Below are 45,086 nucleotides of genomic sequence, written 5' to 3'. Positions count from 1 at the left end.
CTAAATCCCCTAGGAGTGACGCTGGCTCCACTCCAATCAATCCTTCTGCAAAAGTGTCTTTACTTTTTTCATACTAGCATAGGAATCAAATAGTCTAATATCTGTATTCTTAGGGGGATGGATATAAATGTCTAATACTTTGGACAAAATGGAGGGATAATTCTGAAGAACATCATCAAAATTTTAGGAAGAAAATTAGGCATAACACAAGCGTCACTTGCAAAAGAATGTGGAGTTGTGAGACAGACGATTAATAATATTGAAAATGATAAATATGATCCGACCCTTGAATTAGCTTTTAAGATTGCTAAGGTTCTTAATAGCCGTATTGATGAGGTGTTTATCTCTGACTAAATTTCACCCAGATTATATGATTACAATGAAGGATTTTGTGAAAGAACACTCGGCAATTTTAAGAAAAGAAACTCAAGAAGTGTCGAGACCAGTGACCAATGAAGACCGAAATACCCTCCTAGCCATGCTACAATATCTGAAAAATAGCCAAAATCAAACGCTAGCAAAAAAATATAAGCTTCGGCCTGGAAGTGGACTATCTGCTAATCAAATTGGCGTAGATAAACGAATGTTTGCTGTACTCTTTGATGACCAAGAAATGATGCTGATTAACCCTATAATAATGAGTCATTCCCTTAATATGATTTATCTACCGGAGGGAGAAGGCTGTCTATCTGTAAATCGACCTGTTCCTGGTTTTGTACCGAGATATGAGAGAATTAAAGTCAAAGCCTACAACATCGATGGACATGATATCATTGTACAGTTACAGGGCTACGGGGCCATCGTTGTACAGCATGAAATCGATCATTTAAATGGCATCATGTTTTATGACCGAATAAATAAAGAGCACCCTTTCCAACTGCCAAATCATGTTATCATCGAAAGCTTTTCTTCCCTTCAGTAGTTTTTTACAAAAAAAATTAGCAGGAATATTATTTTCCTGCTAATCTTTCTTGGTGCTCTTGGAAACGACGATGTACAGTCGCCTTACTTACCTCAAAGCCTAACCCTCTAAGCGTTATAGAAATTTCTTCAAAGGTAAATCCACGTTTGCGTAGCTTCACAATTTCCTCTACAGGTAGATCTTTTCGCTCCTGCCCCTGAGGATTACCTCGATTCGATAAATTATTTTCTGGACGATAACCGTTTTCTACAGCACGTCGCATTCCTCGTCGAATTTTAGCATTATGGATTCTACGCTGATATTCCTCTACAATTGCTAAAATTTCAAGCAGCATCGTATCCATTTCATTTAATTGGACTGGGCCTGCATCACGCATAGAAAAAACATCAGTTGCTGACTTTTGTAATAAATGTAATACAGCCATCCTTGCATTGCCTCGTCCTAAACGAGTTTCATCTTGGACAAAAAGAGCATTAATGTTCTTATCTTTTATAAAATCAAGCATTTCTAGCAAGCCTTCACGTTCTACATCATAGCCACTATGTTGATCTTTAAACACGCCCTTCACCGCATAGCCTTGCTCTTTAGCATAGCGCAGCAACTCTTCCTGCTGGCGCTCTAATGAGGAGCTTTGTGTTTCTTTTTCAGTACTTACGCGACAATAGACAACAGCCGATAGTTGATTATTTATCATTGTTCATTTCTCGCAATTTCGATAGTATTGATGGGACTGGCTTGATCACTCACTACAGGAATAACTAGAGATTTTCCCGCTACAATTTTAATATCTGCTAGTTCATTTTCAGTTTTTACAAGCTTTATCCAATCATCAGTACTCATTTTACCACGATATTGCTCGGCTAACGACCACAAGCTATCCCCATGTTCGATTTTAATTTCTGCGTAACTAACTTTTCCTGGATCAGTAATGTAAAGGTATGCTGCAAATAATAAACAAGCTCCTATTAAAATTGAGATATGTGTGTTTTTCTTCAACCATGTCATAATCATTACCCCTTTTTAAGAATGTTTGTTCGGAATGTATGTTCCCATAATAAAGCGAACAAACGTTTTTGTCAAACACTTTTCGAACCTATGTTTGCATACATGTTCGCATTCTGTTATACTATCAAATAAGAAGAATGATTTTAGAAAAAAGAGGTGAGCACTCATGAAAAAAGTTTCGAAAAGACAAGAGGACATTTTAGCTTTCATTAAGGAAGAGGTACGAGCTAAAGGATATCCGCCATCAGTACGTGAAATTGGTGAAGCAGTTGGACTTGCTTCCAGTTCAACTGTTCATGGACATTTAGCTCGATTAGAACAAAAAGGCTTTATTCGTCGAGATCCAACAAAGCCACGTGCAATTGAAATTTTAGAGCCTGAAGAATCCATTCAAAAACAACAGGTGATCCATGTCCCACTTGTCGGGAAGGTTACAGCTGGTTCTCCAATTACAGCAATTGAAAATATTGAAGAATACTTCCCATTACCCGATACGTATGGCACAAGTGAAGATCAATTGTTCATGCTAGAAATCATGGGGGAATCAATGATTGAAGCTGGGATTTTAGATGGAGATTTAGTCATTGTAAAACAAAAGGCAACAGCTAATAATGGGGATATTGTTGTAGCTATGACAGCTGAGGATGAAGCAACTGTAAAACGTTTCTTTAAAGAGAAAAACCATTTCCGTTTACAGCCTGAAAATTCTTCTATGGAACCAATTATTGTCGATCAAGTTTCTATTTTAGGACAAGTTGTAGGTCTTTATAGACGTGTACATTAACGATTAAAGCAGATTTTGAGGATTATGTTCCTTCTAAGAGCATGTATCCTCTTTTTTACGCAAAAAAAGAATCCACATACGATTGGATTCTTTGTACAATGCCTCTTCTAAGCTTCCTTCTTAAATTTTATGCTCGCTTCAATAAAGGCTGAAAATAGCTTTTGAGCACTCTCATCTCCTGCTATGGCTAGTTCCTCAGGATGCCACTGAACAGCTAAGCAAAATGGCATCTCCTCATGAACTACCGCTTCGATAATACCGTCGTTAGATTTTGCCGCTACTTTTAATTTTTCTGCTAAAACATTCACCGCTTGATGATGAAATGAATTCACTGCTATTTTCTCTTGTTCAACGATAGTCGCTAATAGATTGTCAGCAATAACCTGTACAGTATGGGTAGCTACAGTTCGACCTGATTGCTGCATATGTTGGAGTAACTTGGTACTAAAGTGATCACTATCAATATCCTGATATAAGGTACCACCTAATGCAACATTTAGTATTTGAATTCCTCGACAGATCCCGAAAATAGGCATCTTACGTTGGAATGCGGCTTCAATCAATGCTAACTCAATCGTATCTCGCGCTGGGTGAATTTTTCCAAGCTTTAATGAAGGCTCAGCCCCGAATAGAAATGGATGCACATCATGACCACCAGATAATAATAAACCGTCTGTGAGGGCTAAAATCTGGGCTGCCTCTTCTTCTACTCCAATTGGAATAATCAGTGGAATTCCACCTGCTTCAATGATACTTTTACTGTAAGCAACATTTAATCGAGAGGATAAATCATCCTCTACAAAGGCTGTAATACCAATAATCGGTTTCACTTGCTTCCCTCCACATTCTTGAAAATTTCACAATTACCAAAAGCCTAGATACCAATGAATTAATACATCGCCATAGAAATAAACAATAACTGCGGCCAATGCAATAGATGGCCCAAACGGAATGGGTGTTTTTCTCCCCTGTTTGTTTTTCGATAACATGGTAATCCCGACAATCATACCAATAACTGCAGCTAAAAATAGCGTTAACAGTGTATCAATCGTACCCAGAACGAGACCAATTAAAAAGAATAATTTAATATCGCCTCCACCCATGCCACCGTTTGATAGCACAGCAATGATATATAATATGCCAAAGCCAACCACAGCACCCACAAGAGAGTCCCACCACGGTGTTAATGGTGACAGCACTCGTCCAATAGCTAGCAAAGGTAAAAAGAATACTAACACCTTATCTGGAATTAGCATATAGGCTAAATCTGATACAACGATAATAATTAATAAAGAGATAAAAAAGAGTGCTACTATCAATTCTATGCCCCAGCCTAGCTGCCAATAAGCAAAGGCAAATAATACACCTGTCATTAATTCTATGACTGGGTAAACCCAAGAAATTTTATTGCCACAACCCCGACATTTTCCTCCTAACAATACATAAGACAAAACTGGTACTAAATCAAGCGCCGTCAGTCGTCTCTGACATTTTGGACAATGTGAAGGAGGATGTACAATCGACTCCTTCTGTGGTACACGTAAGCCAACTACATTATAAAAAGAGCCAAAGACAAGTCCAAATAAAAAAATAAAGATCGTATAAGCCATTTCCAATTTTATGTCCTCCTAAACCAATAGGCGCCCATACAAATGAAGTATGGTGCGCCTATCAATAAAGTTATTGTTGTTCTTCGTAGTAGAACGTCGTCACTTGCACTGTTGCCTTTAACGTAAGATCTGCATCTTTCTCAAGCTGTGCCTGCTCTCCAGGCAATTTAAATTCAATCTTATCGGTTTTCATGATACGCTCTAATTGTTCAACCTCCTGTAAAAAGCTTTCAAGAGAATTAAAATCAAGCGCACCCACCTCTAATATAAAAGTAACAAGCTTTAAATTAGTTGGTAAAGAGTCCTTCGAAAGAGATGCAATCGGTGTAGTAGTCTCCTTGTTCTCCTGATCACCATTGACCTCTGCTTCAGCCTGCTCCAACATATTAAGATCATTCGATTCATCTGAAGGTGTCACAGTGCCGTCCTCACCTTGAACAGTTAAAGACAGTACACGAGTTCCTGTCACCTCTTCAATCTCAGCTAAATCAAGAATAATCTTTTCAACGGCTCTTGTTACAGGTAGCTTTTGTCTTAAGGCTAATATATTGATAGTAGGCTGTCCCTGCTCTTTGTCTAATTGTGCTAGTTGTTCTTTGACACTAGCTAATTCTTGCTGCACCTGCAATACATTACTCTCTTTTTCATTCACTTCATCCAATTTTGGTGAAAGCAAATAATAATACAGCGCAAATAAAATAGCAGCTATCAGCGCAAGTAACAAGATCATAGACGAATTTTTACTACTCGTTAATTTATTCATGAGCGTCGTCCTCCAGCTAAATACATAAAATCGATTGTCGCTGTAATGGACACTGAATATCGCGGTACTTCTTTAAATTTTTGTTGGGGTGTTAACACCCTTTGTTCACCTAGCTCTATTTCAAAGTTTGAGACAGTGTTAATTTGAGCATCTGTAAAATAGCTACTCATTAAAAGTCGCTCCACATATTTCGATATATCTGTCATCGTTTCAAAATCCACTTCAATATTCACCGAGTTCTCTCCGAAAACATAGCTACGTAAATAGGATTGAGTTGGTAATAAAGTTTTTGTTTCATCAATTAACGGTGTTACAGGATAAGAAACGCTTTGTATAAAAGTTACTGAATCTTCCAACGAACCCTGATCGACATTTTGTCGTGCGTCTAGCTCTTGCTGCAATTGATCAAGCTGTGTTGTTAATGCCTGTTCCTCTGCAGTCAATCGTGACAATTCACTTTTGGATGTAAAAAATAAAAAAAGTAAATAAGCTACAATAAGTCCCACAATGACAATCACCAAGCTATAAAAAAGCTTGGGAGAGGTTGTTCTTTTTTCAAGTTGTGGTAAGAGGTTTATATCTGGAACCATTAACGAACCTCCTTCAAAGCTAAGCCAAGCAACGTTGAAAATTCTCGCTTAAAGCGCGGAAACGATTTCTCAATTTTTTTCCCATCGACAACCCTTAGTGGTGGTTCTAAATTAGAAGCGAGTAAGTTCCCAATTGATTTCAATAGTGGGTTATCGCCAAGCATGATAATTTCATCCACTGTTTTTTCACCTTTATGTAAAGAAAACTTAAAGAAATTCATCATCCGATCAATCTCTAAAACCTGATCCATTACGACCATTTGATAATTCTCTGATTCACCATTATAAATAAATTGATAGCTAAACTCATTCTCTTTCTTTCCCAGCCATTGCGTCATATCTACTTCAATGGTTTGATAGCGCAAAAACTCCACTTGGCCATTGGAAAAAATACTGATGGAGAGTTCATTAATTGACCATTCTGCAATTAAATAGGTTTTATTAGGCATTAATAAGGACATGTGCTCTAATAAACGTATATTACAAAGCGCACGAATATCGGCAGCTTCGGGTTCTAATGAAACATCTAACAGCATCCCTACCAGTTTCGTAATCTCTTCAGAAGGTGCAGCAAATAAGATAGCCTTGCCGTCCTCGGCATCTGCATCATACACATCAATTAAAGGGTCTTGAAATGGTAAATGAATAGAATGTCCCAATTCCATTTCAGCATATCCTCGTAATTCCTGAGGCTTTACATCTTTAGGGTGCTCAAAGTTTTTCAATAGAACCGTCGTATCAGGGACAAACATACGAACAGCCTGTTTTTTCCCTGTCCATTTCATTACTTGCTCTTTAATCACCTCAAAAAGAGCTACCTCATCGATAATAGTTCCATTTTCAACGATTCCAGCTGCTAAAGGGTATTCATAGCCCTGCCACTGATTAGGCTCTGGTCCTTTCGCCACAATCGCACGCAGCACATAATCCTTCAGTTCAATCGAAACATGCGACTTTCTTTTTCTCTTAAACATGTGAAAAGACCTCCTTATCCTACTCAGTATAAATGATTTTTTCAATTAGTCATCCATTTCCCAGCCAGAAACGCAAATTTTCTTGCGCTTCTGAGTGGGTTAGGAGGACTGATTATGGCGTTGTTGTATCTGGAGTAGTTGTAGGTTTTTCTCCTCCAGCTTTCACCAATTTACTATTAATCTCTTTTTCAAGGGATTTTCCATCTGTAACTTTAAATTCTTCTAATTTTATATCCTTTAATCTAGGGTACGTAATTTGCCAACCATCTTTTGTTAATTCAACAACAGTATCATTTAATTCTATACCATCCACATACGATTTTAATGCATCTTTATCACATTTATCATTTTTACACGCCCCATCAATATAAGCAATCTTAGCCCCCGCTAGAATATTTGATGCTTCTGCTAAAATTGCACGGTCCTTCGACTTATTAATAATATTACCAATTGCAGGTACAGCGATTGCTGCAATAATTGCTAGAATAACAATTACAGCTAATAGTTCAACTAATGTTAAACCTTTCTCATTTTTCAATAGTTTTTTATTTTTCCACTTTTTTAACATTTTGAAATCCTCCTTAATAGTTTTATATGAAGTGTGTGTACACGCGCTTCTGAACATTATGGCGAAGCTGCACAATCTCGCCCAATACATTTGCCACCGGTTCCCTTGCTGCCTTTACGAATATCGTCTGCAATATGCTGTAAGGTGGCATTATCAAAATTTATATATTTTCCATTGCTGTAATAAATCGCATGCGCATTGAAGTAGTAGGTGCCCTCGATAAATTGGACATTGGCACTCTGACCTTCTTTATCTGCCTCTAATATTTTGCCAGCACTGTCTAAATAACCGCCAGATACTAATTTTTCCACTTCGACGATTTGCCATTGATCAGCGGTTGGATGCTCCATAAAATAAAACTGCGCGGCATGAATAACATTAATGGCATCTGCTTTTAATGCCTTATAACGTGAATTATCAATGACATTACTTATAGCTGGAATTGCAATGGCAGCAACGATAGCTAGAATAACAATGACTGCCAATAACTCGACTAATGTCAAGCCCTTTTCGTTCTTTACCCTAATTTCCATGTCCAGTCTCTCCTTTAATACTTAACCATGAAGATACCTACTTGCCGCTTCCTTTTGTTAGCAAATCTAAGTAGATATTTCCCATTAAGCGGAACAAAAGGGCATCCATATAAATATTGTAAACATTACATATTTTCATATAGTTGGAACATTGGTAAGAATATAGCCGCAACGATGACTCCTACAACTAGAGCCAGTACCACAATCATTAAAGGCTCAATGAGTGACTTCATGGTATCGACGGCACGGTTTACTTCCTCTTCATAAAAATCAGCGATCTTTTCGAGCATGTAATCCAAGGACCCTGTTTTCTCGCCAATTGATGTCATTTGTGTTACAAGCGGTGGAAATAGCCAGCTTTTTTCAAGTGGCTCTGATAATGTGCCACCCTTTTCTAAATTATCGCGCGCTTCCAGTACTACTTTCCCCATTACCGGATTACCACCAACCTTTTCGACAATTGTTAAGGCTTGTAAGATTGGTACGGAGCTGCTAAAGAGTGTTGACAAGGTTCTTGTCATTCTCGCGATAATATCCTTTTGCAAAAGCTGTCCAAAGATTGGCATACGCAGTAAAAATACATTGACGGCATAATGAAACTCTTTATTATTTTTATAGAAATAGTGAAGGCCCACTACTAATACCAATAGCCCTAAAATCACAAGGTACCAAAACTGAATGAGCCAATCACTAATACCCACTACAATGACCGTTATTAACGGCATTTCCAAATTCATTTCTTTAAATGCATCCATAAAGGTTGGCACAATAAACACCATTAAAAACATACCAACCACTAGTGTTAAAATCGATAAAATCGCTGGATAGGTCATGGCAGATTGAATTTTTTTCTTAATGTTGTATTGCTTCTCTAGTGTGCTTGCAAGACGATCTAATGTATCGTCGACGTTCCCTGTAGCCTCACCAGCACGCATCATATTGACAAATAGCAATGGGAACACTTTTGGGTGTTTGCCTGCTGCATCTGAAAATGCCATACCATTTCGAATATCCTCTTCAACCTGCATCAATGCTCGCTTTAGTGGTTTACTCCGTGTTTGCTCACCCAAAATATGGGTCGCTTCAACCACAGGAACGCCAGCACGAATTAATGTCGCATATTGTCGACAATAAATAACAAATTCCTGGTGCTTTACTTTTGTCCCAAAAGCAATATCTTTATGTAAAATGCTATTTGACTCCTGAAGTTCTCGTGCATTAATTCCTTGTGCTCGAAGCTTTTCCATGGCTACCTTTTTATTCGGTGCCTCGATAATGCCCTTTTTAGGTGCTCCTGTTTTGGTCCGACCACTATAACGAAATATCGTCAACTATAATCACCAGCGTTCATATATGGTCTTGCATCCTCTAGTGAAATCTTACCTGTGGTAATTAGGTGTTGCATGGAATATTCCAATGTGTGCATACCCAATGCTTTACTTGTCTGCATCACACTTGGAATTTGGTGAATTTTTTCGTTACGAATTAAATTTGAAATAGCAGGTGCCTGTACTAAAATTTCTGTCGCAGCAATACGCCCTTTTACATCCTTACGTACAAATAAACGCTGAGAAACAATACCTTGTAGTACATTCGCAAGCTGCACACGAATTTGACTCTGCTGATGTGGTGGAAATACATCGATAATACGGTCGATCGTCGTTGGTGCACTACTTGTATGCAGTGTAGCCATAACTAAATGCCCTGTTTCAGCAGCCGTAATAGCCGTTGAAATGGTTTCATAATCTCGCATCTCCCCAACTAAAATAATATCTGGGTCTTGACGTAATGATGCACGTAAACCATTGGCAAAGCTCATTGTATCGACACCAATCTCACGTTGATTGATGACAGACTTTTTATGTGTATGCAAATATTCAATTGGATCCTCTAACGTAATAATATGTTTAGATCTTGTTTCATTGATGTGATCTATCATTGCTGCCAAGGTAGTTGATTTCCCTGAGCCTGTTGGGCCAGTTACTAAAATTAAGCCTTGTGGTTTTTCCGCAAGCTTATATAACACCTGTGGCATATTGAGTGCTTCAATAGAAGGAATTTTAGCCTCAATTAAACGAGCTGCAATCGTCACTTCATTTCGCTGATGGTATGCATTGACACGGAATCGACATTTCCCAGGCAATGAAAAGTTAAAGTCCGTTTCTCCCTTATCCTCAAATTCCTGTTGTTTATGGACAGGAAGAATGACCTTTACCATTGCCTTCAAATCCTCTGTTTCAAGTGGGATTGTGCCATAATGCTCCAGTTGCCCATGGATACGATATACTGGTGGAATACCTTTTGTTAAATGAAGATCAGATGCTTTTTCTTCAAATGCACGTGTTAATAATTCAACGATTGAATATGCTGTCATTTTTTTCACCCCTAGTCTGCAGTTGCAACACGTAATATTTCTGAAGTGGTTGTTTGGCCTGCTACAACCTTTTGTAATCCATCCACTAATAGGGTATGGTAGCCTTTTTCTTTCATATAATCACGGAGGACGCGATCACCAACACGATTTAAAATCATATCCTTTATTTGGCGATCAACAGGGAGGATTTCATGAATCGCCATACGTCCTCTGTAGCCTGTTTGATTGCAGGCAGGACATCCACGCCCTTTTTTACCATGTGTTTTGCCTTCCACCCCATTCTCCTCAAGTATTTCTAGTTCACGAGAAGTGAATATATATGGTTCAGCACAATCACGACAAACTTTTCGTACAAGACGTTGCGCCATGATTCCTACAAGGGAAGAGGATAATAAAAATGGCTCGATCCCCATGTCATGGAGCCGTGAGATAGATTCGATGGCACTGTTAGTATGCAGTGTACTTAATACTAAATGGCCTGTTAGTGAAGCACGGATAGCAATTTGAGCTGTTTCAAGATCACGAATTTCCCCTACCATTACAATGTCGGGGTCCTGTCGTAAAATTGAGCGTAACCCTACCGCAAATGTTAAGCCGACTTCCTCTTTTACTTGAATCTGATTGATACCATCTAACTGATATTCCACTGGGTCCTCAACCGTAATTATGTTGACGCCTTCTTCATTTAAATGAGAAAGGGCCGCATATAACGTAGAGGACTTACCTGAGCCTGTTGGTCCAGTAATCAGCATCATACCGTTTGGATGGGCTATCATTTTCCTGAAAAGTGCTTCATTACTTGCACTAAAGCCTAATTTATCAATATCATTGGCTGAATTAGTTAAATCTAAAATACGCATAACTACCTTTTCACCATAAACTGTTGGTAGTGTAGCTAAACGGATATCGACAGGTCTAAAATTAACATTGGTTTTAATACGTCCATCCTGCGGAATACGATTTTCTGTAATATTTAAATTTCCCATAATTTTAATACGCGCCAATACGACGTTTTGCATGTGCTTTGGCAAGGATCGCTCAGTACGTAGCACACCATCTACCCGATAGCGGACACGAAGCTCTGTTTCTTGCGGATCAAAATGGATATCACTAGCGCGCTGTGCGACACCATTCGCAATAATTTGATTCACTAAACGAACAATAGGTGAATCCTCATTCTCTATTTCCTCTTGTGTTTCCGTACTTGTGGCAGCCAAATCCAACATTGCCGCATCCATTGATTCCTGTAAATCATAGTATTTTGTTATCGTCCGATATAAATCATCTTTTGCCGCAATACTTGTCTCGATTTGACAGCCTGTCGTCATACGAACTTCCTCAATGGCGAAATAATCCATTGGGTCTTCCATTGCAATAAACAATTTATTTTTTTCTTTGCGAATCGGCATAATATTTGTCCGCTTTGCCAGCTCCGCTGGAATTAGCTGTAATAATTCGGGACTAATTGAAAACTGATTCAAGCTGATATGAGGGATACCAAGCTGGAATTCTAAGACTTCAATAAGCTGCTGCTCTGTTAAGAAATTTTCTTTGATAAGGAAATCTCCAAGCTTCTCATTTTTCATCTTAGTAGTTAATGCGTACTCAAGCTGGTCAGCTGTGATAACACCTGATTCCACCAGTAAATCCCCTAAACGTTTACGCCCTGGCTTCATTGCCATAAACATACCTCCAATCGTTATGGACTTGTTTGTACGAAATTACCACCCTTATCATAGTAGCCATAGACAATTTCTGGTCCATCTTCTTGCTTTGTTTCCTCTGATTTTGAAGGTTTCACATCAGGCAAACCATTACCATCTAAATCCACTTCTAAATCAGGATCTGATGCACCCGCCCCTACGTTCTGAGTAGGCGTTGTGATAATAACAGGCTCCTGCGAAGAACGCGTAACAATTCGATTTTGAGGTGCATAATAATCTCTACTAATGAATTGTTCTTCTGTTGCTCCGTTCTCTACAATGGAACGATATACTTCCACTCTTGAACCCTCTTTACCCTCTTGCTCCACTCTTTCTTGTCCAGCCTTTAACTCCTTCGAATAGCGATAAATAATGCGTGGCTTTACAATTTTATCCTTACTAACACGTACTGTGATGTCCTTGTCTTTCGCGGCTGCAAAAACTTCTATCTTTAATTGATTACCCTCTATAGATGCTTTCAGTTTACCGAGCTGCTCAGACCGATTAATAAATTGTAAGTCTTTTGCTAATGCTGCATTGATATCTGCCTCAATTCCCTGTTGCAAATAGCTTGGATTTATTTCCTGAGAGTGTCTTTCTAAAATTTCGTAATCCGTTTGAAGAATTACACTATATAGCATTGATGCCACAAAATCTAAACCTGCATCATTGACAACCCCAGCCTGTTCACCTAAAAGTGTAAGCAACGAGATGGATTGATTTGGAACTAGATTTACATCATTTAATAACGGAATGATTTTTGCTACTCCTTGACTATTTGCTGGTAGCTCGGCAATCTGAAAGGCAATCCTTTCCCCGGTTTGCATGGAACCTTCATTGATAACGGCTTCGACCTTATGCTCCTTCAAATAGCTGGCTTGTAAGATTAATTTCTGGAGTGTTTTATCTGTATCCCAAACACCTGCTTCTTCTATTTGCTGCGTAATCGCTTCATTGACGGTAACAGGAATGGGAATATGAACTACTTTTTCTTTTTGCCAAAAAGCATACCAAGGCTTTTTTGTCAGTATTTCGTACTGAGCAATAGCTGCTGATGGATCAAAAACAAATTGTTTCGAGTCAATGGTTTTGGCTATACCATCACTAACAATTTCCATTTCGGCTTCTTGCCATTCTGAAATTGCATTTTGGAGCGTAGTTGCTAAATCTACTGTTTTCACATCATGGATCTCAATACCCCCAATGGTTGAAGATTTAGGACCTTCTTTAGCAAAAACTGTGTCATTTAGCACAAATGATGGAACAAAAAATCCCACAATTAGAACAATTACCAAAAACAAGCTAATTATTTTTATGTATGTTTTCATCCACATCATCCTTTATTTAACTTAGTGGTTTTTCTATTTATATACAAATCATACTACAAGTATGGTATTCTGGCACTACCAAAATGCAACTTTATTCCGATTTTACTTTTGATTTTTATACAAAAGTTCAAAAATAATTCAAAAGGTAGTTCTATAGAATCACAAAGTGTTTTATAATTCTATAGAAACAACTCTGTAATTTGTTATAATATCCTAGATAGTAATTTTTATCTAAATATTTTTAAGTATGTAATCCCGTTGTATGATATTAGGATGTAAATTATTAAAAAATTAAAGCCATTTGCTGTTTATTGAGTGAAATGAAGCTGTAGGATTTATTTACCCTTATTTATCTTTTCCATTCATAGTTGAACGTACTATTTATATCAAGTTAAAATTTTATCCTTCGAAGCCAAAATATCAAATTGAGATTATTGAAGAATAGACCAATTTTAATAGTTCACACAAGATTTCAATTTAATTAAATACATAAATTTGCACTATCATTACTTAGTCTTCAATTTTTTTATCATGGAAAGGTGTTGAAGAAATGAGCCCCAAAAAGGTATTTAACGAACGTGGTATTTCACTAATAGAGGTTGTTGCGTCTATCGTTCTTCTAGCTATCATACTGGTTTCTGTAATTAATTTACTACCCCAAATGGGTAAAAAAAATAACCAAAATGAAGATAAACAAATTGCTGTAAACCTTGCATCAAAAGAGCTAGCTTATTGGCAATCTGCATTACAGAGTGATTTTAATACTTTGTTGGCTAATCCAAATGGTAAGTTTTCATTTATCAAATCTGATGACAAGCTTACATATGATGGTGATGATACGATTACCATTAAAACATCTAATACTAGATCAAAGCCTTCAAAATATTATACTGAGATTAAAATAACAAAAACACCAGATCTAGATTCACAACCCACAAAAGCCAATCAGATTAGTATTTTTATATATAAAAATAACAATATTTTAGTAGCAGAAACTTATGGTTATGTCTTTTACTGAGGGTGAAAATTATGAAAAATAATAATGAAAGAGGACTTACTTTAGTAGAAGTGTTAGCAACAGTGATTATATTGTCTATCATTTCAATTCTAGCATGGAGTATATTTTTTCAAGGCACAGAATATTCAAAGAAAGCTGTATCTAAAAATCAAATGCAACAAGAAGCTAATGTTATTATTGCTAGTTTAAACTCTATTCATAAACGTTCTATTGAATATGGTGCCACTTCAAACAACTGTATCCTATCGGTTCAATACACTACCAAAAGTACAACAAAAACAGAAGTGTTTGAAAATAGTCAGATGTGTATCCAAGCAAATGATTTTACTATAAATCCCAAAACAACTGATGCAGATATACACTTAACAATTGAGGAAAAGAGCAACCCTAAAAATAAAATCGAAATCAATTCTTTATTAAGTCGCTTAAAGGAGGATAAAAAATAGTGAGGAATGTCCTAAATAATAATAATGGTTATGTATTGGCGTTAGTATTAATTATATCTATATTAATTACTGTGATTTTCTTCTCATTTCTAGCAATTTCCTCCAATACAACAAAACAACATAACATTGTGGAAAGTACATTCCAATCCCAATCTATCGCAGAAATGGGCGCAAGTTATTTTCAACATGCTATGACAAATGAAATTATTACAAAACAAGAAAATATTATCAAAAAGATTATAGATCAGAGAAACGAAGATATTAAAGCAAAGCAATTACAAGATGATCAACATTATATAGGTTTGGCTATAAAAGATATGGAAGAGGTTTTAACAGATATAGTTTTATCTTTAAAAAAAAGTGATGATAAAGAAGATGATCCTGAAGAAAAAACTATTAAAATGAAAGTACACTCAAATCCTAAAAATTCCTTTGAGGTTACCCCTGTAACATTTTCACGAGCTGATGATGCACTTATTATTAACTTTACAAGTATAGGGCATGACGAAGCAAAAAATGCAGAAATTAAGGGAACAATTTCCGTTGATTTTTCCAATATGATTGACCCAACAACTAATAATGAATCTGACGAATCAATTATTACAGGCAATACAATTGCTGATCCAGGGACTAGTTTAAATATTTGTCCAACTGGAACAAGGGCGGATTTATCCAATAAACAATGCCAAATCAAAGGAAATATTACTTATTCTCAAAATGATGAGTTAAAATTCAATAACTCCATCTATCGAGTAAGTGGAACTCTTACAGTTCCAAATATGAATTACCCTAGTTCCAACTCAACACTCTATATAGTTGGTAGTATGAATGGTCAAAACTTAAATTCAATGACTAACGTAAAATTACATGTTGGTGGTGCGCTTTTTGTAAATCAGTTTAATGGTCGTATAGTCGACTCTGTTATTGAAGTTGCGGGAAGTACCACTTTGTATGGAAATTTAGATAATCTAAACAATTCAACTATGTATATCGGTGGATCATTTATGATGGGACAGATAAATCAAATTTCAAACTCAACTATATATGTACAAGGAAGTGCCAATATTTATCAGGGAGTGAATCTTGGAAGGAATGCAAACATTTGTGTCAATGGGGATTTAGCTATAGGCAATATCAATGATAATTCAGGCGGTACGAGTAAAATATATGCTAGAACTTCTTCTAGCACTCATAAATCTGTTATTGTTGGCAATGACACGTTTGAAGCTGCCTGCGCAGGCGGTAGCCCTACAGTGTCTCCTGGTTCAATTGACTATACTACTGAATATGAATATTCATATTAAGAACTAAAAACGTAAAAAATTTAGGGTTATTTAGCGTGCGATGATGAATAAAGCACGCTAAATAACCCATTTTTTATTTCCTCAACAACCTACCCGACAACAGCATCCCAATACCACCAATGGTAATAAATAGAACAGCTCTAATCAATAAATCAAGGGCAGATAAGTCAAAGAAAATTAGCTTAATAAATGCGATAACTAAAATAATAAAGCCTGTTGTGCGCAATGTTTTTAAATGATGTGTGGAACTAATCCATAGTGAAACACTAGCTGTTAAGAATAATGTAATGGATGTAAGGGCGATACTTAGCTTCCAATCAAGGGCGTTGTTATACGTAAATTGATGGATCAGCCCCCATATGGAAATCATCGTGAGCACGATCCCCGTACTTACAATAGCGTCCACATATTTCCCCAGACGGTCCTCGTACAATCGATAAATAATTCCTTTTACAAGCACATCAGCGACAATCGCTACAATCACTGCTAAATAAATTAATCTAGTGATAGTGTTTAAGCTTTCCAACATTGACACTCTAGTGCTGATCATCAAGGAGACTAGTAGGAAAAATGCACCAAGTACTGGCGTTAATGCACGTCCTTTGTAAGTTTCCTCTACAAATAAAGAACCAGTAAATAAGACAGCTAGTACGATACACACCATATATGGAATGCCATTTGCGGCTGTAAAGTATACGGCATCTAGCTTGCTAATATAGGCTAAGAAATAGCCAGCTGTGACCACTGCTAAAATATCGATTACATACAAATCCTTCATGACCTTTTCAAAAGGTGAGAGTGTCTCTTTTGGACGTCTTGCATATAAATAAATAATGATGAAATAGATGATTGGCATAAATAAGCTTAAATGATCGATGCTGAAAAATGGACTTGGTTCATGGAAAATAAAGTTTAGTGTAAATGTCATCACAAGGGAAAGTGAAGTAACGACCTTCATCATACTTGCACGTATTCGTAAGCTCATCATCACGCCTGCAAATGCAATCAAAGGATACAATAAATCATCCACTTTATTCGGAATATTCAATAGAAGTATCATATTACAGAAGGTGATAAACACAAGTGTCACAGCACTATCCAGTACCTCCTGCCATTTTTGACGGTAGCTATAAAACGCTACAGCGCCAAATAAAGCCATTAAAATGAGTAGTAGCATTTCTCCATTTTCAAGAGAACGAATGATTAGGTTCAGCAGTAATAAACTAAATGAGCCTAAAGAAAATTGGAGTCCTATGTGAAGTGGCTTCCATTTGGATTGTGCGTTATACAGTAAACACCATATTGCATAAAAGATTGCTAGAATCACAAGTAAACCAAGTGCAAAAACTACTTGCTGATCACTATTCATAAATGCTACAACACTCACTGCTAGCATTGAAAAGAATGTGGCGATATAAAGGGCTAATTTTTGCTTGTGCTGGTAAATAACTAATTGCAATGCAGCAAACAATACAACCACAAATAATAAAATAATGACAGCACTAAAATCCATATATTCTAGTAGGTAAGGTAGTAATAATGATGTAAAGGCAACAAAAACAGTTAGTGCTTCATTTTTCTTCAAATAGCTAATGGCAATACCATAGCCAATATAAAGCAGCGTAATGCCTAGTGCTGGAATAAGACCAATGATTTCATATAATATGGCACTCGCTGCGGTTGTTAAAATGCCGACAATAAATGCCCCACCATATAAAGAAATCGTTATAGCCGATGAGCCTACTTTCCTACGCTCTAGTACGTAGGCAATAACCGCCAATCCCACCGATAATACATAGGCAAGGATGATTTTCACGCCATCCGATAAATAGCCATAGTCACTGACAAGTTTTAGACCCCAAAGTACGCCCATTACTAAAATAACCATGAATACTTTTGGAAGTGCCCACATAACACGTTCCTCCATCGATGGCTGTGGTTGCACTTCTTTTTCCGCTACTATAGTCGGGATAGGCTTCGACTCCAGTACTGGTTTTGGTTTAATTGGTTCTGATTGCTTGATCATCGACTGTCTGGCATCAAGAGTATTAATTTTTTCAGTGCTTTGTGAACCTTTTAATACTGTCAACTCCTGACGTAAATCCGCCATTTCCTCCTCGAGCTTCGCAATTCTGCGCTCCAATTCAAGGGACATTCAATCATCCTCCCCACTTTATCAATTTTCTAACATTATAACATATTTATTCTTATTGTAAAATTACACTTTTTGTTCATTTTATCGCGGTCTCCGATACATTAAGGCACGTTCACTATCACTAGTGCCCCGTGTGGTTGGATCGACAATGACCCCCATTAACACAAAAATGGATAAGACTGTATTTAAAAGAGATGATATTTGCTCACTCATCACACCTGTAAAATCATAGCCAAAAATTGCAGCCACTTGTTGTGCGAGTAAGAGCAACAATGAAAATAGCCCTAGTAAAAATGGAATATGTTGAAGACGAACCTTCCAATTAATTCTCATAAAAGCTCACCTCCCCCCCTCTTGCCACAGTATATGCATAGTGGTTATGTGACACATATGCAAAAATGGAACTCTTGCCAAGTTACTAGGATTTTTTGATAATATTTTGTGATGCAAGCTATTTTCAAACGCAGAAGGCATATTCATATATTTTGTTAGGTTGCCGTATTGTATAAATGGAAAAGGAGTGAAACGTCCCTACCAATATCAGCTACCTCCCTTTTTTTATGGCGTCAAGAAATTTTCTACCGTTGATATTTCAACAACATGAAAAATGCCAAGTCCATTTAAGACTTGGCATTTTAGTTAGAAGAGTAGATGACCAACCAATGCTGCAATTGGAAGAGAAATAAGCGTACGTAGTATAAATAAGACGACTAAATCCAAAAACTTCAATGGAATTTTTGTACCTAAAATAAGTCCACCTACCTCAGACATATAGATCAGCTGTGACACAGAAACAACAGCAATAACAAATCTAGTAACTTCCGATTCAATCCCTGCACCTAAAATAGAGGGTAGAAACATATCGGCAAAGCCTACGACCATTGTTTGCGCTGCTTCAGCCGCTTCAGGCAAGCCAAGGAAGGTTAAAATTGGTTCAAACGGTTTTCCTAAAATCGCAAAGATACTTGTAAATTCAGCAAGCATTAAGGCAATTGTTCCAAAAGCCATAACGATAGGGGCCACACCCACCCATAAATCAATTACATTTCTAGAGCCATCTTTGAAAAATTGTCGTGGATCTCGATTTGCATGCGCAACAGCAAGTGCATTTTCTAAACCATGTGAAACAGAATTATAGCCCTCTGGTAATTTCTCACGTGAATAATCCACTGGTGTCCCATCTATATACGTATCCTCCTTTTTCGCAAGTGGATAGATTCGAGGCATAATAATGGCTAATACAATTCCACAAAGTACTACTGTCAAATAATAAGGAATAAAATAGCGTGCCAAATGTACAGTATCCAATACAACGATGCAGAATGTGATGGACACTACTGAGAAACTTGTGGCAATAATCGCAGCTTCTTTTTTTGTGTAGTTCCCCATCTCATATTGTTTACTGGTCATTAACACACCTATTGTGCCATCACCTACCCATGACGTAAGAGCATCGATTGAAGAACGCCCTGGACTTTTAAACAGTGGCCGCATAATTTTCACCATCATTGTCCCGAAAAATTCAAGTAAACCGAAGTTTGTTAAAAATGGTAAAAGGAAACCCGCAAACAAAAAAATGGTAAATAAGAACGTCACAAGTCCCTCATTTGGATCCATGAGGAGTCCACCCGTATTTTCATTATTGATGGCAGACGGTCCAAAATTGAAGACCACCATTGAAGCAAAGGCTAAACCGATAATACGAGTAATTGTCCAAAACCAATTAACATAAAACAATGTATCCAACATACTAGGTTCTTTAGCATTTTTACGAGGGATAAATTTCGCTATAAGTGCACCAATTGCAGAGATGGCAAACATTCCAATTGTAAAATAGCTAATGATCGGGGCCACAATCCCCGCTAAAACATTGGCTAATATGGCAATGGGTACTTTCCAGCCCTCTTCCGTTAAAATGGGGGTCATAAATAGAAAGATACCAATTAAAGACGGAATAATGAAGTAAAAATATGTAGCAACAGAATACTTTTTCATTTTTTTATAAAACCTCATCTCTTTTAATCTCAATAATTTATGTATTTTGCATAACAACAATTAAAATAGTGTTTATAAGAAACATTTATTTATCAATTGTTGAACTACTATATAAGCAAAAATATGTTGTTTTCATTCAATATCTCATCCCTCCTTCTGCTATAGAACAATTTAAAAGCTTTGAAGTATTGAGCATTAAACAGAAAAACACTCAAATTATTCATGTTTTTATAACATAAACGTGATATAAAACTATTGTAAACGCTACAACGCAATTGGTTCAACCTCACAATATTCAGAATATTTATACATTCATAAAATAAAAGCCTAACTTCTTAATTAGAAATTAGACTCCTTTGAATTAGCTAGTAATTCTATGATGCATCAGTGATTTTTTAATTGTTTTATTGGACCTTTCGTAACTTCAGTCAGTTTTGAATTGATAGCAAAGATTTTTGCGTTGATCGTAGTGATTCCAAATTCAGCTAGCCTTTTTGAATGCATTGCTATATATTGTTCAGCTGTGCGTTTTGATTCAAATAGATAGATGCCGCCTGCTTCGTTTGTTTCAGGGCTCTCTGTCCAAATTTTCCACAAAAGTCCTTCCTCTTCATAAATACTTTTTGCTAAATCAGAAAACGCTTCTGCCATCTCGTCACCAAATGGTCCATCCAATTTAAAATCTACCTGTAATACGTATGTCATTGCCCTTCTCCTCATTATTTAGTAGTAATATAACATTCACCAAGTATTTCCTTCATTTCATATTGATCTGATGAAAGCTCTTTTTTCACATAAGATATAACCTCTGACTTTTCCAAATCATACATGACTTCAATTTCTTTCGAAAATAGAAGCTTTTCTTTTTCAAGCAAGCTTAAAAGAGATGGCTGTTGTTTTGGTTGCAGCTCTTCAAAATCGAGAACCTGTTTTAGTCCTTCCACATAGTTTACAAATGGACGCCCACCAACAATTTTCAACCCTTTATGATCTTCATTCATCATAATAATTGTTGGAAATCCTCTTACGCCTAGATTTCTTGCAAGGTCAAAATCTTCATTTAATAACTGTTGCCCGCTTGTTTGTTCTGATTCGTTTACAATAGCCACTCCATCAAGCCCCAGTTTATTTACAATGTCAATCATAACGGATGTATCTGCAATATTTTGATTAAATACGAATAGCGCTTCTCTTGCTCTGCGCAAATATTCAAATGCTATAGCATCATGCTGATTTTTTTGAATCACTTTAAAAACACGAGATGGTGGATAGGATGATTGCACTGGATTGTTCATCATCACTGTTCCATCTATTGGCATGCGATAATATTCTCCAACTTCTCTCCAGTGTCCTACAACGTCAGCAGGTCCAGATATTCCATTAGCAGGGTCTACTGGACCATCACCCCATTTTTCTAGTAATCCTCCCATAATCGTATGAAAGTTAAAATAGTGTCCGTACTGCTCGATAAAACGTCGAAGAACGGGTTCGAGTGCCCAACAATGAGAACATATTGGATCCGTTACATAGTATACTTCAATGGATTTCTTTGGTTGATTAAAATCAATTATCCCCAATTCCTCCTCGCCAGCTACTCCACATACACCTGTCTCTAAATCACAAACCATTGGATGATTCTTCAATTGACTATCCCCTTTTCTTACTTTCATTAAATATAAATATATAACTCTCTTATTTGCCTTACAGTTGTATTTTATTCATAATAAAATCATCAATAAACCAATAATCTATTTGAATTGTTGTTTATACAACACTTTGAAGAATTTGTTTAAAAAGGAGTGTAAGTAATGACCTCATCTAAGACAGATCTTCGTGTTATACGGACTCGTAAATTAATCATGGATTCTTTCATTACACTTTCTAGTAAAAAAGAGTTCAAGGATATAACGGTTAAGGATATTACGACAGAGGCCATGATTAATCGTGCGACTTTTTATTATCACTTTGAAGATATATATGATCTGTTAGAGAAGGTCCTTTCAGAAGTATTTTTAATTAATTTGAATGATGACTTTCTACAGCATAACGAACTTAATGAAGGAGCTTTCATTATTCTCTTTAAAGCGATAACTAATTTTCAAAAGTCATTGTCTAATCGTTGTCATAGAGGCTATGAAGAGACAATTGCTCGCATTATTAGAGAGCAGCTTGAAATTATCTTTTACAAAATGTTATTGAAACAAAATGTAACGACAGAGAACGAAGCGCTAAAAATGACTGCTGTAATATTAAGCTGGGGAATCTATGGAGCTTCTATAGAATGGAGAACTAGCAATCAGGAGATACAGCCCGAAGAATTTATCAAACCTGCAATTCCTTATTTAATGGCAGGTATTGATGGTCAAAAATAAAAGTGAGTAAACACTTATGAAATGCTATAAGTGTTTACTCACTTTTGGTGGTTTAGAGATTTTGTTGTTATGATTATCTTTTTATTTTTGGACAGGAGATACAATAATCATTTGCTTCATCAGAGGTATGATAATAGAAACAACATGTTTTTCTCAAGCGTACAAGTTGCTCCGATTCCATAATTGTCACTTTAGGACCACAATAGTCCGTCAAAGGATTTTTTCTCTCTCCAAAAATGGAGCCTGGTGCTAGGTTTACAATATAGTGATAATCCTCTTGTATACGAGCCTTTTCTTGCTCACTGGCTCCTTCCCCTATTTTCGTTTCATAGAGCCAATTCACATAAATAGCTGTGTTTTCCCATAAGATTGTTTTTGGAATTTTACTTATTTTCGCTAATGACTGCCAAACCTTCGCTAAATTATTCGCAAAGATTTCTCTAAGAACCTCATCACGCCATTTTTCACGGTCTTCAGTAGGTATTGACACTGTGCGATCGATTAGCCGAATAGTAGGAAGCCAAGGTTTTGAATATTCCGCTTCTACCCACATATTTTCAATTCTGCAATGTAGTCCTTTATCGTATCTGGACATAGCATAGAAGGCTGAAGCTATCGTTAAGACGCTATAGCGCTTCGCAAACAACGATGCCGTAACTAGGATAGAAGGCGATTGAAAGAAATGGGCAATTTTTTGTAAATAATCTAGAGCTTGTTCATTGTCCAATAAATTTTTGGCATATAAAGAGTATGTAGCATCTACTGCAGGCTCTATCGACAATCGATACTCTCTTAGTAACACGGATGTTTCTTCAGCTGACAGTGATAGGCTCAACAGATCCCTACCTCCTCTAATTCCACTGTTTGAACTGTTCGCCCCTTGCCATGTGGCACACATAAAGGTGTACCAAAAAGCGGATCTTTAATAATGGTACAATCCATACGAAAAACAGCTTGGACCATCTCTGCTGTCACCACTTCCTCTGGCTTGCCTTGGGCATAAACCTGTTTATTACGTACCGCCACAATATGATGGGCATAGCGACAGGCTAAATTTAAATCGTGTAATACCATAACGACAGTACGCCCTTCCTTGTCATTTAAATCAAATAGTAAATCTAAAATTTCTACTTGATGTGCCATATCTAAATAAGTTGTAGGTTCATCTAGTAAAATAAGATCTGTTTTTTGCGCTAATGTCATAGCAATCCATACACGTTGCCGCTGACCACCTGATAATGCATCTACTGGACGATCGGCAAATTCAGTCATCTGTGTTACTGCAAGCGCATTGTTAACAATTTTTTCATCCTCCGTAGACCATTGCTTTAACCAACTTTGGTGTGGATAACGACCTTGCTTAATCAATTGCTGAACAGTTAATCCTTCTGGTGCAACAGGGCCCTGCGGTAGAATAGCTAAACGTTTCGCTACCTCTTTCGTTGAAATGGCATCTAGTTTATTCTCATCTAAAAAAATTTCACCCGACTTCGCTTTTTGTAATCGTGCAAATGTCCGAAGTAGTGTAGATTTTCCACAACCGTTGGCCCCAACTAGTACTGTAATTTTTCCTTTTGGTATTTGAAGATTCAAATCCTCTAAAATAAGATTTTCTCCATAGCTTACATGTAAATTTTGTGCTTCTAAGACATGTTTCAAATTCCTGTCACCTTCTTCTCCCGCTTTTAACTTTTTTATTATGAAGCTTTATTGATTGCGCGTTCTAAATAATAAATAAATAAAGAATGGTGCGCCAATTGCAGCAGTAAAGACTCCTGTAGGTAAATCCTTCGGTAAAAAGGCTGTGCGTGCCACCATATCAGCCACAATGACAATGATTCCACCTATAATAGCTGTCACAGGAATTAATCCTGCAAAGGAACGCCCAACAAGCATTCTGCTCATATGAGGGGCCACTAATCCAACAAAGGCAATGCCACCGGCAAAAGCTACTGCAGAACCAGCTAGCATGACACTAATGAGTAGAAAAAGTAAACGATACACTTGTACTTTTACTCCTAGCCCTATCGCTATTTCATCGCCTAATTCCTTCACATTCACCGTTCTTGCTAAAATAAATGTTAGTGGCACTAAAATGACTAGCCACGGTAATAGCAAATAGACATCCTGCATATTGGCCCCATACAAACTACCTGTCAGCCATAAATAGGCTTTCGTTGTAGCGGCTACATTACTGATTACAAGCAGCATCGTCACAACCGCCTTTGCTAAAGCTGAAATGCCAATTCCAATTAGTACCATTCGAATTGGTGTGACTCCTTTTCTCCATGATAGTAGGTAAATGATGAAGGAGACAATACCAGCACCTAATATAGCAGCTAACGGTAAAAATTGAATGCTGACTGATCCCATAAAGTACACGATAAAAATAATTGCCCCCATCGATGCTCCGCTCGTTATACCAATAATATCTGGGGCAGCAAGAGGATTACGGATAATTCCTTGTAAAATTAAACCGGCAACTCCCAGCGCAGCACCAACTAATAAGGCCATCAACACACGCGGGAGCCTTAATGTATGTAAGACAAAATCGTAATCTCCATTGCCATAGCCTAATAATTCTTTCACCACTGTGACAGGATGGATAAACTCGCTCCCCGCAGATAAACCAAGAACCGTAATGAGGACTAATAATAAGCTTAAAAGTAGTAGAATCCAAGCCGTTCTTTTAGCAATTTGAAAAGATATACGATTAGTTTTCGTTCGAACCGACACATAATTAGGCATTTTTTGCTAACCCCTTTCGTGCAATATAAATGAAGAAAGGAGCTCCGATTAAGGCAGTCATGACACCAATCGGCATTTCCAATGGCATAATCACATATCTTGCCGCAATATCAGCCAACAGTAGCAATATTGCTCCTAATACGGCACTGTAGGGAATAATCCAGCGATAATCTGTGCCAACAAGTTGGATCGCCATATGAGGGACAATCAAGCCAATAAAGCCTATTGAACCTGCAACAGCTACTGAACTGCCTGCCAGTATGATAATAATTATGCCTAGCGTGATTTTCGTGAGCATTGTTCGTTGTCCTAATCCTTTGGCAATATCATCTCCTGATTGTAAAATATTGATTGAACGCCCCATAAATATTGCCACGACTGTCACTCCTAAAATAAACGGTAGGACAGGCACGAGCATTTCAATACTACGCCCCGATACAGAACCCGCTAACCAAAACAGGACACTTTGTAAACCTTGTTCATCGATGACTAAAAGCCCCTGCGTAAACGAGACAAATAGAGCTGTAATCGCTGCACCAGCTAATACTATTTTTATCGGTGTTAACCCATCTCTTCCTAATGAGCCTAGGAAAAAAACCATCGCCCCCGCTGCACCTGCCCCTAAAAAGGCAATCCACATATAGCTCATTAAAGATTGAACGGAAAAAAGAGTAATAGCACTGACAATAAAAAATATGGCCCCTGCATTAATACCTAAAATATCAGGAGCTGCTAAAGGATTTCTTGTTAATGCTCGCATTAATGCGCCCGCAATGGCAAGGCTTGCGCCAACTACTGTAGCGATCACAGCTCTTGTAAATCTAGATGTTCGAATAATGACATGCTCCTTGTTAGCAGCATCAAAATGAAAAATAGCATCATAGATTGACGAAAAAGGTATGGACGTTTGACCAATAGCTATGCTGAATATAAATGCCAGCAAAAGAATCAAACAGCTGATGAATAAACCTATTTGTTTCATCGGTGTACTGGAAAGAATAATTCTCATGTTATGCCAACTTTCTTGATCCACAATTTAGCTTATGTAGGTTTCAATTATGCTCAAACACTACAATGAGAGGGCTGTTATTCAAGTATTCTCTAACACTTTTAACAGCCCATCCTCCATTCACTATTTTTCTAATTCAAACTTGTCATAAATATCATCTAGCATTAAATTAGCACTAGTAATACCACCTGCTAGATTCCAATTAATTTCATCTACCTGATAAACTTGATTCGCTTTCACTGCGTCAAGCTCTTTCCAAAGTGGATGGTTTGTCCAATCTTCATAAGTTTTTTTCACTGTCTCATCATTTTCCATAAACATATAAATAACATCAGCATTCATTTGTGTGATGCTTTCCTTGTCAGTTAGCTTCACAATTTCTAAAGAATCATCTGTTAAATTTTTAGGACCTTGGAATCCAAGCTCAGATAAAATAGAACCCGCATAACCTGTCACATAAATACGAGCATGGTCTGCTCTGAAGTTGACAACAGAAACATGGAATGGCCATTTATCGCCAAGCTTCTCTTTGATTTTTGTTTGGAAATCAGCTACTCGTGTATCCCAATCGCCAAGTAATTCATTCACCTTATCTTCTTGATTCATTGCTTGACCCATCATTTCAGCTGTTCCTTTGAAATCGAAAACCGTTTCATGAGCAACTGTTGGTGCAATCTGCGATAACTGATCATAAATTTCTTCATGACGTACTTTAGAAGCAATAATTAAATCTGGTTTAAGCTTTGCAATTTCTTCAAGGTTTGGTTGTGTTTCTTGTCCTACAATTGCAACGCCATCAAGCTCATTCTTCATATAATTATAAACAGGCGCTTCTGCCCAAGATTCTACTACCCCAACTGGTTTAATGCCCATAGCAACTGCAACATCTGTTGCGCCTTGATATAGTGTAACGATTTTTGTAGGTGTGCCTTCAATCGTTGTAGTACCCATTGCATGTGTAATCTCACGACTAGAAGATTCTGATTCAGTGTTGCTTTCTTCTGCTTTGTCGTTCTCTTGTGAACTACTGGAGTTCGATGTTTTCTCCCCACACCCAACTAACAATAACGCGAAGGTTAATAGTAGTGTGAAAAGTACAAAAAAGTTCTTTTTTTGCAGTGATAATTTTGGCATACATTTCCTCCTAAGAAATAATCGACAACGATAATCATTATCAATTAAAGAGTATACTGTACGATTGTTTTATTGACAATATCTATTTTTTCAAAAAACATACTTTTTTAATAAAAATTTATTTTACATTATGACGCTAGGAAGAACGTTATTTGAAAAACCTATTCATCGTGTAGAAAACCAAGCATTTGGATGGTCGTTAGACTCATTATCTTCACTTTGAAAATATGTGCTATTTTGTTCACTACTGTTAGACATGAAAGAAGTTTTGCAGCATGATCGAGGAGGAGGATCATCGCCCTTTGGAAAGGACGATGATGGAACGGAAAACGCCTCGCCCTGCGAAATTGCTTTTCCTGCCGTTGACATCATCATTTTCAACAATATGTCATGCTTTCATTTCACTCAAAGACGTAGGCAAATTGATTATAGATTTTCTACTATTTTAGTTACTTGTTAGATTTACCTATGCATTAATAGGCAAATAAATAGACCCTATCGACGTATATCTCATATCTTAATAATGAACTACAACTTATCAAAACAGGAGGTAATAACATGTTTCAACGAAGACGCCATCCGGCAAAAGGTCCACACTGCTGTCCGCCACAAATGATGCCAATGCAATATGATCCACCACAATTTTTACCACCAGAGCAATATGTACGCACAAATTATATCCATACAGTTGTTCCACACGTACAACCTGCACATGTTACAACAGTGAACAAACATATGATTGATCATCAGTATTATTTCCCATGCACAGAATCTGTCGTGAATGAATGCTGTGAAACACATACAATGTGCGGTATGCCACCTAACCCTTGCCATATGCCACACCATCATAAACATATGCGCTAATACTAAAATAACGATGGGGTTGTCATATGACCCCATCGTTCCTAATATGTTCAGAAAAAAACCGAGTACCCTTTATCAGGCACTCGGTATCTTTATGATTAATACATTTTTAAATATTGATCGCGTTCCCATTGATGAACAGTTGTACGGTACATATCGAACTCGATTTCTTTTGCTTCTTTAAAGTTTGCATAAATATGCTCACCTAATGCTTCCTGTGCTACTTGATCTTTAGCAAGTAATGTTAGTGCATCATCAAGTGCTGCAGGTAGGTTTTCAATACCATTTGCTTGACGCTCTTCTTCCGACATCACATAGATGTTGCGGTTAATAGCAGCAGGTGGTGTTAGGCTTTGACGAATACCTTCAAGACCTGCTTCTAAAATAACAGCCATCGCTAAATATGGGTTTGCAGAAGGGTCTACAGAGCGTACTTCAACACGAGTTGAAAGTCCACGTGCAGATGGAATACGAATTAATGGTGAACGGTTTTGTGCAGACCATGCTACATAACATGGTGCTTCATAACCTGGTACTAGACGTTTATAAGAGTTAACTGTTGGGTTTGTTACAGCTGTGAAACCTTGTACGTGTGCAAGAACACCCGCCATGAATTGCATAGCTGTTTCAGAAAGACCTAATTCTGTAGATTCATCATAGAACGCATTTTCTTTGCCTTTAAATAGTGACACGTTAAAGTGCATACCAGAGCCCGCTTCACCAAATAGTGGTTTTGGCATAAATGTAGCGTGTAAGCCATGTTTACGAGCGATTGTTTTAACCACTAATTTGAATGTTTGGATGTTATCACATGCAGTAACAGCATCCGCATATTTAAAGTCGATTTCGTGTTGTCCTGGAGCTACCTCATGGTGTGATGCTTCAATTTCAAAGCCCATTTCTTCTAGCTCTAACACGATATCACGACGGCAATTTTCACCAAGGTCTGTTGGCGCTAAATCGAAATAACCACCATGGTCATTTACTTCTAATGTTGGTTCGCCTTTTGCATCTAATTTGAATAAGAAGAATTCTGGCTCAGGCCCTAAATTGAAGCTTGAGAAGCCCATTTCTTCCATTTTTTTAAGAATACGTTTTAGGTTGTTACGTGGGTCACCAGCAAACGGCTCGCCTTTCGCAGTGTAAACATCACAGATAAAACGTGCTACTTTCCCTTTTTCAGAAGTCCAAGGGAATACTACGAAAGTATCAAGATCAGGATATAAATACATATCAGATTCTTCGATTCGAACGAAACCTTCAATAGATGAGCCATCAAACATCATTTTATTTTCCAGTGCTTTGTCTAATTGACTTACAGGAATCTCAACATTTTTGATAGTGCCAAGAATATCTGTAAATTGTAAACGAATAAAGCTTACGTTTTTTTCTTCGATGAGACGTTTAATGTCCTCTTTTGTGTATTTACCCACAGTTTTCCACACTCCTATAATTTGTCTAGCTTTTATGTTTACCCTACTCTATTTATTAATAGAATCGAGATAAATCCCCTCTTCGGATGGACGATTTTTGCATGCGCTGTGCTTGACGCATTTCTTCGCGCATAATTTGGCGTAATTCTGAATCACTTAAATCTTGCTCATCAGTTGTTGCAACAGGATTTTTCTTTTTAGCAAATATTTTTTTAATCTTCGCCATATTCATACCCTGTTCTAAGTAATCTTTAACCTCAAGCAATGTGTCGACGTCATTTAGTGAAAACATACGTCGATTGCCTTCTGTTCGGTGCGGCTCAATTAAATGGTGTTCTTCATAATAACGAATTTGTCTTGCCGAAAGCTCTGTTAATTGCATCACGATACTCATCGATAATAACGGCATAGTTCGTCTAATTTCACGACTCATTTAAGTCCTCCTCCAATACCCGCTTATCATATAACGAAATTTTTTTACTGTCAACCAACCATGTAAGGTTATCTAACATGGTTGGCACTATTTTTTTCAATTCGATTAAAAATTGTAAAAAACTATTCATATTTAGGCTTTATCTATTGTCTTGTTATGCTTTTTGAATAGCTTGAACCGCACTGCAAATAGCAAATTTAACGTGTTCATATGTTAGTCCCCCCTGGATAAATGCTGTATATGGCGGTCGTATTGGGCCATCCGCTGTTAGCTCAATGCTGGACCCCTGAATAAATGTTCCAGCTGCCATAATGACATCATCTTCATAGCCTGGCATATAGGCTGGTTCAGGAGCATAATGGGCATTTATCGGTGAGTTCGCTTGTATTTCACGACAAAAATCAATCATTTGCTGAGCCGTTTGGAACGATACTGATTGAATTAAATCTGTACGCTTCGCGTGATAGCTCGGAGAAGTGCTCATGCCGATTTCCTCAAGCATTGCAGCTGTAAATATCGCCCCTTTTAGTGCTTGCGATACAGCATGTGGTGCTAGGAAAAACCCTTGATAAAAATCACCTAGTGTATTTAATGTGGCCCCCGCTTCTGCTCCAATACCTGGAGATGTCATACGATAGGCACATTTCTCCACTAAATCTGCGCGTCCAGCAATATAGCCACCAATTTTAGCCAAGCCTCCACCTGGATTTTTAATGAGCGATCCTGCCATTAAGTCAGCCCCGACCTCTGTAGGTTCCTGCGCCTCTACAAACTCGCCATAGCAGTTATCTACAAAAATAATAGCTTTCGGAGCTAATTTACGTACCTTTACACACATATCTGCAATTTCTTCAATTGTAAAGGATGGACGTGTTGCGTAGCCTTTTGAACGCTGAATCGCAATCATTTTGGTTTGTGCTGTAATGGCCTCTTCAACACCTGCCCAATCAATGACCTGATTATCTAGTAAATCCACATGTCGATAACTGATTTTATAATCTTTCAGTGAACCTGTATCTTTATCACCACCATCGACAATGGATTGCAATGTATCATATGGCTGACCCGAAATATAAAGCAGCTCATCACCAGGACGCAAAACACCGAATAGACTAAGCGTGATTGCATGTGTGCCTGAAATAATTTGCGGTCGGACTATGGCTGCCTCAGCACCAAATACTTCCGCATAAACACGCTCTAGATTATCCCGCCCCTCATCATCATAGCCATAGCCGTTTGATGGGTGTAAATGATAATCACTTACTTGATGCTTTCTGAAAGCTGCTAGCACCTTCTGCTGATTGTAGAACGCCATTTCTTCTACCTTGGCATGATAAGGCCGAACTTGCTCCTCTACTTTTGCCGCTAACGATAGCGTTTCTGTTGATAAATTTGATGTAAACGTCATTCTTTCTTCTCCATTTCACAATGTCTCGCATTTCAATCAGTAAGATTTATTGACTATCTAAATTGACTTCAATCACTCTAGAATTCCCTAACCAACTACTGGTATATGAACGCTTTTGACGAATGTTTTTCTTTATTTTAATCACATTTTATCAATTTGTATGTGCACCTGTAAAACTTGCCTATTGTTTCTAAGAGGATTTTACGCTAAGCTAATGTGCGGACTCATTTCAAGATGCGTATTTAATGACCGATTTTGGCTATTAAATTCATAGATTCTGTTACGTAAAAAGTCTTTTAACTTTTAATAAAGTTTATTTATTGATAGAAGGGGTGAAAGGGATGGCTTGGGAGGTTTTTAGTATTATAGGAACAATTGCCTTTGCTATTTCTGGGGCAATTATTGCCATGGAAGAAGAATACGATTTATTCGGTGTATATATACTTGGTATTGTGACTGCTTTTGGTGGAGGAGCTATCCGAAATTTACTCATTGGACTACCTGTCACAACACTTTGGGGACAGGATATGATGTTTCAAATAGCGCTTGCTGCGATTACGATATTCTTTATTTTTCCGCATCATCTGATTCAACATTGGCATCGTTGGGGTAACTTCACAGATGCGATTGGCTTATCAGCATTCGCTATTCAAGGCGCACTCTATGCTGTTAAGCTTGATATGCCAGTAAGCGCAGTCATTGTAGCTGCTGTTTTGACAGGTTCAGGTGGGGGTATTGTACGAGATTTATTAGCTAGAAGAAAACCATTAGTTCTCCGTGATGAAGTTTATGGTGTTTGGGCAGCTCTTGCAGGATTGCTAATCGGATTCGAGGTTTTTACAGGGGACATTTTCCTTTATATTTTATTCGCAGTGATTACAGCTTTACGTATTCTTTCCTATATGATGAAGTGGCGCTTGCCATTACGAAAATTAAATCGTGCATAAATACCATTCAGCCAATGACCAAAAATTAAGTCATTGGCTGTTTTATTGTTTTTATCTTTTTAACAACTGCATTGATTCTTCTAAAGTCATCATGTTTTTCATCATCGAGCAAGCTGCATCTAAAATAGGAAAGGCTAAGGCTGCTCCAGAACCTTCGCCTAAACGCATATTCATGTGCAACATTGGTTCAATGCCTAGTAAGGCAGCGGCAATTTTTGCCCCTGGTTCCTCTGAAGCATGGGAAGGAATGATATAATTGATTACTTTTGGTTCGAGCTTATAAGCAATGAGGGAGGCTATAGTCGAAATAAATCCATCAATGACAACGGGTTTACGATGGGCAGCAGCGCCAAGAATAATACCTGTCATCGCCCCTATCTCTAACCCTCCAACCTTAGCCAGAACATCAATAACATCATTTGGATTAGGCTTATTTAAGGTAATTGCTTTTTCAATAACTGCCGCTTTATAGGCAATGCCTCCTTGGCCTACTCCTGCACCAAACCCCGTTACTTCGATAGGGTTGCATCCCGTCAAAACAGCTAATATCGCAGCACTTGGTGTTGTATTGCCGATGCCCATTTCTCCAGTCCCAAGTACATCAGCACCTTTTATGATTTCCTCAGTGGCCACACGGATTCCTACTTCTATCGATTGAATGGCTTCTTGTTTGGCCATAGCTGGACCTTGTGCCATGTTATCTGTACCATATTTAATTTTATGAATAATGACACCTGCATCAAGTGGAATATCTTCTTTTACACCCACATCTACTGTGACCACCTTTGCATTGGTAATCCCAGCAATCGCACAAACGCCTGTACCCCCCTTAGGAAAATTTAATGTTTGAAAGACCGTAACATCTTGTGGATTCGTGGTTACACCTTCCTCGCAAACACCATGATCTGCAGCACAGACAATCATCACTTTTTTGTCGACCATCGGATATAATTGTCCTGTTATACCAGAGAGCTGTACGGCAAGTGATTCTAGTTTACCCAAGCTACCTGGGGGCTTACAAAGCGCATCAATCCGCTTTCTAGCTTGCTCCATACTTTTCATATCAGCCCCCTGAATGTTTTGAATCGTGTCTTGTAATAATTGCATGATTATTTCTCCTCTCGTTCTCATTAAGACAAAATAAAAAGTCTGTAGTTTATTGTCATGACAAATAAACTACAGACTTTTCCATCATCTATATCTTCTAAAGCATGTAGGCAGGTCTCCTGGCTCAAGTTCAACACCTCATAGTACCTTCCCAGCAATTTGCTAGTGGCATACACTATGAAATTCCCTTATACAGTGGCGGGTCCGCTAAAGCTTTTCACTTTATTCCCTATTCTCCCTAATGGGCACCTATTGCTTTTATGTAATTTCTTTTAATTTACTACAAAGCTTTCTTGCTATCAATACGAAACAATTAAAGTAAAGTATTTTTATTTGGAGCTATTTCACATAGTTCCTATAACTATTGAATAGAAACCAATATTGTTAGCGAGTCAATATAGTTTAAAATGAATACACTTTGCCCCTTCAAATGACTATTCTCAAAAAAAGATGAGCCTATACCGGGATGGCTAATGCCAAACATAAGTAAAAGAATAGATTTAACATCGATATACATGATTTAAAATTTACTAGTTACTAAAGTCTGAGAAATAACATTGTTAAAGATTGCAGAATTTTTTTAACAAGCTCTTTTAACACACACAATTTGTCAACTCTCTTCTGGTTCCTACTTTCTACATGTTTAGCCTATAAAGAACGAATCTACAGTACATCATTCTTTCTATTTTTTTATGGATCGATATTTAGCAGGTGTCATACCAACATATTTTTTAAATACTTTACTAAAATATTCTTCATTGCTATAACCTACTAATAAAGCAATTTCATTATTTCTTTTATCACTATAATCTAATAGCTGCTTAGCTTTGTTAATTCTAAGTTCATTTAATAGGTGGATAAAATTTTTATCAATGCTTTTTTTTATTAATATACTTAAATTTGCTTGGCTTTTGTTAAAGATGTTTGATAAATAATTCAAATCTAGTTGCGGATCATCAAAATGCGTATAAATATAATCGACTATTTTTTTACCTAAATTATCCCTATTGCCATGTAAGTTAAGTATTTTATCGACGAGTGGCATGATATAGTTATTTACTATTTTTGATAAATTGGCTTCTTTAATCATTTGATGTTGGATACCAATTATTTTTTGAGCGCGATGATATGTTTCCAAGCAATTGAAATAGATACTATATTGTAATAAAAACATAATCATGATTTCTAACCTCTGCTGAAAACCAATATTTTTATTTTGTAAAACCACAATAAATTCTTTTAATTTTAATTCATCTGTAAAGATTTGATTATCAAAAATGGATTTTCTTTTATTTAGCACAGTGCTATCAGTATTTAGATGCCTCTTTAGAAGCAACTCCAGCACAGCTTGATTTAAATCATGTAAGTCTTTTTTTGGAAGAACAATATGATTATGCTGACTATATGACAATACAAAATCGGTATTCATAATCTCAATATGTTCCCCAAAAATATTAAAGTAAAATAACTCATGAGCATGTGAAATTCCGATATTTTTTGTTTGATTTATACTAACCATAAAGTATTCAAATGAATAGATACTACAATCTGTCATTTGTTGATCAAAGGCCAATAGTAAATTTAATAATTGATTATATTTAATTGCATAATCTACTTGCTTTTTCATGCTCAATGCTTCCATCGTTTGTGATAGCTTTAGCTTTAGGTTTTTATAATCGATTGGCTTTAAAATGTAATCCTCAGCTCCAATTTGAATAGCACTTTGTAAATATTGAAAATCGTCATAGCCAGATAGAAAAATCACCTTAAATTGATGAAACTTTTTTAGCTCCTGAACAGCCTCTATTCCACTTATCCCGGGTAAATTAATATCCGATAAAACAATATCTGGAGCAATTTCTTTAGCTGCCAGCAGCATATCCTCCCCCGTTGTATAAGAATAAACACGTAAGGATTCTATAAAATTTCTGTTAATAAAAAAGCTTAAACCCTCTCTAATAAAGTTTTCATCTTCTACAATAAAAAGATTCATAGAGCTCACCTCACCGTTAGAAGATATTATTTCTTATATGGTAACAAAATTCTCGACACAAAGTATTGTTGCTCATTGACTAGCACCATTACACCATATGCTTCTCCATATTTTATCTTTAAACGCCTATTTACATTTTTTAAACCAATACTGCCTTCGTGATTTTCTTCATTCATTTTATCATTTAGCATCGCTATTCTAGCAGTATCCTTATATTCGCTCTTATTATAAGTTTCAATTATTACATAATTCTTTTTTCGATAAATTTTGATATTTATTGATAGAGCTTCTTTATGGTTGTAACCATGCTTAAAAATATTTTCTACAATTGGTTGGAGTGTAAATTTTAAAATAGCATTTTGTAATAAATCGTTTTCTTCTATTTGAATGTCAAATAGTAAATAAGAGATTCTTATTTTCATAATATTAATATATTCTTCAATAATCTCTAGCTCTTTTTCAATGGTTGTTTCATTTTCACTGTTGCCCGTATTATATCTAAAAAGCTTTGCAAGCCCAACGCTCAATGTAGAAATTTCCTCAACCTCATGAATCATGGCTAATTGATTAATATTATCTAAGGTATTGTAAAGAAAATGAGGATTAATTTGGCTTTGTAAATTATTCAATTGCGCTTCATAGTTTTCTCGAACATAGCCTTTTTCCTTTTCTACCATATAAGCAATGGTTTGGTTTAATTCATGACTGGCAATATCTAACTCATCATTAATCCAAACATGCTTTTTCTCTTTATCTTCAAAATGATAAATTGCTTTTCTATAAGAGGTAATACGTTCAATAAGCATTTGTAACGTTGTGCTTATTTTATTGGAATATAAAAAGGTGATGATGGTTAGCAGTAAGGTAGAAGCAATTGCAAAAGCCATTAAATCCTCCTTTTTATTATTTACCTCTTTAAAAATGGAGTCAGACGTAGCAATGACAACATAGTAACAATTATTAAAGGAATCAAATGAATACATTAGAATTCGTTCTACATTCAAATAATCAATTTTATAGTAATTGGTTTTCTGAGGCTCCAGTTTAAGAAAATACTCCTCATGCTCTGATATATGGGAATTTGTGCTGAATTTTATATCTTTTTGCTCTGTTAATAAAAGAAAATCAGAGTAGCTACCCCAAATAGAATTTAACACTTCATGATATACTTTTGTACTTGCTTGATTACTCTCAAAAGACGAATTAAAATAATGAATTTTTTTTAATACCTCTAGCCTTGTTTCTATTAAAAGTTTCTTTTGATATTCTCCAACATTATTTATATAAATTATGGTCATCATAAAATACGGTAAAATAAATACAACAAGGGTAAGAATAAGATATTTATATTTTAACGATAAATACATCATTCTCACCCTTTCAAGCTTCTTAGCAATGCTCCTCTTCCCAGATCGACTGGCCGCTTGAAACACCACCATCAATGACAATTTCACTACCCGTAATATAGGAAGCATCCTCGCTCCCTAGATAATAGACTAAGGATGCAATTTCCTCTGGACGTCCTAATCTTTTTAAAGGTACATATTTTACCTGATCCTGAGGTGTCTTATTTGATTTTTGTGCTGCATATTCAATCATCTGTGTTTGGATATATCCTGGATGAATGGAGTTTACTCTAATAAAAGGTGCAAATTCCATCGCTGCGTTTTTTGTAAGTGTTCGAATAGCACCTTTAGTAGCCCCGTATATTCCTAAACCTTTTGCTCCAAAAAAGGCTGCATTGGACGATGCATTAATAATCGAGCCATTTTCCTGTTTATACATAATAGGTGCAATATATTTTAATGCTAAAAAGCTACCCTTAACATTAATATCAAACATAGACTGATACTCTTTTTCTGTAGTTGTAGTAAGATCATTCATGACAAATATTCCAGCGTTATTAAACAATACATCAATTTCATAGCCTTTGTCATGTATATATCTTTGTAATGATTTCCATTTATTTTCATTTGTAACATCCAATTCTATAAAATCAACCTGAGCACCATAAATATCACTTAGCTTGCTACCTTCCGCTACATTAATATCACATGCAAGGATATGAAAACCCTCCTGGTAAAATTTATCGAGAGTAGCTCTGCCAATGCCAGCAGTAGCCCCTGTAATGAGAATACGCTTCGTCATAAATACCTCCATTAATAATTTTTATTTCGCAATCCAACCACCATCAATCACTAGCTCACTGCCTGTTACAAACTTCGCTTCATCAGTCGCTAAATATAAAACACCATAGGCTACATCTATAGGATTTCCAAGTAATGGCAAAGGCGTTACTTCTTTCATCCATTTCGCTTTTTCGTTATTCTCAAAAAGATCTCGTGTCATTTCCGTTTTAATCATGCCAGGATGCACAGAATTTACCCGTACATTATATTCTGCTAAATCCATTGCTGCTGCCTTTGTTAAGCTTCTGACAGCTCCCTTTGAGGCATGATAAGACACATAGCCCTTTTCGCCAATAATTCCATAGACCGAAGAGATATTAATAATACTTCCCGCTCGCTGCTTTATCATATGCTCAGCACATTTTCTAACACCCAAAAAAGTACCTGTCGCATTAATGGTCATAACCTTATTCCAGCCCTCTAAATCTTCCTGTATAATTGAGTTTCTTGAGGGAATGCCAGCATTATTTACTAAAATATCTATACGTCCAAACAATTGAATGGCCTTTTGGATAACGCTATCCCACTCTGCTTCAGAGGATACATCATGCTTATGCACAAAAAGATGATCATTTCTCGTGTACCGCTTCATCAAAAGGTCCAATGCCTCCCCGTTTATATCTGTGGCAACTACTTTCGCTCCCTCTTGTAAAAACAATTCAGTCTCTGCTAACCCTTGTCCATTTCCTGCACCTGTAATGATTGCTACCTTATTGTGTAAGCGCATTTTATTCATCCTCTCTATTTCTGAATCTTCGAACGACCATAAAAATCGATCATAACAGCGACAATAATAATGGCACCTTTAAAAATTGATTGCCAATACGTACTGATGGAAAGACTATCAAAAACATTTGAAATCATGATTAAAATACTTCCACCAATAAATGTTCGCCAAATTGCACCCTGCCCCCCTGAAAGGGAAGTGCCTCCAATAACGACGGCAGCTATTACATCCAAAACAATTGATTCTCCTATATTTGCCTGCCCCTGTGCAAGTCGAGAAGATAAAATGATACCGCTCATTGAGGCACATAGACCACAGATGATATAGGTGCTAATGATTAGGCGATTTGTCTTTAAACCTGCTAATCTACTAGCCTCACTGTTTCCTCCTACTGCATAGAGAGCCTTTCCATATAGCGTGTAAGAGAGAATTATCCCTAGCGTAATAAAAATAGCAGCTAGAATAATGACTGAAACGGGGATTGGTCCTAAATAATGCGAACCAAAAAACTTATAGGCTGGGTCTTTTACAAAAAATGGCTGTGCCTTTGAGTATACTAATGCAAAGCCAGTGAAAATAGAGCCTGTTCCTAGTGTGGCTACAAAGGGAGGAACTTTCAAATAAGTGATTAACACACCGTTTAACAAGCCTGCAATGAGACCAATGGATAGACCGACTATCACAGCTACAAAAATAGACGTGCTATCAACTAAGCTTGCAGCTACAACAGCCGTTGCAGCGTATAATCCCCCGATGGACATATCTAAGCCGCCAGTGATCATAACATAGGTCATTCCAGCAGCCATGATGCCAATAATGGCTAATTGACTTAGCATATTTAATACATTTGTAGGATTTAAAAACCCATTGTAAACAATCGATGAAATAATAATTAGCACTACAAATGCGAACACTACTCCATATCTAAATCCAAAATTCTTGATATTTCCAAAATTCAGAATTTTATTGCTATAAGAAGTCAAATTCTGCTCTTCAGATAGTTTGTTCATCATGTCTGGTGACTCCCTTCCAAAAACGTTGATTCAACGATTTTTTTAACACTAATATCTTTCCCCGTTAATTCATTAACAATTTCCCCTTTAGATATAACAAGTACACGATTGCTAACAGCAACTACCTCTTCTAGCTCTGAGGAAATAATAATGATACTCATACCTTGCATCGCTAACTCCTTTAATTTACGTAATACATCTAATTTAACGCCAACATCAATCCCTCTAGTAGGTTCATCAACTATTAAAACCTTTGGGTTAACACTTGTAACCTTTGACAGTAAAACCTTCTGTTGATTTCCACCCGATAAATTTTTAACAATGGAGTTAATTGGTCGTGTTAACTTAAACTCTCGAATATATTGTTGCGCAAGATTTTTAGATTTTTTAGTAGATAAAAAACCATAGGAACCAATACGTTTTAAATCAATTAGATGAATGTTTTCATGTACTTCAAAACCTAGATGAAGACCTGTTTTTTTCCGATCCTCTGGAGCTAATACAATTCCATATCCCATTGCTTGTCTTGGTGTAGAAGGAATTTTAAGAGACTCACCTTGTAATTTAAGCGTTCCCCTACAGCCTTCTCCTAGCCCATAGAGCGTGTGAGCAATTGCACTTCTGCCTGAGCCCACTAACCCACCCAATCCTAAAATTTCTCCCCGCTTTAATGTAAAGGAGATATTTTTTAAAAAGTGGAAGCTCTCCAAATTTTCAACCTCTAATACAATCTCCTCTGAAGGAATTTGATGAGGATACTCCTGCATTAAGATTTCTTTAAAATCGCTGTCAATTTCCTCACCAAGCATGGCATGAACAATTTTTTGCTTTGTCCAACCCTCTATGTCCCTATGCTCTGTAACTACACCATTCTTTAATACCGTAAATGAATCACAAATTTTCATAATTTCATCTAGATGATGGCTAACGTAAAGGATGGTGATTCCTCTTTTTTTCAATTCCATTAAAGCCTCTAATAAAGCCTCTCTCTCATTCTGTGCTAAAGAAGAAGTAGGCTCATCCAAAATTAATATTTTGGAATCTAAATTTAAACATCTCATAATTTCAAGAATTTGCTGATCAGCTACAGATAAATCAATGGCATAAGAATTTGGTGAAATATGGGTATTTAAAAGCTTGCTCAATTCATAAAATCGTTCTAACCGTTTTTTTCGATTAACCAAAATCGACTTGCCTTCCTTAAAGCCAAGAAATACATTATCTAAGGCAGTCATATTCGGTATGATGGTTAATTCCTGAAAAATTGTGGCAATGCCAGCCTCTCTCGAACTATAAGGATCACCATAATGCAATTCATTTTGCTCAATAAAAATGTTGCCTTCTGTAGGCTTAATTCTACCTGAAAGCATGCCAATAAGCGTTGATTTACCTGAGCCATTTTGCCCAATAAAAGCGTGACAATGACCCTTTGATATTGTGATGTTAATACTCTGATTAGCAAAAAATTCTCCATATTTTTTTGATAAATTAGTGATATTGATAATGGGTGTCGCCTTTATCATAAAATCACTCTCCTCCTGATAAAGCAAGCACACAAGGTGATTAAATAGAATCTGTGAACTTGCCCTATATTTTCACGATGGCTTACATCTAATATTCTGGTAACCCTTTTGTCTCAAAATCTCCGATATTATTTTTATTTACATAAGGTGTGCCTGGTAAGATTTCCTCTTGTGTTAAATCATAAAAGGATTGATAATCCTTTCCTTCAAAATGATTTTTAATCGCTTCCATTCCTCTTTGTACCTCTTCTTTTGGAAGCATAATAACGGTTTGTTCAATATCACCATTTCTAATTGCTTCAAAGGACCACTCGTCCCCGCCAAAATCATAAATTTTCACTTTTCCTTTTTTACCAGCAGCATTCACAGCCTCTACAACCCCTGCTGACATACCTGAATAGTTTGAAAAAATAACCTTCAAGTCAGGATGAGCCTGCAAAGCGTTTTGTGTTACTTGGAACGCTTGATTTGCAGTGTAATCAGTTGAATATGGGCCAATGATTTGCCACTTATCATTATCGGCTATCTCAAGCTCCATGCCTTTTATATTGTTTAAATAAGGGGTCCCAGTAGACGGTCCACCAATAATGGCAATTTTCCCACCACCTGGATTGTTTGCAACAATATCCTTATAAATATCTTGATAAACATTTACACCTTGTCCACCGACAAACGTAAGGGTTCCCTCAGCAGCATCATCAACAGCTCCGCACAATTCAATATTGATAGCTGAAACGGCAATATTCGCAGGGAGAACTGAGCTTTGAACCAGATCACATAGCTGATTGCCATCCACTGCTTCAATTAAAAAGGCGTCAAATTTTTTTTGTGCTACAGCATTTTGGAGCTGGTTAAGCTGGTTAAGTGGATCAAAGCCGCCATCAAATATTTCAATTTTCCACCCGTATTCCTTTGCCACCTTTTCAGCCTCTTTAATGCCTGTTTGTAAATAATTATTACTAGCTCCTGCTGAGAAAAAGGCAATTGTTTTCTGATCGTCAGAGGATTGCTTGTCCTCTGAGCTCCCTGAATCATCCGTACTACTACATGCCACCAACATGATCATAACTACGAATAAACACACTGTTAACCATTTCTTCATAAAAACACCTCTTACTTATTATATTTTTGATATAAATCATTTCTCCGTTTTCTATCATGATAAGTAGTAGCAACACCATTTTTTCGTTTGTCATATAACGTATCTATTTCTAGTATAGAAGTAATAACCTCAAAATCGCTTGTCGTACATTCTTCCATTATCCCGTTAGGTGTCCATGGTAGCTCACAAGGGGATAAATTCGAAGAATATCCAAATCCTGTTTCTATAACCCCATCCACCTCCCCAATAATAGGGGAATGAATAACGTATAACTGATTTTCAACACATCTTGCTTCAGCACAATGACGAACACGCCAAAAACCATGCTTAGTAAATGTATAGGAAGGACAGAAAATGATGTCCGCTCCTTGTCTACTATAAATTGTCGCTATTTCAGGTATTTCAATTTCATAGCAAATAGCTACCCCAATTCTTACTGGTCCAATATCAAATGTTTCAAGTGTATCGCCTTCTTTTGTATCCCAACTCGATTCTGCTGGGAAAATATGCGTTTTTCTATGCTTAGCATAATTCCCTTTTCCATCAAAAATATAAGCTGTATTATAAATATATGATCCTTCCTGCTCAAGCGTGGAGCCGGCAATAATAATTTGATTTCTAGCTTTAGATAATGTGTTAAACAGCTCAATATACTCATTTAAAAAATTAGCAAGCTTACGATTATCTTGACTTGTAAATGTGTGATAATCGTCATAAGTTGTTAATAGACCAATTGTTACGAGTTCAGGGAATAAAACATAATCACTTTCTAAAGGAATATCTTTAAAAATTCGTTGGACCGTATTGGCAAAATCCTCAAAAGATAAATAGCTTTCAAATTTAAATTGAACATTCGAAACCTTTACTTGCATGGATTTATTTCCTCCTTTTTGTCTGATCATTTAATTTGCACTTTCCTCGTATGCCGAGCAAATATTTGCAAGTGTTGTAAACCAAGCTCCATTCTCTTCCATGTATCGAATTAGCTTTTCTAGCATCTGTATATTATGTGCTCGTCCTATTGTTTGAGGATGAACGGTTAAAATATAACATGCCCCCTCTACATGCTCGACTGCATAATCGAAAATAGATTGCCAACGCTCATATACTTCTGTGTTTGAACGAAGACCCTCTCCCCCGCCAATCACATATTCTTGAGTTGGAAAATCATCTAAATACCATGAAACAGGAATTTCAATAATATCACTTGGAGGACCAAACGTGTTGCCATTGTCAAAATCGACATTTACTTCTCTTGGACGATATGGATATAAATCATTCCCCATTAAACTACTATCATATTTAAAATTATATTTTTCTAATAGCTTTAATGTATTTGGGCTATAATCCCACGCTGGTGAACGATAGCCTACAGGTTCAACCCCGACTCGTTTTAAGGCCTCTAATCCCTTTAACATAATAACTTCCTCTTGCTCATAGCTCATATTGGTTGGATTTTCATGTGCATAGCCATGATGGCATATCTCATGTCCAGCTTTAATAATGTCTTTAACCGTCTCTGTGTGTGTATCTATCGTATGTCCTGGAATACAAAATGTTGTTTTAATATTATATTTCTCAAATAAATTCAATAATCTTGGCACACCTACCTCAGCTCCAAATTCCCCTCTTGCCAAATAGGCTGGAGATGTTTGACCAAACGTGCCATACCATACAGATGCTGCATCAAAATCTACACCAATGTTTACGGCAACTTTTTTTCCCTCAGGGATTCTCACTCTACCTGTACTTTGCATATCAATTCCTCCTTTGTTTAACTACAACAAAAATATACATAATTCTGATTATTTTTAAAAATGCAAAAATTTAAAAAGCAGTTATTTTTTAAATAAAACAAAAAATAGCTGCTTTTTTGCATCAATCTTCTAATTGGTGATTCTTATGTATTTTCTTAAGGAATTTTATAATGACTAGTATGATTATTCCCTGTCTTTTCCGACTGCAACGCTTTTGCAATACGGTAGAATATTGTTACTTGATATACTAAAAAAGCCCTCGCATACTAACACGAAGGCTTAAAAATCTAGCTATTTAAATTCTAATTCTCCATCATAAGCCAGCATGCCGCCTTCAAGGTTTGTTACATCAAATCCTTGTGCCTCTAAGTAAGCACACGCATTGGCAGAACGAGCTCCAGCCTTACATACAATAATATATGGCTTTTCTACATCTAATTCCTCTAAACGTTCAGGGATAGTTCCGAGTGCAATATGTTGAGCACCTGGGATCATGCCATGTGCTACTTCATCCTCTTCACGTACATCGATAATATATAGGTCCTCATTTGCATCTAACAGATCTAATAATTGTGTTGTTTCCATTGTTTTCATAAACTTTGTCCTCCAAAATATCAAATTCCACTATCATTATAGCTTGTAGCAAAAAAAACAGCCAGTGCGAGAACACTAACTGTTTAACAAACTTATTATACTTCTGTCTCTAAAAACTCTATTTGTTTTGCTGGTACGAATGTAGAAATGGCATGCTTGTAGATTAGGTGCTGCTTATTTTCAGCATCAAGTAGTAATACTGTAAAATTATCATATGATTTCACAGTCCCTTTTAACTGAAATCCGTTTAACAGAAATACAGTTACAAAAACACTGTTTTTACGTAGTTGGTTCAAGAACGTATCTTGCAAATTGATTGATTTCATCAAATAGCCTCCCTACTAACTTTCTACCTCTTCATTCCTATAGTAGCACGTTCTACCAATTTATCAATTAGTAATTTTTAGAAATTTTTCTTTATTCTTATAATCGATCATCCGGCGTAATAAAATGGACATCCATTTTATTACGGAAATAAGTAAGCTGTCTTTTTGCATAGCGACGGGAATTTTGTTTTAAGCTATCAAGGGCTTCCTCTAGGGTACATTTGCCATCTAAATAATCATATAATTCTTTATACCCGATGGCTTGTATAGACTGCACTCCACGGATATTTTGCTGCCATAATCCCTTCACCTCTTGCAGAAGACCATTTTCCACC

General features: G+C 36.7%; 48 protein-coding genes and 1 riboswitch (1 of these 49 only partly in view). Of the genes, 9 read left to right on the top strand and 39 right to left on the bottom strand.

Annotation, left to right across the window (positions count from 1 at the left end):
- Positions 1 to 162 precede the first annotated feature (162 nt).
- The gene (locus tag B3D98_RS15490) at positions 163 to 354 is read left to right on the top strand and encodes a helix-turn-helix transcriptional regulator (RefSeq protein WP_288584085.1); all 192 of its coding nucleotides are present in this window, start codon (positions 163 to 165) and stop codon (positions 352 to 354) included.
- On the top strand, positions 347 to 922 hold the full coding sequence (gene def / locus B3D98_RS15485) for a peptide deformylase (RefSeq protein ID WP_288584083.1): 576 nt from the start codon (positions 347 to 349) through the stop codon (positions 920 to 922). Before B3D98_RS15490 ends, def begins: the two co-directional genes overlap by 8 nt.
- A 28-nt stretch (positions 923 to 950) precedes the next feature.
- Here the strand turns inward: def and B3D98_RS15480 are convergent, their stop codons facing one another.
- The gene (locus B3D98_RS15480; RefSeq protein WP_004232122.1) at positions 951 to 1,616 is read right to left on the bottom strand and encodes a YneB family resolvase-like protein; all 666 of its coding nucleotides are present in this window, start codon (positions 1,614 to 1,616) and stop codon (positions 951 to 953) included.
- A complete protein-coding gene (gene yneA, locus B3D98_RS15475) occupies positions 1,613 to 1,927 on the bottom strand; it encodes a cell division suppressor protein YneA (RefSeq protein WP_288584077.1) in 315 nt (104 codons plus the stop codon). Before yneA ends, B3D98_RS15480 begins: the two co-directional genes overlap by 4 nt.
- Positions 1,928 to 2,093: 166 nt before the next feature.
- On the opposite strand from yneA, the gene lexA reads away from it, so the two are divergent.
- A complete protein-coding gene (gene lexA / locus B3D98_RS15470) occupies positions 2,094 to 2,711 on the top strand; it encodes a transcriptional repressor LexA (RefSeq protein ID WP_004232118.1) in 618 nt (205 codons plus the stop codon).
- A gap of 107 nt (positions 2,712 to 2,818) precedes the next feature.
- On the opposite strand, the gene B3D98_RS15465 is transcribed toward lexA, so the two are convergent.
- From B3D98_RS15465 to B3D98_RS15415, 11 genes are all read right to left on the bottom strand, one after another.
- Positions 2,819 to 3,541, bottom strand: a complete 723-nt coding sequence (locus B3D98_RS15465; protein WP_054550591.1) for a gamma-glutamyl-gamma-aminobutyrate hydrolase family protein — start codon at positions 3,539 to 3,541, stop codon at positions 2,819 to 2,821.
- Between the two features lie 33 nt (positions 3,542 to 3,574).
- On the bottom strand, positions 3,575 to 4,327 hold the full coding sequence (locus B3D98_RS15460; RefSeq protein ID WP_115673521.1) for a prepilin peptidase: 753 nt from the start codon (positions 4,325 to 4,327) through the stop codon (positions 3,575 to 3,577).
- Between the two features lie 64 nt (positions 4,328 to 4,391).
- Positions 4,392 to 5,084, bottom strand: a complete 693-nt coding sequence (locus tag B3D98_RS15455) for a hypothetical protein (RefSeq protein WP_054550589.1) — start codon at positions 5,082 to 5,084, stop codon at positions 4,392 to 4,394.
- Positions 5,081 to 5,674 (bottom strand): PilN domain-containing protein, encoded by a 594-nt coding sequence (locus B3D98_RS15450; protein ID WP_202341607.1) that lies wholly within the window; start codon positions 5,672 to 5,674, stop codon positions 5,081 to 5,083. Before B3D98_RS15450 ends, B3D98_RS15455 begins: the two co-directional genes overlap by 4 nt.
- A complete protein-coding gene (gene pilM / locus B3D98_RS15445; RefSeq protein WP_066036585.1) occupies positions 5,674 to 6,648 on the bottom strand; it encodes a type IV pilus biogenesis protein PilM in 975 nt (324 codons plus the stop codon). Before pilM ends, B3D98_RS15450 begins: the two co-directional genes overlap by 1 nt.
- A gap of 112 nt (positions 6,649 to 6,760) precedes the next feature.
- On the bottom strand, positions 6,761 to 7,216 hold the full coding sequence (locus B3D98_RS15440) for a prepilin-type N-terminal cleavage/methylation domain-containing protein (RefSeq protein WP_288584070.1): 456 nt from the start codon (positions 7,214 to 7,216) through the stop codon (positions 6,761 to 6,763).
- Between the two features lie 56 nt (positions 7,217 to 7,272).
- Positions 7,273 to 7,749: a prepilin-type N-terminal cleavage/methylation domain-containing protein gene (locus tag B3D98_RS15435; protein ID WP_048391344.1), complete on the bottom strand. Its 477-nt coding sequence runs from the start codon at positions 7,747 to 7,749 to the stop codon at positions 7,273 to 7,275.
- A 125-nt stretch (positions 7,750 to 7,874) separates the two neighbouring features.
- Positions 7,875 to 9,080, bottom strand: a complete 1,206-nt coding sequence (locus B3D98_RS15430) for a type II secretion system F family protein (protein WP_115673524.1) — start codon at positions 9,078 to 9,080, stop codon at positions 7,875 to 7,877.
- Entirely contained in the window at positions 9,077 to 10,123 is a 1,047-nt protein-coding gene (locus tag B3D98_RS15425; RefSeq protein ID WP_048391346.1) for a type IV pilus twitching motility protein PilT, read from the bottom strand. Before B3D98_RS15425 ends, B3D98_RS15430 begins: the two co-directional genes overlap by 4 nt.
- An 11-nt stretch (positions 10,124 to 10,134) precedes the next feature.
- Entirely contained in the window at positions 10,135 to 11,805 is a 1,671-nt protein-coding gene (locus B3D98_RS15420; RefSeq protein ID WP_374805857.1) for a GspE/PulE family protein, read from the bottom strand.
- Positions 11,806 to 11,822: 17 nt separating this feature from the next.
- On the bottom strand, positions 11,823 to 13,154 hold the full coding sequence (locus tag B3D98_RS15415) for a G5 domain-containing protein (RefSeq protein WP_259950917.1): 1,332 nt from the start codon (positions 13,152 to 13,154) through the stop codon (positions 11,823 to 11,825).
- 550 nt (positions 13,155 to 13,704) lie between these two features.
- On the opposite strand from B3D98_RS15415, the gene B3D98_RS15410 reads away from it, so the two are divergent.
- The 3 genes from B3D98_RS15410 to B3D98_RS15400 are packed head-to-tail and all read left to right on the top strand — an operon-like array spanning position 13,705 to position 15,922.
- The gene (locus tag B3D98_RS15410; protein ID WP_066036582.1) at positions 13,705 to 14,172 is read left to right on the top strand and encodes a type IV pilus modification PilV family protein; all 468 of its coding nucleotides are present in this window, start codon (positions 13,705 to 13,707) and stop codon (positions 14,170 to 14,172) included.
- Positions 14,173 to 14,183: 11 nt separating this feature from the next.
- On the top strand, positions 14,184 to 14,618 hold the full coding sequence (locus B3D98_RS15405) for a prepilin-type N-terminal cleavage/methylation domain-containing protein (RefSeq protein ID WP_066036581.1): 435 nt from the start codon (positions 14,184 to 14,186) through the stop codon (positions 14,616 to 14,618).
- On the top strand, positions 14,618 to 15,922 hold the full coding sequence (locus B3D98_RS15400; RefSeq protein ID WP_288584068.1) for a hypothetical protein: 1,305 nt from the start codon (positions 14,618 to 14,620) through the stop codon (positions 15,920 to 15,922). Before B3D98_RS15405 ends, B3D98_RS15400 begins: the two co-directional genes overlap by 1 nt.
- Positions 15,923 to 15,995: 73 nt before the next feature.
- On the opposite strand, the gene B3D98_RS15395 is transcribed toward B3D98_RS15400, so the two are convergent.
- From B3D98_RS15395 to B3D98_RS15375, 5 genes are all read right to left on the bottom strand, one after another.
- Positions 15,996 to 18,077, bottom strand: coding sequence for a DUF2339 domain-containing protein (locus tag B3D98_RS15395; protein ID WP_288584066.1), 2,082 nt, complete (start codon positions 18,075 to 18,077; stop codon positions 15,996 to 15,998).
- An 81-nt stretch (positions 18,078 to 18,158) separates the two neighbouring features.
- Positions 18,159 to 18,410, bottom strand: a complete 252-nt coding sequence (locus tag B3D98_RS15390; protein ID WP_054550579.1) for a phage holin — start codon at positions 18,408 to 18,410, stop codon at positions 18,159 to 18,161.
- A gap of 306 nt (positions 18,411 to 18,716) precedes the next feature.
- On the bottom strand, positions 18,717 to 20,072 hold the full coding sequence (locus tag B3D98_RS15385) for a YjiH family protein (protein WP_288584064.1): 1,356 nt from the start codon (positions 20,070 to 20,072) through the stop codon (positions 18,717 to 18,719).
- Positions 20,073 to 20,456: 384 nt separating this feature from the next.
- Positions 20,457 to 20,777, bottom strand: a complete 321-nt coding sequence (locus B3D98_RS15380) for a monooxygenase (RefSeq protein WP_048391374.1) — start codon at positions 20,775 to 20,777, stop codon at positions 20,457 to 20,459.
- Between the two features lie 14 nt (positions 20,778 to 20,791).
- Positions 20,792 to 21,715 carry a DsbA family protein gene (locus tag B3D98_RS15375; protein ID WP_066036576.1) on the bottom strand — a complete coding sequence of 308 codons (924 nt, stop codon included), beginning with the start codon at positions 21,713 to 21,715 and terminating at the stop codon, positions 20,792 to 20,794.
- A 165-nt stretch (positions 21,716 to 21,880) separates the two neighbouring features.
- On the opposite strand from B3D98_RS15375, the gene B3D98_RS15370 reads away from it, so the two are divergent.
- Positions 21,881 to 22,444: a TetR/AcrR family transcriptional regulator gene (locus tag B3D98_RS15370; RefSeq protein WP_288584058.1), complete on the top strand. Its 564-nt coding sequence runs from the start codon at positions 21,881 to 21,883 to the stop codon at positions 22,442 to 22,444.
- A gap of 73 nt (positions 22,445 to 22,517) precedes the next feature.
- Here the strand turns inward: B3D98_RS15370 and B3D98_RS15365 are convergent, their stop codons facing one another.
- The 5 genes from B3D98_RS15365 to B3D98_RS15345 all read right to left on the bottom strand — a co-directional run bounded on the left by B3D98_RS15365 (position 22,518) and on the right by B3D98_RS15345 (position 27,335).
- Positions 22,518 to 23,279 (bottom strand): IucA/IucC family C-terminal-domain containing protein, encoded by a 762-nt coding sequence (locus B3D98_RS15365; RefSeq protein ID WP_288584056.1) that lies wholly within the window; start codon positions 23,277 to 23,279, stop codon positions 22,518 to 22,520.
- Positions 23,276 to 24,103, bottom strand: a complete 828-nt coding sequence (locus B3D98_RS15360) for an ABC transporter ATP-binding protein (RefSeq protein WP_054550571.1) — start codon at positions 24,101 to 24,103, stop codon at positions 23,276 to 23,278. The genes B3D98_RS15365 and B3D98_RS15360 overlap by 4 nt, the downstream gene beginning before the upstream one ends.
- A 48-nt stretch (positions 24,104 to 24,151) precedes the next feature.
- Entirely contained in the window at positions 24,152 to 25,192 is a 1,041-nt protein-coding gene (locus B3D98_RS15355; RefSeq protein WP_054550570.1) for a FecCD family ABC transporter permease, read from the bottom strand.
- Complete coding sequence (locus B3D98_RS15350; RefSeq protein WP_054550569.1) at positions 25,185 to 26,201, bottom strand: FecCD family ABC transporter permease; 1,017 nt, start codon at positions 26,199 to 26,201, stop codon at positions 25,185 to 25,187. Before B3D98_RS15350 ends, B3D98_RS15355 begins: the two co-directional genes overlap by 8 nt.
- Before the next feature lie 123 nt (positions 26,202 to 26,324).
- The gene (locus B3D98_RS15345; RefSeq protein ID WP_048391385.1) at positions 26,325 to 27,335 is read right to left on the bottom strand and encodes an ABC transporter substrate-binding protein; all 1,011 of its coding nucleotides are present in this window, start codon (positions 27,333 to 27,335) and stop codon (positions 26,325 to 26,327) included.
- Positions 27,336 to 27,893: 558 nt separating this feature from the next.
- Here B3D98_RS15345 and B3D98_RS15340 point away from each other — a divergent pair.
- Positions 27,894 to 28,199, top strand: coding sequence for a CotD family spore coat protein (locus B3D98_RS15340; protein ID WP_016991980.1), 306 nt, complete (start codon positions 27,894 to 27,896; stop codon positions 28,197 to 28,199).
- A gap of 98 nt (positions 28,200 to 28,297) precedes the next feature.
- On the opposite strand, the gene glnA is transcribed toward B3D98_RS15340, so the two are convergent.
- The 3 genes from glnA to B3D98_RS15325 form a co-directional block, all read right to left on the bottom strand.
- Positions 28,298 to 29,632 carry a type I glutamate--ammonia ligase gene (glnA, locus tag B3D98_RS15335; protein ID WP_004225810.1) on the bottom strand — a complete coding sequence of 445 codons (1,335 nt, stop codon included), beginning with the start codon at positions 29,630 to 29,632 and terminating at the stop codon, positions 28,298 to 28,300.
- Positions 29,633 to 29,687: 55 nt separating this feature from the next.
- Entirely contained in the window at positions 29,688 to 30,065 is a 378-nt protein-coding gene (locus B3D98_RS15330; protein ID WP_004225812.1) for a MerR family transcriptional regulator, read from the bottom strand.
- Positions 30,066 to 30,219: 154 nt separating this feature from the next.
- Positions 30,220 to 31,473, bottom strand: coding sequence for an aminotransferase class I/II-fold pyridoxal phosphate-dependent enzyme (locus B3D98_RS15325; protein ID WP_288584050.1), 1,254 nt, complete (start codon positions 31,471 to 31,473; stop codon positions 30,220 to 30,222).
- A gap of 341 nt (positions 31,474 to 31,814) precedes the next feature.
- On the opposite strand from B3D98_RS15325, the gene B3D98_RS15320 reads away from it, so the two are divergent.
- Positions 31,815 to 32,420: a trimeric intracellular cation channel family protein gene (locus B3D98_RS15320; protein WP_004225816.1), complete on the top strand. Its 606-nt coding sequence runs from the start codon at positions 31,815 to 31,817 to the stop codon at positions 32,418 to 32,420.
- 51 nt (positions 32,421 to 32,471) lie between these two features.
- Here B3D98_RS15320 and cobT read toward each other — a convergent pair whose 3' ends face one another.
- From cobT to miaA, 13 genes are all read right to left on the bottom strand, one after another.
- Positions 32,472 to 33,527: a nicotinate-nucleotide--dimethylbenzimidazole phosphoribosyltransferase gene (gene cobT / locus B3D98_RS15315; RefSeq protein WP_288584047.1), complete on the bottom strand. Its 1,056-nt coding sequence runs from the start codon at positions 33,525 to 33,527 to the stop codon at positions 32,472 to 32,474.
- Positions 33,528 to 33,619: 92 nt separating this feature from the next.
- Positions 33,620 to 33,795: riboswitch (cobalamin riboswitch) on the bottom strand.
- A 414-nt stretch (positions 33,796 to 34,209) separates the two neighbouring features.
- Entirely contained in the window at positions 34,210 to 35,520 is a 1,311-nt protein-coding gene (locus tag B3D98_RS15310) for a response regulator (RefSeq protein WP_288584045.1), read from the bottom strand.
- A 26-nt stretch (positions 35,521 to 35,546) separates the two neighbouring features.
- Positions 35,547 to 36,887: a sensor histidine kinase gene (locus tag B3D98_RS15305; RefSeq protein ID WP_288584043.1), complete on the bottom strand. Its 1,341-nt coding sequence runs from the start codon at positions 36,885 to 36,887 to the stop codon at positions 35,547 to 35,549.
- Between the two features lie 22 nt (positions 36,888 to 36,909).
- Positions 36,910 to 37,668 carry an SDR family NAD(P)-dependent oxidoreductase gene (locus B3D98_RS15300; RefSeq protein ID WP_181574654.1) on the bottom strand — a complete coding sequence of 253 codons (759 nt, stop codon included), beginning with the start codon at positions 37,666 to 37,668 and terminating at the stop codon, positions 36,910 to 36,912.
- 21 nt (positions 37,669 to 37,689) lie between these two features.
- On the bottom strand, positions 37,690 to 38,436 hold the full coding sequence (locus tag B3D98_RS15295) for an SDR family NAD(P)-dependent oxidoreductase (protein WP_257961771.1): 747 nt from the start codon (positions 38,434 to 38,436) through the stop codon (positions 37,690 to 37,692).
- Positions 38,437 to 38,450: 14 nt separating this feature from the next.
- Positions 38,451 to 39,449, bottom strand: a complete 999-nt coding sequence (locus B3D98_RS15290; protein ID WP_257961772.1) for an ABC transporter permease — start codon at positions 39,447 to 39,449, stop codon at positions 38,451 to 38,453.
- Complete coding sequence (locus B3D98_RS15285) at positions 39,446 to 40,972, bottom strand: sugar ABC transporter ATP-binding protein (RefSeq protein ID WP_257961773.1); 1,527 nt, start codon at positions 40,970 to 40,972, stop codon at positions 39,446 to 39,448. The genes B3D98_RS15290 and B3D98_RS15285 overlap by 4 nt, the downstream gene beginning before the upstream one ends.
- Positions 40,973 to 41,060: 88 nt before the next feature.
- Positions 41,061 to 42,074, bottom strand: a complete 1,014-nt coding sequence (locus B3D98_RS15280; RefSeq protein WP_112117529.1) for a sugar ABC transporter substrate-binding protein — start codon at positions 42,072 to 42,074, stop codon at positions 41,061 to 41,063.
- 11 nt (positions 42,075 to 42,085) lie between these two features.
- Complete coding sequence (locus tag B3D98_RS15275) at positions 42,086 to 42,946, bottom strand: nitrilase-related carbon-nitrogen hydrolase (protein ID WP_288584036.1); 861 nt, start codon at positions 42,944 to 42,946, stop codon at positions 42,086 to 42,088.
- A 30-nt stretch (positions 42,947 to 42,976) separates the two neighbouring features.
- Positions 42,977 to 43,831 (bottom strand): polysaccharide deacetylase family protein, encoded by an 855-nt coding sequence (locus tag B3D98_RS15270; RefSeq protein WP_257961775.1) that lies wholly within the window; start codon positions 43,829 to 43,831, stop codon positions 42,977 to 42,979.
- A 291-nt stretch (positions 43,832 to 44,122) separates the two neighbouring features.
- Positions 44,123 to 44,425 carry a rhodanese-like domain-containing protein gene (locus tag B3D98_RS15265; protein WP_009371183.1) on the bottom strand — a complete coding sequence of 101 codons (303 nt, stop codon included), beginning with the start codon at positions 44,423 to 44,425 and terminating at the stop codon, positions 44,123 to 44,125.
- Positions 44,426 to 44,520: 95 nt separating this feature from the next.
- Entirely contained in the window at positions 44,521 to 44,751 is a 231-nt protein-coding gene (gene hfq / locus B3D98_RS15260; protein WP_004225825.1) for an RNA chaperone Hfq, read from the bottom strand.
- A gap of 97 nt (positions 44,752 to 44,848) precedes the next feature.
- A protein-coding gene (gene miaA / locus B3D98_RS15255; RefSeq protein ID WP_288584028.1) for a tRNA (adenosine(37)-N6)-dimethylallyltransferase MiaA crosses the window boundary here: on the bottom strand, positions 44,849 to 45,086 show its 3' end. It continues 665 nt past the right edge of the window; only the last 238 of its 903 coding nucleotides appear in the window; its start codon lies off the right edge, out of view — the gene reads right to left on this strand; its stop codon occupies positions 44,849 to 44,851.

Source organism: Lysinibacillus sp. UBA5994 (assembly GCF_002429725.1).
Classification (GTDB): Bacteria; Bacillota; Bacilli; order Bacillales_A; family Planococcaceae; genus Lysinibacillus; species Lysinibacillus capsici.
The sequence above is the reverse complement of the archived record's forward strand: the minus strand, read 5'-3'. Positions and strand labels throughout refer to the sequence as shown.

Coding starts and splice junctions, on each gene's coding strand:
- hfq (WP_004225825.1), bottom strand. CDS start 44,751: ATGAAATCAATCAATTTGCAAGATACGTTCTTGAACCAACTACGTAAA.
- B3D98_RS15285 (WP_257961773.1), bottom strand. CDS start 40,972: ATGATAAAGGCGACACCCATTATCAATATCACTAATTTATCAAAAAAA.
- B3D98_RS15310 (WP_288584045.1), bottom strand. CDS start 35,520: ATGAATCTTTTTATTGTAGAAGATGAAAACTTTATTAGAGAGGGTTTA.
- pilM (WP_066036585.1), bottom strand. CDS start 6,648: ATGTTTAAGAGAAAAAGAAAGTCGCATGTTTCGATTGAACTGAAGGAT.
- B3D98_RS15395 (WP_288584066.1), bottom strand. CDS start 18,077: ATGTCCCTTGAATTGGAGCGCAGAATTGCGAAGCTCGAGGAGGAAATG.
- B3D98_RS15390 (WP_054550579.1), bottom strand. CDS start 18,410: ATGAGAATTAATTGGAAGGTTCGTCTTCAACATATTCCATTTTTACTA.
- B3D98_RS15305 (WP_288584043.1), bottom strand. CDS start 36,887: ATGTATTTATCGTTAAAATATAAATATCTTATTCTTACCCTTGTTGTA.
- B3D98_RS15450 (WP_202341607.1), bottom strand. CDS start 5,674: ATGGTTCCAGATATAAACCTCTTACCACAACTTGAAAAAAGAACAACC.
- B3D98_RS15345 (WP_048391385.1), bottom strand. CDS start 27,335: ATGCCAAAATTATCACTGCAAAAAAAGAACTTTTTTGTACTTTTCACA.
- B3D98_RS15385 (WP_288584064.1), bottom strand. CDS start 20,072: ATGAAAAAGTATTCTGTTGCTACATATTTTTACTTCATTATTCCGTCT.
- lexA (WP_004232118.1), top strand. CDS start 2,094: ATGAAAAAAGTTTCGAAAAGACAAGAGGACATTTTAGCTTTCATTAAG.
- B3D98_RS15440 (WP_288584070.1), bottom strand. CDS start 7,216: ATGTTAAAAAAGTGGAAAAATAAAAAACTATTGAAAAATGAGAAAGGT.
- B3D98_RS15320 (WP_004225816.1), top strand. CDS start 31,815: ATGGCTTGGGAGGTTTTTAGTATTATAGGAACAATTGCCTTTGCTATT.
- B3D98_RS15435 (WP_048391344.1), bottom strand. CDS start 7,749: ATGGAAATTAGGGTAAAGAACGAAAAGGGCTTGACATTAGTCGAGTTA.
- B3D98_RS15410 (WP_066036582.1), top strand. CDS start 13,705: ATGAGCCCCAAAAAGGTATTTAACGAACGTGGTATTTCACTAATAGAG.
- B3D98_RS15355 (WP_054550570.1), bottom strand. CDS start 25,192: ATGCCTAATTATGTGTCGGTTCGAACGAAAACTAATCGTATATCTTTT.
- cobT (WP_288584047.1), bottom strand. CDS start 33,527: ATGCAATTATTACAAGACACGATTCAAAACATTCAGGGGGCTGATATG.
- B3D98_RS15325 (WP_288584050.1), bottom strand. CDS start 31,473: ATGACGTTTACATCAAATTTATCAACAGAAACGCTATCGTTAGCGGCA.
- B3D98_RS15300 (WP_181574654.1), bottom strand. CDS start 37,668: ATGACGAAGCGTATTCTCATTACAGGGGCTACTGCTGGCATTGGCAGA.
- yneA (WP_288584077.1), bottom strand. CDS start 1,927: ATGACATGGTTGAAGAAAAACACACATATCTCAATTTTAATAGGAGCT.
- B3D98_RS15420 (WP_374805857.1), bottom strand. CDS start 11,805: ATGGCAATGAAGCCAGGGCGTAAACGTTTAGGGGATTTACTGGTGGAA.
- B3D98_RS15405 (WP_066036581.1), top strand. CDS start 14,184: ATGAAAAATAATAATGAAAGAGGACTTACTTTAGTAGAAGTGTTAGCA.
- B3D98_RS15380 (WP_048391374.1), bottom strand. CDS start 20,777: ATGACATACGTATTACAGGTAGATTTTAAATTGGATGGACCATTTGGT.
- B3D98_RS15280 (WP_112117529.1), bottom strand. CDS start 42,074: ATGAAGAAATGGTTAACAGTGTGTTTATTCGTAGTTATGATCATGTTG.
- B3D98_RS15290 (WP_257961772.1), bottom strand. CDS start 39,449: ATGATGAACAAACTATCTGAAGAGCAGAATTTGACTTCTTATAGCAAT.
- B3D98_RS15425 (WP_048391346.1), bottom strand. CDS start 10,123: ATGACAGCATATTCAATCGTTGAATTATTAACACGTGCATTTGAAGAA.
- B3D98_RS15415 (WP_259950917.1), bottom strand. CDS start 13,154: ATGAAAACATACATAAAAATAATTAGCTTGTTTTTGGTAATTGTTCTA.
- B3D98_RS15270 (WP_257961775.1), bottom strand. CDS start 43,831: ATGCAAAGTACAGGTAGAGTGAGAATCCCTGAGGGAAAAAAAGTTGCC.
- B3D98_RS15370 (WP_288584058.1), top strand. CDS start 21,881: ATGACCTCATCTAAGACAGATCTTCGTGTTATACGGACTCGTAAATTA.
- B3D98_RS15340 (WP_016991980.1), top strand. CDS start 27,894: ATGTTTCAACGAAGACGCCATCCGGCAAAAGGTCCACACTGCTGTCCG.
- B3D98_RS15265 (WP_009371183.1), bottom strand. CDS start 44,425: ATGAAAACAATGGAAACAACACAATTATTAGATCTGTTAGATGCAAAT.
- B3D98_RS15275 (WP_288584036.1), bottom strand. CDS start 42,946: ATGCAAGTAAAGGTTTCGAATGTTCAATTTAAATTTGAAAGCTATTTA.
- B3D98_RS15330 (WP_004225812.1), bottom strand. CDS start 30,065: ATGAGTCGTGAAATTAGACGAACTATGCCGTTATTATCGATGAGTATC.
- B3D98_RS15455 (WP_054550589.1), bottom strand. CDS start 5,084: ATGAATAAATTAACGAGTAGTAAAAATTCGTCTATGATCTTGTTACTT.
- B3D98_RS15350 (WP_054550569.1), bottom strand. CDS start 26,201: ATGAGAATTATTCTTTCCAGTACACCGATGAAACAAATAGGTTTATTC.
- B3D98_RS15480 (WP_004232122.1), bottom strand. CDS start 1,616: ATGATAAATAATCAACTATCGGCTGTTGTCTATTGTCGCGTAAGTACT.
- B3D98_RS15295 (WP_257961771.1), bottom strand. CDS start 38,436: ATGCGCTTACACAATAAGGTAGCAATCATTACAGGTGCAGGAAATGGA.